Source organism: Chryseobacterium phosphatilyticum, from assembly GCF_002899825.2.
Lineage (GTDB): Bacteria > Bacteroidota > Bacteroidia > Flavobacteriales > Weeksellaceae > Chryseobacterium > Chryseobacterium phosphatilyticum.
In genome coordinates, this window is record NZ_PPED02000006.1 from 173,015 (window position 1) to 230,685 (window position 57,671).

The window sequence follows — 57,671 nt, forward strand, 5'->3', positions numbered from 1 at the left end:
AGAACATGTCTTGTAGAAGTTTCTAAAGGATCTGAAGCTGATCCGCGTCCTATGCCGAAGTTAGTAGCCAGCTGCAGAACAAATGTGATGGATGGGATGGAAGTAAAAAACCTTACTTCGGAGAAAGCTCAGGAAGGAAGAAAGGCGGTTACCGAATTCTTACTGGTCAATCATCCACTAGACTGCCCTGTTTGTGATCAGGCTGGTGAATGCCATCTTCAGGATCTTGGCTACGAACACGGAAACCTTGAGACAAGAACAGAATTCGAAAGAAATACTTACGAAGCTGATGATCTTGGACCGAACATCAAACTGAATATGAACCGTTGTATTCTTTGTGCAAGATGTGTATTAGCAGCAAACCAATTAACAGGTGAAAGAGAGCACGGTATCCTTTTCAGAGGAGATCATGCTGAGATTTCAACGTATTTAAATAAAGCTTTAGACAATGATTTTATCGGAAACGTTATCGACGTTTGTCCGGTAGGAGCATTAACAGACAGAACTTCCCGTTTTGCAAGCAGAGTATGGTTCACAAAACCAATGAATGCTACTTGTAAATGTGATAAATGCTCAGGAAAAGCTGTAGTCTGGATGAAAGGTGATGAGATTGTAAGGGTAACTGCAAGAAAAGACCAGTGGGGTGAAGTAGAAGAATTCATCTGTGATACATGCCGTTTTGAAAGAAAAGTTTTATCAGACTGGAACATCGAGGGTCCTAGACATATCGACAGACACTCTGTTATTTCATTGAACCACTACGAAAAGCCTAAAGATGAGCTAAGAGTTCTGGACAATCCTATGGCTAAAGAAATCAGTGAAAAAGACGAAAAATAATTTTAATAAAGACAATTAGATTTCAGACACAAGACATCAGACTTAACCTCATATCTAGTATCTGACATCTCACATCTAAAAATCTTTACAATAAAAAATGGATTTACTTACATTTAAACTTATACTTGTATTAGCACTTTTCCTGCTATCGTTAACGATTGCAGCCTACTCTACCTGGGCAGAAAGAAAAGTTGCCTCTATCATGCAGGATAGAATCGGACCTAACAGAGCTGGACCTTTCGGATTACTGCAACCTCTTGCTGACGGTGGAAAATTCTTCTTTAAAGAAGACTTCACACCTGCCAATGCTGAAAGATTCCTTTTTGTATTGGGGCCAGCTTTAGTAATGTTTATTTCATTGATCACAGGAGCTGTTATTCCCTGGGGTAAAAGTTTAAATATTGCAGGTACATCTTTTGATCTTCAGGTTGCTAACATCGATGTTGGGGTCCTTTTCATTATAGGAATGGCTTCAATCGGGGTATATGGAATCATGATCGGGGGTTGGGCTTCGAACAACAAATACTCATTATTAGGTGCTATCCGTGCTTCTTCTCAGATGATTTCTTATGAATTGGCAATGGGATTGGCGCTTCTTTCTATCATCATGATGGCTGGAAGTTTAGATTTAAAAGTAATTACTGAAAACCAGACTCACGGAAAACTATGGGGAATCATTCCCTGGGTTTCCGGTATGAACTGGAACATTTTCTATCAGCCGGTTGCTTTCCTTGTTTTCTTTGTAGCAGCTTTAGCAGAAACCAACAGACACCCGTTCGATTTACCAGAGTGTGAATCTGAATTGGTAACAGGATATTCTACGGAATACTCTTCCATGAAATTGGGATTATATATGTTCGGGGAATACGTGAACATGTTTATTTCTAATGCTTTCATGGTTGTTCTTTTCTTCGGAGGATATAATTATCCTGGTATTGAGTGGGTAACTCAGAACTGGGGTGAAAATACTGCAGGCATCTTGAGTATCGTAGCATTTTTAACGAAAACGGTAATCGGAATTTTGATCTTCATGTGGATCAGATGGACGCTTCCAAGATTCAGATATGACCAGTTAATGCACTTAGGATGGAAAACATTAATCCCAATGGCATTGGTAAATCTATTGATTACAGGAGCTGTAATTTTAGCATTCGCCAACTAAGAAAATTTGAAAATGAGCTGATTTGAAAATTTGAAATGAAATCAAAGTTTTATCTTTAGCCTATCATATTCAATCATCAATATTAAATAATTAAGATAGCAGACAAGATTAGTCTAAAATCTGGTGTCTAACATCTAATATCTATAATTAAATGAAACTTACAAACAGATCAAAAGTTGTTTCCAATAAAGAAATGACCCTTGCTGAAAAAATCTACCTTCCTGCAATCTTTACAGGAATGGGGATTACATTTAAGCATGCTGTAAGAACCGTGATAAAGGGTGCTCCCGCAGTATATTCGTATCCGGAAGTACAGAAGCCAAGAACGACTATCTGGAGAGGCCAGCACGTTTTGAAAAGAGACGAAGAGGGCAGAGAAAGATGTACTGCTTGCGGACTTTGTGCGGTAGCTTGTCCTGCAGAAGCCATTACAATGACTGCTGCTGAAAGAACTAAAGAGGAAAAAGATCTTTACAGAGAAGAAAAATATGCCTCAGTATATGAAATCAATATGCTAAGATGTATCTTCTGCGGAATGTGTGAAGAAGCTTGTCCTAAATCTGCAATCTATCTTACTGACAGATTGGTAGACGTAGAAACCAACAGAGGTTCTTTCATTTATGGAAAAGATAAACTAGTTGAAAAAATAAATGAAAGGATTGACATCACGACAAGACAATCCGAGAAACAAAAAAATGCGGTAAAATAATGGATCAGTTTTTATTTTTCTTGGTGGCGTTTTTAGCAGTGGCAAGTGCAGTTTACTTTGTATTTGCAAGAAATCCTTTATATGCTATTTTGTCATTAATTGTTACGATGTTTTCAATTGCAGGAATGTACATTCTTTTGAATGCACAATTTTTGGCAATTATCCAGATTATAGTGTACGCAGGTGCCATCATGGTACTTTTCCTTTATATCTTAATGATGCTTAACCTTAATAAAGCAGACGAAAGTAAGAAGAACAATGTCTTAAAATTTGTTGGAGTTTTTACCGCGGGTCTTCTTTTGGTTGGAGTATTAGGAGTATTCAGAGGAATAAAAGACAATCACATTGTTGTTGAAAATGTAGACAGAGGGGTTGGTCTTACAAAAAATCTGGGTAGACTTTTGTTTAATGAATATGTTTTACCGTTTGAGCTTGCTTCCATCCTAATTTTGGCAGGTATTGTAGGCGCGGTATTAATCGGTAAAAAAGATTTATAAAATTATGGGAGAAGTAAATACATTTATACAAAGCATCCCTTTGAACTACTTCATCATCCTTTGTTCAGTATTATTCTGCTTAGGCGTGATGGGCGTATTGCTTAGAAAAAATGCTATTGTGATTCTGGGCTGTGTAGAGCTTATGCTGAATTCTGTAAACCTTTTGTTAGCAGCATTTTCAGCGTATAAAGGCAACGGCGACGGACAACTTTTAGTTTTCTTCATTATGGTGGTTGCAGCTGCGGAAGTAGCAGTAGGTTTGGCAATTATTGCTATGCTGTATAGAAATACCCGTTCTGTAGATGTTAGTATATTTAATAAATTAAGAGGATAAGAATGGAGAATCTAGTATATGCAATAGTACTTTTACCACTTTTAGGGTTTCTTATTAACGGGTTATTCGGGAAAAATCTTCCAAAAATATTGGTAGGTTCTTTGGCCACTGCAGCAGTATTCGGATCTTTCTGTATCGCTGTTAGTCTTTTCATGAATTTCAATTCTGAAAGCCAGCCGGTAATCGTAAAAGCTTTTGAATGGTTTAGAGTAAATGGGGTTCAGATCAATTTTGGATTCCAGATCGATCAGCTGTCTTTAATGATGGTAATGATCATCACGGGTATCGGTTCACTGATCCACTTATACTCTATCGGATATATGAGTCATGATAAAGGCTTCTATAAGTTCTTTACTTACCTGAATCTTTTCATCTTCTCAATGTTACTTTTAGTGATGGGAAGCAACTACCTTATCCTATTCATCGGATGGGAAGGTGTAGGTCTTTGTTCTTACCTGTTGATCGGATTCTGGTATACAAACGAAGAATACGGTAAAGCAGCAAGAAAAGCTTTCATCATGAACAGAATTGGTGACCTTGCATTATTGATTGGTATCTTTATGATTGCTGCTCAGACTAATGCTGTAGATTACCTTTCAGTAGCTGAAAATGCTTCAAAATTTGAATTAGACGGAACAGTGATTATCTTTATCACAGCGAGTTTATTTATCGGTGCTACCGGTAAATCTGCTCAGGTTCCTTTATATACCTGGTTGCCGGATGCAATGGCAGGACCAACTCCGGTATCAGCTTTGATCCACGCGGCAACGATGGTAACGGCGGGGATTTATTTGGTAGTAAGATCAAACTTCTTATTTACTTTAGCTCCTACTGTACAGGGAGGAATTTTATTCATTGGATTCTTAACTGCAGCTTTAGCAGGATTCTATGCATTACGTCAGAATGACATCAAAAAAGTATTGGCCTACTCTACAGTTTCACAGCTTGGATTTATGTTCATTGCTTTAGGACTTGGAGCGTATACAACAGCGATGTTCCACGTAATGACGCACGCATTCTTTAAAGCTTTACTATTCTTAGGTGCTGGTTCTGTAATCCACGCTATGAGCAACGAGCAGGATATGCGCTTCATGGGAGGTCTTAAAAAATATATTCCTCTTACCCACGCTACATTCCTGATCGGAACATTAGCAATTTCAGGTTTCCCTCTATTATCAGGGATGATCTCTAAAGACGAAATTTTAGTAGCAGCTTTTGCTAAAAATCCGGTTTACTGGGTAATATTATTTGTTTTAGCGGCAATGACTGCAACGTATATGTTCAGACTGTATTATTTGACATTCCACGGAGAATTCAGAGGTACTGAAGAACAAAAACATCACTTACATGAAAGCCCGTCTAATATGACATTACCATTGATCGTATTGGCAATCCTTTCTGTAATCGGAGGTTTCATCAACCTGCCGCACTTCATCGGTCACGGGCACTATGCTAAACTTATGGAATGGTTAAAGCCGGTTCTTACTGAACAAAGCTACAGCCAGATGGAAGCTACTCTTTCAGGAGTAGATTTCAATACTGAAATGATCTTATTAGCAGCAACAGTGATTATGTTCTTCTCTGTATGGTTTATCGTTAGAAATACTTATGTAAGTAAGAAGAAGATGGCTGTTGCAGAAGAAAACTACACCGGATGGGAAAAGCTTTCTGCTAGAAAATTATATGTTGACGAACTTTACAACGCATTGATTGTAAAAACTGTTGAAGGATTAGGACGCGGAGGAAAAATGTTTGATAAGGGTATCTTGGATCGTTTTGTAAACTTTGTAGGAGACGGTGCTGAAGACAGCGGAAAAGCTATGAAGCGTGTACAAAACGGAAATGTAGAGACGTATATTCTTATCATGTCTTTAGCTGTGGGAATTATATTAATTGTTAACTTTTTATTACAATAATAATGTCTTGTTTATTATTAACATTATTACTTTTACCTCTAGTAGGTTCGGGATTAGTTTTTGCATGGAAAAATAATTCCAGCAAATATTTGGCGCTAGGAATTGCATTAGTACAAATGCTTCTTACATTCTATATACTTTCGGATTTTGATTTTAATCCAACAGTAGATAGTGTATTACAGCATGAGATCAATTATCCCTGGTCACAATTTATGAAGAGTTCTCTTCACTTCGGTATCGATGGGATGAGTATGCTTCTTCTGTTGCTGACTAACATTTTGGCGCCAATCATCATTTTATCTTCTTTCAATGAAAGTGTTAACTACAGAAATACATTCTACGGATTGATTCTGTTGATGCAATTCGGTCTTGTGGGAGTATTTACTTCTTTAGACGGATTATTGTTCTACATCTTCTGGGAAGTAACTTTGATTCCAATTTGGTTTATCGCCGGACTTTGGGGACAAGAAAATAAAAGGTTTGAATTTACTACGAAATTCTTCGTATATACATTCGTTGGATCTTTATTTATGTTAGCAGGATTGATCTATGTGTACAACCACTCTGCATCATTCGCTTTAACAGATCTATACAATGCGCAACTGAACGAAACACAACAGACTGTGGTATTCTGGTTTATCTTCTTTGCTTTTGCAGTGAAATTACCGGTATTTCCTTTCCATACCTGGCAGCCTGATACGTATACCTACTCTCCTACTCAGGGATCGATGCTGTTATCTGGTATCATGCTTAAAATGGCGGTATACGGTGTAATGCGTTATTTGCTTCCAATCACTCCACTTCCGATTGCCGGAATTTCGGGTCAGATTGTGATCATCCTTGCCATCGTTGGAATTGTTCATGGTGCATTGATCGCTATTATCCAAACGGATATGAAAAGAATCATTGCCTATTCATCATTCTCTCACGTAGGATTGATGGTAGCGGGGATCTTTGCTTCAGCAGTAGTTACTTTAAGAGGAACTTTCAATATTGAAGGTGCTGAAGGAGCATTGGTACAAACCTTCGCTCACGGTATCAATGTGGTAGGGTTATTCTACTGCTGTGATATCTTATATAAAAGATTTAAATCAAGAGATATCAGACAAATGGGTGGCTTAGCAAAAGTTGCTCCTAAGTTTGCCGTATTGTTCCTGATCATTATATTAGGTTCAATGGGAGTTCCATTAACGAATGGATTTATCGGTGAATTTATTTTGTTAAAATCAGTATATGATTTTAATGGAACAGCAGCTGTAATTGCAGGTCTTACGGTAATTCTTTGTGCGGTGTACTTATTGAGATTCTACGGAAAAGCAATGTTTGGAGAAGGAGATGCAGCCGTTTTAAGTACTGCAAAAGACTTATCAGGAGTAGAATTTTCTGTATTGGCAAGCTTAGCGGTTTTTGTGATCTTACTTGGTATTTTCCCACAACCGGTAATCGATATGGTGGGTAGTTCAGTGAAGTTTATCTACATGGCGATGGCTAACTAAAAAATTAAAAGATTTAAAAATTAAAAAAATAAGAGAGAAGAGAGAATAAAGATAAAAGACGAAGAGATAAAAGACAGACACTTTTGAACCTGAAACTTTTAACTCGGAACCCGGAACTTTAAACTTCAGATCTCACATCTCAAATCTATATTATGAGTGTTTTAATTATTGTTTTCCTAACGGCAGTTATTGCGTTATTTTCGGGAGTTTTTGAACAAGGAAAATTCGCAAGATACATTGGGATTTTGGGTTTAATCATTGCATTGTACGTAAGTTTCATGCCTGAATGTTCGTTCTTCGATCATTACAAACATATGTATGAATACAGTGCCAATGCTGCTTTATTTACCAAAATATCAATTGTAACAACCTTATTGTTATTCTTCCTTGGAGGTTTTGCTTTCAGCAATCACAGAAGCCACCAATCGGAATTATATGCTTTGATGCTATTTGCATTATGTGGAGGGATTGTTCTTTTCGGATACCAGAACTTAGTAACGATGTTCTTAGGTGTTGAAATCCTTTCTATTCCATTATATGTAATGGCAGGAGCCAACAAAACTGATCTGAGATCAAACGAAGCTTCAATCAAGTATTTCTTAATGGGTGCATTTGCGACAGGTTTCCTACTTTTCGGTATTGCATTTATCTACGGAAGTGCCGGAAGCTTTGATTTATATAAAATCCATGATTTTGGAGTAGCAAATGCTACAAACGTGATGTTTATCCTCGGGGTATTATTAATCCTTTGTGCATTGGCATTTAAAGTAGCCCTAGCACCTTTCCATATGTGGAGCCCGGATGTGTATTCAGGATCACCTTCATTAATTACTGCTTTCATGGCAAGTGTGGTGAAAATTTCAGGATTCTTTGCACTATTCAGATTGATGACAATTGGTTTCGCTGGGGTAACCCACGAGTGGATCAATGTTTTGGGAGTATTCTTAATCATTACTTTATTATTGGCAAACGTTATGGGTCTTGCCCAGACGAATGCTAAAAGAATGTTGGCTTACTCTTCAGTTTCCCACGCAGGATACATAGGATTGGTATTCTTTGGAATGACCAGCCTTTCTACGTATAACTTAGCGTTCTATTTATTTGCTTATTCGTTATCTACTGTGGGAGTATTCATGTGTCTGATCTGGGTTGAAAAACTAAAACGTGAAACTTCTTTCGGAGCTTTCAAAGGATTGGCAAAAACAGAACCTTTATTGGCAATAGCTGCAGCGATCTCAATGCTTTCAATGGCAGGGGTTCCGTTAACTGCTGGTTTCATGGGGAAATTTGCTTTATTCTCCCAGGCAATGAATGGTGCCGCTTTCTTAGTATTAGTCGCAGTATTGGGTTCTGCCCTGTCGATTGCGTACTATTTAAGATTGATTATCGCGATGTTCTTCTTTAAGGAATCCACATTCAAATCATCAGAAAAAGTAACACTTACTTATAATATTGTAGCAGTAGTTATCATTGCATTAATTATCATTTTGGGAGTCTTCCCTGACTTCTTTGCAAATATGTTCGGACTATAAAAACAACATTGTAACGAAACAATACAAAAACCTTCCAGTTTACCGGAAGGTTTTTTTTGTGTATTAAAAATAATACATAAGAGTTCAGATTCGTCATAAGGAATCTTTATTTATCCATATTGAAAAAATATCGGCTCATAGAACATAAATGATCTTTGAATACCATATAAATTTCTGATATTAATCCGTCCCCGAATCCTAAAGTGATCTCCTTTTCAAGAGCAACTTTTTTCAAATCTCTCAGAAAAAACAGAAAAATCCTCTCAGAATTTTCTTTAAAACTACTTAAATAGAAATATTTACAAAAAGGAAAAGAAGATTTGCTTAATACAATATACTTTTTGATATTTCTTTGCCAAAGTAAAATAAAATGAAATGGAAATATCATTTTTACCGATTCAAAACAGATTTGTAAGTAGTGTTTTTTTCATAACTTTACCTTAAATTTCAGCTGTTGGCCAATCTCTACAAAAAAGACTCTCCCTTTCAGGTTTATATATCATTCAAAAAGTATTTGGATGTACTGGAACACATCCGTTATAATGACCGAATGGAATACCGGGTCAATTATGCAGAGTCCCTTATTGATAGTACCAGGAATTTTAAAGAGCTTAAAGAGGGGTTTCAGGATATCAATCTACTGGACAAAAATGAAGTCCTCATCAGATCTCTTCTGGCTGATCTCTTCCCAACGGGTCTTACTCATAACGAGATAAAAGCAGCAAGTATTCCGCTTTCCAATATCACGTTTAATTATACTGAACGATTCAAAAACATTCTTAAGGATGCAGGAAAAGACTTTGAGATAGAACTCCGAAATATTACGGATAACGAGTTCTACGTATTCTGTTGTTGTCTCATTCTACAAAGCTATTTCAAAAAAGATATCAGAAGTACAATCCCGTTTTATTATGATATTCCCAACCAACAGGGAATTATGAAACATTATAAAATTACGGTAAACTCTGATTTCACAGAAATTATCCCTTCAGAAAATGCAAAAATACCGACTGATGATATTCTGGATATGCTATTGGAAAATCTGGATGACTTTACATTGTGGAAAAAATATTTCCCATCACAATCCTGGATATTGAGAGGATTTACCATTATTTCGCTGGTAGATTGTACATCAGAAGTGGCATTATCTGACCTCAAGTCCAGTATGATAGAAATTGATCCCGAGAATTTAAAACCCAATGAAAATCTGACGGAAATTTTCAAATCGTATTTTGATGTTGCTGAACTGAATTTTGGAATTATGACTTTCAATAAAAAAGAACAGAAGCTTGATAAGCTTCCGATCTACGAAAGTCTTTTAACCAATCATATCCTTGATTTCTGGATCAATACATTTGACGAAGAAACCCGAAAGAATACTTTTGATAACCTTAGCAATAATTCAAAACCTATTGTTGTTTCCAATGTTAATAATCTGGATGAAAATGTCAAACAGCTTCCTTCTTTCAGTATTTTAAAAGATAATAATATCAATAGCTTCATGGTGATTCCCATCATGAAAGATGGCGAGCTTCTGGCTATTATGGAGTTTACGTCTCCCATTGCCGGAAGTTTCAATGGTTTGAAACTCAAAAAAATGGAGTTTTTCACTGATATGGTTCTCTTTTCTCTCAGCAGGTTCTATTTTGAGAAAAATTATCAGATTGAAGCCATTATTCAACGTGAATACACAACCATCCATGACAGTGTAGTCTGGAAATTCAGAAATGAGGCAGAAAAATATTTTACAGCCTCACTAGGAAAGAAAATGTATACTTTAAAGCAGATTTCGTTTAGGAACCTTACTCCATTATTTGGAGTTTCAGACATCCGCTCTTCCTCAGAAAAACGTTTTAACCTGATGCTTGAAGATCTCAATCAACAAATTGAATCTCTAAAGGATATTTTCACACTGACCAATTCTGACTCGGAAAAATTTATGTTGGCGCTTGATGTTTTTGAAAGCGAACTGAACCACGAAGTTAAAGCTGATACAGAACAACGTTTTCAAAGGCTGCTGAGAGAAGAAATCCATCCTTTTTTACAGGGAAAGCTCGAGGTAAAAACATCGAGAGACATTAAATCCAAGATTCAGGATTATTTTTCACATATCCTTGGTCAAACAGATTTATTTTATAATCACAGAAAGGATCTGGATGATTCTATCACTCTTGTCAACAGAAAGCTGGCAGATATTCTGGATGAAAGCCAGGTCAAGGCTCAGCAAATTTTTCCCCACTATTATGAAAGATTCAAATCGGATGGTGTAGAACATAATCTCTATATTGGGCCAAGTATTGCACCAGACCTTCATTATACAACAAAAGTTGTTCATAGGTTGAGATATTCACAATTAAAAACCGTTTGTAAAATAGAGCGTGAATTCCAGTCTTTTAAAAAAACGTTGCCTATTCAGCTGGATATCGCCTCATTGATTTTTGTTTACAATGAAAAAATAGATATCCGCTTCAGAATGGATGAGAAGCGCTTCGATGTAGATGGTGCCTATAATTCTTATTATGAAATCATAAAAAAACGACTGGATAAAGCTCACGTAAAAGATTCAACGGAAAGAATAACTGCTCCCGGGAAAATCACTATTGTTTATTTTGGGATGGAAAACCAAAAAGAATATCTGGAATATATTTCTAAACTTCAAAAGAAAGAAATTCTGCAACATGATATAGAATTCCTAAAGGTAGAAGATTTACAAGGTATTACAGGATTACTGGCCCTCAGGGTTTCTCTTACCTAACTATCTCATCTGGTGAAATCAATTCTACTCATTTTCTGTATGAGCAGTTCTTTTGGTATCCGGACGGTATCTCATTAAGATTTACATGAGGATAGAATAGATTGGGAAGAAATGTCTGATCAAAGGTACATCCCTTTTTCAGTAAAGGATCCTTAAAATCAGGATTTTTGTATAATCGATTATTCTTCTGTAATGATGCTCCCCAGTTCAAAGAAGAGAAGATATCTAAAGGATAAAAAGAATTAGAATAAAATCTGGCTTTATCAGTTATTTCTTTGTCTGAAAGTTTGTTTATTGAGGAGGCAGCATAGAAGATATTATTTTTAAATTCTACAGAAGAACCTTCCCAAAGAAGCTTTTCCACGGGGTTCTTCATATAAAAAACGTTATTGTAAACGTATCTGGAAGTATGTGGACTGTTCTGAATCAGGAAAAGTTTTTTTCCTCTTATAGTTCCCACATCATTTATACTAACATTATAACGGACAGTAATATTTTTGGCATCTTTCATCAACAGGAAAAAGCCTCCGTTATTATCATGAGAATAGTTGTATTCAAAAATATCTCCATCTGTAGTTGTGATTTCATCATATCCGTCTGCATCAAAAGCCATCCCATCATTATTTCCTCCCCCTTTCAATCCGTAGACCTCATTATAAGCTACAAGCGTTTTAATACTTCCAATCGTCCAGATTCCCGCATAATTCTGAGATCCGGTATTCATGCACGCATTGTAAACTTTATTGTAGATTATTTTACTTCCTCCTGTAACTCCGGACATTACAATACCATCACCATAAATATTTTCAAGGGTATTATGATCAAAAATAATGTCTTTAGAACGTTCCGGTATTTCTCGTGAACCTGCCGTACGAAGCCCCTCAACAGCACAATTCTTTATATAACAGTTTTGCACTAAAGCTCCGTATATTTTACCATCAAGGATGATTCCGCCTGAATTTTTATGATAATTAATTTGTCCGTCTGTTGCTGAATTTACATCATGCACATAACAGTTTTTAATTGAAATACCAAGAATCGGAGGCTCAGAAATGTCTCCCCCGGAAACATGAATGCCTATTGCAGCATAAGTCATTCCTGCCGGAACAGTATTCGTAATTTCAAGATTATTGATTTGCCAGTACGACACCTGATTGAGACGAAGAGTTCCTGAACCATTCTTTTGGCCGCCTCCATTAATAACAGGTAAAGCTTCCCCTCCATATTTATCAATTGTAATCGGAAGACCTTCTGTTCCTGATCCTTTGGGAATTAAAACATCATTCCATATTCCACCACTCTTAAACAGAATTCTATTACCAGGTTGAAATAAAATACTGTTTACTTTTCCAATTGTCCTCCATGGAGCATCAACACTCGTCCCGGAATTATTATCATTACCATCATTAGATATGTAATAATTCATCTCCACAGCCTTCTTTTCTCCCGAATTCGCTTTACAATCTTCGAAAGAAAAAACAAAGAAGGCCATCAACAGAGCAAGGAAAAAAGGTTTCATATTTATGCTTTTATAATATGAAGATATGCTTTTTATGGGTAAAAAAGGTATAATCCTGATTTACAAATACACATCCGTTTTTTCAGTTCTTCTAATGAAATTTCTGCCTGTTCAAAGTAGAAATTATTGAGTCTATTTAAATTAAAGACTAAGAAAAGCTGCTCCAAAAGACAATACAGAGATAATAATACCGGCCATAAAGATTTTATACGTTATTGATAAAAGCTTGTACTTTCTGTCCAGAACTTTTCCTAAATAATACAAATCCTTCACCATCGAATCATAAATATAATCCCTGTCTTTGATCAGATCTTTCATAGCATTATGATAGTCATCAAACATCATCTGGTGAAAGTTCCCAAAGAACAGCAGATTGACTTTTCTATTGACAATATCCTGCGGTGTAAAAGTCGTTTTAGTCACATTAGGTTTTGTAGAAAGAATAGCAAATATAATCGTAAACACACTCGAAAGAAGCAGTATAAAACTCGGAAGAATAAGATGTGCATTTTTCGGAGCATCCAGTTTGGGAACCAGTACAGAAAGACAAACTGAAATAATAATTGCATTTACCGAAAGAAGAATATTGGCTTTGCTATCCGCAATATCACTTAATCTTGTATGGTTATTCAAGGTCACCCTGAATAAAGTATCAACGCTTCTGTCCGATTTTTCTTTTTCTTTTTTCCCTTCAGAATTATCTTTTTTATCTTCTTTCTTTACCTCTTCTTTTTCCAGCTTCTTTTCTATTTTTTTTATATTTTTCTTTTTTAAAGGCTCCCAGTTTTCTTTCGCATAATCAGTATAAAAAGTATGTCTGTTTTTAAGCATATCCAGATTACCCGAATTCCATTCTTCGTTGGAAAAACATTTTACATTGGTCAGTTCCCATTCTTTTCTTAATGCATCAGAAATATCACTGTAGTCATGCCCTGCAAAATGACTAAAATCTGCATCTTTTACAATTTTTTCCAGTAAACCCTGAGGTTCATGTGTAATTTTTGTTGCCAGAATAAGTTTTTCAATATCATCAATATAGGAAGGAGGATAATTTTCTTTATTCAGAAAATCTTTCATGATTTCCACTCCTCTTTCTTCATGATTCTTTGCACATTCTATATACCCGGTATCATGAAACCATAATGCCACGAGTACTTTTTCCTGATCTTCTTCAGAAACAGGAGTATTCTTCATGATTTCTTCCGCCTTATTAACGGTGTAGGCAGTATGAATAAAATTATGATAAAAGTAAACTGAAGATAACTTATCTTTGAATAAGATTTCAACATAATTTTTAGCTTTGTCTAGAATGTTCATCCCTGAATTTTTGTTAATGTAAATTTATGAATTTATCCTTTAAAACACATTTAAAAAATACTTCGATTATTCTGAAAACCGTAATATCTGCCGGAGCACTCTACTCCTGCGCTACATATAACGTACAAAAGGGCAAAAACTTATTCGAAGTAAAAGATTCAGATATAAAATCTGAAAACGATTTTAAACTGTTCCTGATCGGGGATGCCGGAAATGCAGACGAAGCGCAGGCACAAAATACACTGAATTTACTGAAAGGTAAACTTGATTCAGCAGGTAGCAACTCCATGCTGGTATTTCTGGGAGATAACATTTATCCTAACGGGATGCCCAAAAAGACAGATAAAGATTATGCTTTAGCTGAAAAAAAACTCGAAAACCAGCTGGCTATTACCAAAAATTTCAAAGGAAAAACACTGGTTATTCCCGGAAATCATGACTGGTACAATGGTGTTGAAGGATTAAACAATCAGGAAGGCTTTGTTAAAAAATATCTTGATGATAAAAAAGCTTTTCTACCCAAAAACGGGTGCCCTATTGATGACATCAACTTGTCAAAAGATATTAAATTAATCGTCATTGATACCGAATGGGTTATTGCCAACTGGGACAACTATCCCGGAATCAATAAAAACTGTAATATCAAAACACGGGAAGATTTTTATACTGAGTTTAAAGATCTGATCATTAAAAATCAGGGCAAAAGAATTATTGTAGCTTTGCATCATCCGATTATCAGCAGTGGAACCCACGCAGGTTTCACCTCTGCAAAATCTCACCTTTATCCTTTTAAAAGTAAAGTTCCTCTTCCAGTAATAGCAAGTACAGTAAATATTTTAAGAAGTTCTTCAGGAGCAAGTCCTGCCGACATCAACAATCAACATTATGCTGATCTGGCCAACAGATTAAAAAGCATCGTTCAGGATAAAGAAAACATCATTTTTGTTTCCGGACATGATCACAACTTACAATATCATGAAGAAGAAAATATACGACAGGTGATTAGTGGAGCAGGCTCCAAAGTTGATCCTGCCACCATTGTTGAGAAAACAGACTTTTCATACGGAGGGAGTGGCTTTGCCGTAATGAACATCAGAAATGACCAAAGTACAGATATAGAATACTTTTCTACCAAAGATGCCAGACTTCAGAAACTGACTCATATTTCTGTTATTTCAAAACCTGATGTATTTGTCAATAACTTTCCCAACTCTTTCCCGGCAACATTCTCTTCAAGCATTTATCCCGTTCAGCTTACTCAAAAACGTAAATTTTACAGATGGCTTTGGGGAGATCACTACAGAAGATACTACGGAATTCCTATTGAAGCACCTACAGCCAACCTTTCAGAGCTTGATGGTGGATATATCCCGTTCAGAGAAGGAGGTGGAAATCAATCCAACAGTTTAAGACTAAAAGCAACAGACGGTCAGGAATTCGTTATGCGTGGTGTTAAAAAAAGTGCGATCCGCTTTCTTAACAATATGGCTTTTCAGAAAAGTACACTGGGTGAAGAACTTGCCGACAGTTTTCCTGAGAAATTTTTATTAGATTTTTACACAACCAACCATCCTTTCACCCCATTCTCAGTGGGAAATATGTCTGAAAAATTAAATATTTTTCACAGTAACCCCAAACTATATTATATCCCTAAACAGCACGCTTTAGGAAAGTACAATCAAAACTATGGAGATGAGATGTATATGATTGAAGAACGCTTTTCTTCAGATCCTAAAACATTAGCTTCTCTGGATAATGCAAAAGATATTCTTTCTACTGATGATGTTTTAAAGAATATTAACAAGAATACAAAATACTCTGTCGACAAAGAATCTTATATCAGAGCCCGTCTATTTGATATGCTGATCGGCGATTGGGACAGACACTCAGACCAATGGAAATGGGCAGAATATGAAGTAGGAGATAAAGTGATCTATAAACCCATCCCAAAAGACAGAGACCAGGCTTTCAGCAAGTATGATGGAGCTGCCTTTAAAATTATTATGAACGTTCCTGCAATCCGTCATATGAAAACCTTTACGGAAGATATCAGCAGTGTCAAATGGCTTGCCATGGAACCATATCCAATGGATCTGGTTTTCTTAAAAGGAGCGACAAAAGAAGAATGGGAAGCACAGGCAAAATATATTCAGGAGCATTTGTCTGATCCTGATATTGAGGAGGCTTTTCATAATCTTCCAAAAGAAGTTCAGGATGATACCATTGCAGATATTAAGAGAAAACTTAAAATACGTAAAACAAAGCTACAAAGCTATGCTTCTCAATATTATGATGTACTACAGAAAAAAGTTCCGTTGGCAGGTACGATCAATCCCGATCGGTTTGTCATCACAAAAAATGGACATTCAGTACTGGTACAGCAATATAAACTAGGCAAAAACAAAGATAAAAACGAACTGGTTTTTGAAAAAACCTACCACGATTCAAAAACGAAAGAACTTTGGATCTACGGCCTTGAAGATGATGATGTATATGACGTCATAGGAACAGGAAACCCCAGGATGACCATCAGGTTAATCGGCGGTTACAACCATGATGTTTATAATGTGGCCGATGGAAGAAAAGTAAAAATATATGATTTTACATCTCAAAAGAACACCTATAATGCCCGTAATGCTACCAAAAATATCTCCAATGATTATGATATAAATTCTTATAACTATAAACATCCGAAATACAACTCAGTAGCAGGCTATCCCAATGCTGATTACAACCCGGATGACGGGGTAATCATTGGTGTTCTGGCCAATTATACCGTCAATAATTTTATCCGAGATCCTTTTACCCAAAAACATAGTTTAAAGGCTAATTTCTATACTGCTACTGCTGGGTTTAGCCTAGTATATAAAGGGACATTTAAAAAGGCAATTTCAGGATGGGATTTCAATCTGGATGCAGCTTATACCACCCCCAGATTTTCCCAAAATTTCTTCGGATTATCTAATGAAAGTGAATACAATAAAGAAGATACCGAAAGAGAATATAACAGAGCCCGAATTTCAAAATTCAATTTTGCGCCTTCTATTTCTAAAAAAAGCTGGATGAATCTCAGTCACCAGATTCAGCTTACCTTTGAAGATAATAAGGTACAAAGAAAAGCGGATCGGTTTATCAATATATCACCTGACGTAAAACCTGAGGTATTCAACAGTCAGCAGTTTGTAGGTGCCAACTATACATTTGGTTATAAAAATGCGGACAATGTTGCCTTTCCAACCCTGGGATTAGAATTCATGCTGAATGCCGACTGGAAAGCAACTCTCTCTGATTTTAACAAAAATTTCCTGACCTTTAGAGGTAAATTTGCTATTGATCACAGAATTGACAAAAAAGGAAACTTTGTATTTGCCAACTCCAGCAATGTCATGTGGATCAATAATAATAATTTTGAATTTTTTCAGGCGGCAGCCATTGGTGGCAACAACGGGATGAGAGCTTTTAGAAATGAAAGATTTTCCGGGAGATCGTATTTCACCAACAATTCTGAAATACGATGGGATTTTGGAAGAATCAGAAATAATATAGCCCCTACCAATCTGGGAATCCTTATTGGCTATGATATTGGCCGTGTCTGGAATGATACTGAGAACTCAAGAAAATGGCATGAGTCCGTAGGAGCAGGGATTTGGTTAAGTATTGTAGAAATGATGTCTGCAAGATTAAACTATTTCTACGGTTCAGATGGAGGAAGGATTTCTGCAGGAATAGGAATGAAGTTTTAAATTAAAAAAACGAATTAACTCTACCTTTCGCTCTCACAAAAAAAAACAAAAACACAACCTTCATTTAATTAAAATTCAATGCATTACATATAAATTAATTTATGTTATTGAAAAAAAAGTTAATTTAAATTAAATTTAATAATTCCACTTTTTAATTAGCATCTTTCACAGATAACCCAAATATGGTTTTTAAATAAAAGCCATATTTTCAGCATTATAGACAAAACATACACATTGGTCAATATGTTTGTTGATTTATAAAAAACCAGATATTTTAAAAAGAATATATATTTGTTTAAAATTATTTCAACAAAAATAACCCAGATGATGAAAAAAAAGCTATTATACATGGCATTATTTACGATATCCATAAGTGTAAACGCCCAAGTTGGGATACACACTCCAACTCCTCAACACTCATTACATGTCAACGGTTCTCTTCAAGTTGTAAAAGACATTAATGTAGGGGGTACTGCTACTACTAAAGGAAATTCAGGAAACAGGGGTGAATTTTTAATGTCAAATGGAACCGGAAATGCTCCCGTATGGAGAAGCATAGAATCTGAAAATTTTCTGAAAGTCGTTTTTGTGGGCAACAAAACGGACATCAGCCCCAGCTCCGGAAGTTATACAGGAACAGGAAGCACTCCTGTAAGTACTCACGAAAACTATGTACAAACGTACGTTTACAATGTAAACAATAAAATAGACAATGCTTACCTGACCTACGATTCAAATTCGGGTTTATTTAAAGTGGTAAAAGCCGGATTCTATAATATCGTACCTTATGTTACCTATGACCTTAACTTAAACGGGAACGGACAAACGGCAGGAACAGCAAAATCAACTATTGAAAAAGTATCCCCTACCAAAACAACTCTTACTTCAACCTCAACAGGGCATGGAGAGCGTACTTTGGGGATTTATCACAATATGTCTTCTATCAATTATTTCAATCCGGGAGAAACGTTCAGAATCCGATGTGTTTATACACAAAGCTTTAGATTATCAAGCGGCAATATTCACATTTCCTACCTTACTCCATAAGACTCACGAACTTCATCACGTCAAATTATATCACTAAAAAATCCACAGAGAATCTTCTCTGTGGATTTTCATTTATAGTAAAATAAATTATTAATTAAAAAGAAAACCGATATACATTCCCGCCCTCGCTTTTAGCCTTCTCATCTCCTATTAACAACGTTTTATCATCAAGAAAAACGATAGCTTCTTTTTGGGAATTGTGGTTTAATGCAATTTTTTGAATTTTAGATGCACTGAAATCATCGGTCGTAAAGCCAGTCAGTACATGAACATTCTTATGGGTAAGTAATACGATTTTATCTTTGGTACTGTTGATCGTGGCTGAAGTAATCGCCGCATCAGTATAACCTCCCTGAAGCTTTAATGTACCGATTAGCTTCGCTTCAAAATCTCCTTCTTTATTCGGAACTTTAAATACTAAAAATGTTCCGTCAAATCCTTTACTTCTGTTTTTAGTAAAAAGATAGAAATTACCGTTCATTTCTACAAAAGCCTCGCAATCATATAGTAAGTTTGATTTTTTTGGAGGAAACTCTGTTTGTCCCTGGTAATGAAACCTGGTAGTCTGTATTACTTTTGTCGTTTTCTGAGCCGGATCTTGAAGATCAGTTTTCAAAATAGCAAGATCTCTTCTGTCATTATCATTATTGCCAAAATCTCCAATATAAATATTTCCCTGAGCATCTGATATAATATCTTCCCAGTCTGTATTTTCAGCATTTTCAACTGGTATTTTAGCAACCATCTCTCCTTTATCACTTAGACCATATACTGCATTTTTATTCCCTCTGTCCTCAATAGCCCAGATGGTCTTTTTATCTTTTGAAAAGGTAAAACCGGAAACTTCCTTTAATTTCTTGGGAAAAGAAAACTGCACTTCCAGACCACTCTCCTGAGTGGGGGAATTCTGAGCTTTCGGATTACAACTCAATAAAAAAATAAAAGGTAAAATAAGAAATCTTAACATGTTGTTTATTTTAAAGGTAAACGGGAAATAAGAAGCATTAATCATTCCAATCATATTTCTACTGCAACTGTTTTGCTCTTTCCCAAAGAACATCCATTTCTTCTAATGACATATCTGCTAGTTTCAGTGCCTGTTCTTCAGCCAGACCCTCCATCTTCTGGAATCTTGAAATAAATTTCAGATTGGTTCGTTCCAGCGCAGAATCCGGATTGATCCCTGAAATTCTTGCATAATTGATCAATGAGAAAAATACATCTCCAAGCTCCTGTTCCTTTTTATCCAAATCAGTTTCTGCATGAAATTCATGAATTTCCTCATCGACCTTTTTCCAGGCATCTTCAGCATCATGAAACTCAAAGCCTATGCCTTTTACTTTATCCTGAATTCTATATGCTTTTACTAAGCTTGGAAGACTTTTAGGAACCCCTCCCAAAATAGATTTGTTCCCCTCCTTTAGTTTCAGCTTCTCCCAGTTTTGCTTTACCTCTTCCTCATCTTTCACTTTTGTATCACCATAAATATGAGGATGGCGGAAAATCAATTTTTCGTTGAGTGAATTGATCACATCTGCTATATCAAAACTCTCTTTTTCAGAACCTATTTTAGCATAGAAAACCAAATGAAGCAAAACATCTCCCAGTTCTTTTTTTATTTCCTGTAAATCGTTCTGCAAAATAGCATCAGAAAGTTCATATGTTTCTTCAAGGGTTAGATGGCGCAATGATTCCAGAGTTTGTTTCTGATCCCATGGGCATTTCTCACGAAGATCATCCATAATATCCAGCAATCTTCCGAAAGCTTCTAGTTTTTCCTGTTTCGTGTTCATAAGTAATTGGAAATTCAATCTTATACAAATGTAAGGGTTATTTTGGGTCTGTGGTAGAGGTTGGCTGTGAAAGTTGAGAGTTTATAGATGTGGGATATGAGGTGCGGGGTTCGAGATTCGCGTTTAACGTCTAATGTTTAATGATTAAAAATAGAGACAAAATGTGAACTCAGTAGAAAATTTTCCTAATCCCTAATCCTTAATCCCTATCATCTGCCACCTGCCATAAACAAAAAGCCTTGTCCGGAAATTGCGGACAAGGCTTTGTATTTTTAATTCAAAAATGAATTATCCTTGCTTTCTGTGTGTACTTTTAGGAGCAGATTTTGCTGCTGAAGTAGCTTTCACCTTTGGAGCAGCAGGCTTTTCTGCCTTTGGAGCTGCTTTTTTAGTTTCTTTTTCAATGCTCACTTCTTCTGCAGGCTCACCTTCCAATGTTTCAGGTTCTGCTTTCACAAAACTGTCTGGAGTAATATACCCCGCTTTGTGAAGAATGTTGTACCATTGTGCTAATTTTTTGATATCAGAAGAATATACTCTTTCCGTATCATAATTAGGAAGTGAAGCCAACATAAAGTCTTTCAATTCTGCATCTGAAGATTTGTGAGAAATTGTTTCTTTATAGTCGTTGTTTTTAGCAATATTTTCAAAAACTTCGAATAAAGGAACTTCTTTTTCAAATGTGAACATTGCGATATTATCTAATAAGCTTACCTGGCTTGAATTTCCAATGCTTACTTTTTTCTTGTTGGTAACATCTTCAATAATGAACCCGTTTCTTAATTGAGAAACTAATTTGTAAAGTCCTGGTTTTCCAGAAATTGAAATTATTTTTTCTAACAGCATAATTTTATTTTTTGTAAATTTTGCAACTAGCTTTAAGCTTCTTGCTTTTTTTATTATTTCGTTAATCCTTGTTTAAATTATTTTGGAAATCTCATTTTGTAACCAATGCTTACATCTCCCTGAGAAATCTTTGTCAGTTTTCCTTTTACCAGTTTCTTCTTTAATGCACTTAAATGATCGGTAAATAAGATCCCTTCAATGTGATCGTATTCATGTTGAATTACGCGGGCTCTAATATCGGAAAAAGTTTCTGTATGTTTTACAAAATTTTCGTCATAATATTCAATAACGATTGTACCTTTTCTTTTCACATCTTCTCTTACATCGGGAATAGACAGGCAACCTTCATTAAACTTCCATTCTTCACCAGATTCTTCAAGAATTCTGGCATTGATGAAAACTTTTTTAAACTCAGCCAGCTCATCCTTGATATCCTCATAATCCTCATCTTCTGCAAGGGGAGTTACATCGATGACAAACATACGAACATCAAGTCCGATCTGAGGCGCTGCAAGACCTATGCCATTGGCGCTATACATCGTTTCAAACATGTTATCTATCAATTCCTGTAATCCGGGATAATCTTTATCTATATCTTTTCCTACTTTTCTCAAAACAGGATCCCCAAAAGCTCTTATCGGTAATATCATCTTAATCTTTGTTCTAAAAAATTTTGCAATATAATAGTTGCACTTACTTTATCTATCAATCCTTTTTCCTGTCTCTTTTTTTTATTTTTTCCACTTTGAGAAATAAAAAATGAGGCCATTTTGGAGGTAAACCTTTCATCAAAACGATGGACTGCAATATCCGAAAATTCTTTCTTAAATTCATCAATGAATTTTAAAATATCACTTTCCACTTCGGAAATATTTCCTTTTAAATCTATGGGAAGCCCAACCACCACTTCATCTACCTTATTTTCACTGAAATATTTTTTTAAAAACTCCATTAAAGATTTGGTTTCCACGGTGTCCAGGCCACTGGCTATAATCTGCATATCATCTGTTGCAGCAATGCCACAACGTGCCTTTCCATAGTCTATTGCAAGGATTTGTCCCATAATTTTGCAAATTTACTAAAATTTAATGATTTTATTCATAACGCAGTTTTTTTATATAAATCATGTTTTATTCCATTTTTTTTTTTATAATTTTAATCTTCCAAAAAACAATTATATGAAGAAACTCATCCTCGTAAGACATGCAAAGAGCGACTGGCCGGAAGAAACGGAGGACTTTGACAGACCTTTGGCAGACAAAGGTTTGGAGGACGCTATGAACATGTCGAGGTTCTTAAAAAACAATCATATTTCTATTGATCATTTCGTATCAAGCCCTGCGGTACGAGCTCTGAACACCTGCAAAATTTTCAACCAAACCTATCAGCTGAACTGTTCTACTGACGAAAAGCTATACAATCCTTCAGAAAGAAGTTTTGAATCTGTAATATATGATCTTGATGATAATTTAAGCTCTGTCGCTTTTTTTTCTCATAATAATGGAATTTCAAATTTCGCGAATTCTATTTCTGAAGATATTTTCCACTTCCCTACTTGTGGTGTTGCCGGTTTTGAAGTAGACTGTAATTCATGGTCTGAATTTGACGGTGCCAAAAAGAAGCTTCTTTTCTTTTATGAACCCGGGAAAATATAAGTTCGAATCTCTCCTCTTTTATGTAATAGTATTGACCCTCTTTTTTTCTTGCCAGAAAAAGAAGAAAACATACTTTGAGGCAATTTCCATTAATGATGTAAAACTTTCCACCACTCCTAAACCCGGAAGCTGGAGGTATAATCACGATGAGAAATTTCAAGAATTTTCAGATTTTCAAAAGACGAAGAAAATAATGCCTCAGAAGGGAAAAAATACAATTTACCTTCAGCCCATCGGGAACTTTAATAATCTCCAAAAAAAGGAGATTGAACTTACAAAAGAATATTTAAAGATCTATTTTCAGCTGGAAACAAAAATATTACCAGACTTATCTGATACGGTTTTTCCTGGAACTGTAAGAAGAATATCCAAAGAAGGGCAGGAACAAGTATTAGCCGGCTATGTTTTAGACAGTATTTTAATTAAAAATAAACCAAAAGATGCTGTAGTTCTTATGGGAATTACAGAAAAGGATCTTTTTCCCAGGCCTGAATGGAATTATGTTTTCGGGTTTGCTTCTTATGATGATGGCGTAGGGGTAACTTCTATTTACAGATTTGCAGATGGGAATTTAATTAATTCTAACTTTAACGAAAGTCTTCTCAGATTAATAAAAATAAGTTCTCATGAAATAGGACATATGTTCGGAATCAGCCATTGCCTGAATGCCAATTGTGTAATGAACGGAACCAATACCCTTGCAGAAACCGATTATCATTATGCAAGAGCTTGCTCACTCTGCCAAAGAAAACTCAGCTCAAGCATTCCTTATGATCATAAGAAACGCTTAGCTGAATTAAAAATGTTCTTTGAAAAACATCATCTTAATTCAGAACTTGCCCGCGCTGAACAGGATTTAAATCTATTACAATAAAAAAATGGGCTGAAGCCCATTTTTTAAATTCATTTCTTTTTTAAATCAAGATCATCAAAATCAAAACTAAAATCGGTGACGTCAGAAATCGCTTTCAACTTTGCAGAAAGTGCTTTTCCACTCTCATCATAATCAAAAATGATATAAGCGTCAGCATCATAGCTTCTATCGTCCCATTTTATAATGAAAGAATTATTGGAAAACGGAACCAGCTCACCTTTTAATCTAGGTGAATTTTTACATGAAATTCTATATGAGTTTCCTTGCTGAACAATATCTACATCACCAAACCAAACGTCATTGTAAGTTCCAACGAACTGTTCCGCTTTTGGCTGAAGTGATTTTTCTTTTTTAAAAGCTTCAGCTTTTGCGAAAGCATCTTTCTTTTGTTTGTCGAAGTCGGCATTCATTTTAGACATTCTCTCACCATAACTTTTCAGCCAGTTTCTGTCTGCTACTCCTAAGTAAGAGTCTTTCACTGTGTTGGTGATGGTATTGAAAGCAGCTCCTGACTGTTGATTTGTTAATACGACAATTCCCAGCTTCATATCAGGAATTAAAGTGAACTGGGTTACCGTTCCGATTAATCCACCAGTATGCTGTACTTGCTTGTGTCCTTTTACATCGCTTAAAAACCAGCCTAAACCATATCCATAGAAACTTGTATCATATGGATTTTTAGCCGCTACCCTGTCAGGAATCTGAAGACTCCACAGTTGTTGAATATTTTTATCAGACACCAGCTTTTTACCATCTTTAGTGGTAAAATTATTCATCAGGCATTCTGCCCAGGTAGTCATATCTTTGATGTTACTCATAATGCCTCCCGCAGCATTTCCCGTTTCGTTCCAGTCGTGAGGAACAGCTACTGCTTTCCCGTCAACCGGAGCATGGGCGTCAATTTTATTGCTTACAGCCTTAGCTCTGTTGTAGCTGCCAAAACTAGAGGTCATCCCTACAGGTTTCATAATTCGCTGTTCAATAAACTCTGCCCAGCTTAATCCTGAAATTCTGTGAATAACTTCACCCGCAACAATAAACATGATATTGTTATAATCCAGCTTTGTTCTGAAAGGGTTTTCCGGTTTCAGATATTTTACATTACGAACGATATCATTCACCGTTAAGCTCCCTCCTTCCGGAAAAAACATCAAATCTCCTTGTCCAAGGCCCAATCCGGCTCTGTGAGTAATCAAATCCCTGACGGTTACATTTTGGGAAACATAAGGGTCATACATTTGGAACTCAGGAATATATTTTGAAACCTTATCATCCCAGTTCAGCTTTCCTTCGTCGGCAAGAATAGCCAGAGCTACACAAGTAAAACCTTTGGAATTGGATGCTATTCCTACCAAAGTATTGTCGTCCATAGCCTGTTTGGTTGTAAGAGAGCGTACTCCAAACCCCTTGGAATAGGTTACTTTACCATCTTTTATAATTCCTACCGACATTCCCGGAACATCGAAAGTTTTTAGGGTATTCTGGATCAGTTCATCCAGCTTCTTCTCTTCAACCTGTGCGTTTGCCAACCCTACGGTCAAAAGAAAAATGAAAAAAGAAAACTTTTGTTTCATTATTTTTTTAATTTTTCCAAATTTAATAAATATTCGATGATGTTAATTTTGTCAATGTTAAAAGTTTACTTACATTACCACCCAAACAGTTTTTATTATACATGAAAAAGTTTATCTGGACTGCACTATTGTCTATTTTTACCATGGGTTTTGCAAAGAGTCAGGACAAAGTTTCAAACCCTTTATTGCTACAAACCTGGAAGCTCAAAAAACTGGACACTTATATTTATACCTACGAAAGGAAAGATGTCTTTGATAACAGAAGCTATGGAATCAGGTTCAAAGAAAATGGAAAAATGCAGGGAAGTTTACCCAAACCGGGAAGTGGGAACGGTGATCTTGAGGATATTACCAGTAAAGCTTTACAATTTGAACGTTATACCGGTGACTGGAAAAAAACTTCAGATAGCACACTCACAATCGTATTTCCTTCAAATGCCAGAATGAATGGCAATTTTATTATTTCAAGACTGACCGGTACTGAATTAAAATTAAAAAGACTCTTCGATCCTAAAACAGAGAAGAAAATGGATTCTATCCGAAGGGAAAAGAATATTCTCGATTAATATCTGAAAAAATCTTCCGGGAATTATCATTCTGAAAAAATAATTTTATTCCAGCTTCTTTATATTTGCACAATAAAAAGCATTAAAAAATGACAATACCCCGATTATTGGCTTTCTTCATCCTGATGATAAGCTGTAATTTATATTTTTCTCAGGACGTAACCATAAAAGACGATAAGGTTTTATTAAATGGGAAACAGATCTTAAAGACAGAAAAAATCTCTCTTGCTCAATATTCATTTTTCTCCATGAAAAATGATGATGAAATATTATTGTACAAATACATGGATAATGAAACGCCAAGTTATGTAAGTGACGATTATTTTATCCTTAATTTTTTAACCGAAAAAGTAAAAGTTGAATCTAAGGACCTGGGAAAAGTTTCCAATTTCATGAACTCCAGAAAAGGAATGGAAAAAATAATAAGATGGCTGCTCAAAGAAAGGGTCATCAATCAGGATGGTGAACTGAACCCTGATCGCCTTGCTATATTCAAAGAAAAATACGACGAAAATCTCACTTCCAGAACCCTTAGATAATGACAAAGATTCTTCTCCTCTCCGATTCTCATTCATATATAGATGAGCGCATTCTGGAATATGCTGCACAGGCAGATGAAATCTGGCATTGCGGGGATTTCGGAAGCATGGATGTTATTGAACAGCTGGAAAAAGTAAAACCTTTAAAAGGAGTTTACGGTAATATAGACAACGCTAAAATACGTTCAGAATTTCCTGAAGTGAATCGTTTTTTCTGTGAAAAACTGGAAGTTTTAATGATCCATATCGGTGGGTATCCGGGAAAATATACGCCACTAACCAGAAAAGAAATTTCAGAAAAAACACCTAAGTTATTTATTTCAGGACACTCCCATATTTTAAAGGCAATGTATGATGAAAAAAATAATCTTTTACACCTGAATCCCGGCGCTTGTGGAAAACAGGGATGGCATAAAGTAAGAACGATGATGCGCTTTGTAGTGGATGGTGAGGAAATAAAGGAGCTGGAGGTGATTGAGCTGGGGGGAAGAGTGTAAGGATAATTTTGACATAGTTGAGAAACATGTCAGGATAAGATTGATAATTCAAAGTAGTTAAAAAGACATGAAAATCGGGGATACCGTTTCTGTTGTAGATGAAGATTTAAGCGGAGTTGTAACTTCCGTGAAGGGGGATATTGTGGTATTTAAAGATGAATACGGATTTACCCATCAGTATTCAAAAGAAAAGCTGGTCCCAAAGAATGCTGATTTGTATGAAAATATAAGGATTGTAAGAAAAGCTGAACCTAAAAAAATAATTTCTAAGAAACATCAGAAAAATCATTTGGTTTTGGATCTGCATTTTCATAATTTGGTAAAGAATCCTAATGACTATGATAGTTTTGAAAGACTCTTTATTCAAAAGGAAAGATTAATTGAAGTATTAGAATTTTGCCGGAAAAATAATTTAAAAAGACTTGAAATTGTTCATGGTATTGGTGACGGAACCTTGCAGAGAATGGTTCGGGATGTTTTGGAAAGCCAGGTGAATATTGATTTTTATAATAAGGAAATACTTCACCATCAATCAGGTGCGGTAATGGTAGAATTTCACTAAATTTGCAGCAATTGAATTATGAACGTACTTAATTTACTTTTTACCAAAGACGGATTGATTTATCAGATTGTGAAGAACAAAAGCATTCTGGAAGAGAAGTCTTATTTCGTTACTGATGAGACCCCGGCCAACCTTATCGATGAAAAGCTGGACGAAGTTCTTATTAAACAACGCTTCGATGAAATCCAGGTGGTTTCTGCATGGAATCATTTCACCCTGATGCCGGAAGGTTTTTCCGATCATGATGCCGGCTTTGACCTGATTGCCTATAATGCGCCTGCTGATAAAGAACAGGAAGAACTGATGCTCTCTATCAACAAAAAATTCAATATCCAGTTTTATTATACTTTCCCCAAAAACTACTACAAGAAAATAAAAGAACTGGCTATACCGGTACATTTTAACTTTTCAGGAGAAAAGTTCCTCAACTCGATCAACAATAAAAGCCATAAAGAAATTCACATCAACCTTTATCATAACCAATGTGAATTTTTTGCGATTGATAATAAAAAGATTATTCTTTACAACAATCTTGATGTTAACTCGGAAGTCGACTTCCTTTATTTTATTATGTTTACATTGAGTAAAATCGGTTTTGGAATTAATGAAACCAGCTTTTATGCTTACGGTGAAACAACGGAAAATGAAACGTTCATTTCCGAGCTTCAGAAATTTGTGAAAAACCTGAAAATTGTTTTTGACAATATTCCTAATAAGAATTTTATACTTAATTAGATTGTAGTTCGCAGGTACAGAGATTGAAATACCTGATCATCTGCTGGCTATCGTCTACTCGCTTAACTTTAACAAAAAAATATGTTCAGAATCATATCAGGCAAATGGAAAGCCAAAAAAATTGCAGCTCCTAAAAACTTTGATGTAAGACCCACCACGGATTTTGCAAAAGAAGCTTTATTCAGTATCCTGGAAAACAAATACGACATGCAGTCGATTTCAGTACTTGATCTGTTTGCGGGAATTGGTTCTATTTCATTAGAATTTGCTTCAAGAGGGTGCAAGGATGTTACTTCTGTAGAAATGAACCCAAAGCACACCTCATTTATCAACTCTACAGCTTCAGAGCTGGATATGTCACTTCAGATCAATACACAGAGAGGCGACACATTCGACTGGCTTAAAAAATTCAGAAATAAAAAATCTTTTGAAATTGTTTTTTCTGATGCCCCATTCGAAATGGAAGAAAAGAAATACTACGAACTCATTTCTTTAGTACTGAATAATAAATACTTAAAAGAAAATGGTATTCTTATCGTAGAACACCAGAGTCGTATGAAACTTGAGCATCCTAATCTCATCGATACCCGAAAATATGGAAACGTAAGTTTCAGTTTTTTTGAACCTAATAAAGAAAATAATCAGGAACTTTAATTCCTGATTATTTTTTTGGAAAGCTCAGGAGCTCCTTTACCCCATTGCGTAATGGCCTCTAAAACAGGCAGCAGGGTTTTTCCAAATTCTGTTAATTCATATTCAACCACCAAAGGAGGCTTTTCTGTAAAAACAGTCCTGTCTATGACACCATCCTCCTCTAGTTGCTTAAGCTGCAAACTTAATGTTCGCTCCGTAATCGTAGGAATCGACTTTCTTAATTCGTTGTATCTTTTGGCACCATCAATAAGATGATGTAAAATCACAGCCTTCCATTTTCCGCCTATAAACCTCATGGTTACACTCGTGCAACAAGGATAAGACTTATTATCAACTGTATACATTTTTGTACTATCATTTTTTACCGTTATTGCAAAGTTATTAAACTTAAATTAATTTTGTAACTATAAAAATGATAGTATAAAATTATGAACTTTTTAGACCAAATGAAAAAAAGGTATACTGTAAAAAAGTATAACCCAAACGGAAAAATAGGTGAAGAGCAAATTTCAGCTCTTAAAGAAATTTTAAACCTCAGCCCTTCATCGATCAATAGCCAGCCATGGAATTTCATTTTTGTGAATGGTGACATCTTAAAGAAACAATTAGCTGAAAAATCTTATTTTAATAAAGGAAAAGTATTAGACAGTAGCCACCTGATTGTATTTCAGGTTTTAAGAGATACAGAAAGCTTTGAGAAACAAATTGAAGAAAATCTTCCTGAAGGATCGATCAATTATTACAACACCATGGTAAAACCACAAGGAGAAACAGCCATACAATCATGGTTGGCCCATCAGGTATATTTATCATTGGGAGTATTGCTTTCTGCATGTGCAGCAATGGGAATAGATTCTACCCCAATGGAGGGAATTGAACCAGATGGATACGACGTTATATTGAATAGCGACAAATATAAAACACTTTTTGCCGTAGCTATTGGTGAAAGAGATGAAACAGATGCTAATCAACCCGAGCTTAATCCAAAATCAAGGTTAAAAGCTGAAAAGGTAATAATTGAGGCATAAGAGTTTCACACAAATATGCCTCCAGAAGTCTGGAATATTTCATGCATTAATGGATGTAATATTCCAGATTTTCTTTTGTTACAATATGGATAGGAGACATATAAGCATCATTCAAATCCTGACCATGAACAAGATGTTCAAACATCAGCTTAATACTTTTATATCCTTGTTGAAAGGGCTCCTGCCCGATAAGAAAAGTGATAACCCCTTTATTCAGAAACTTTTTATTCTCTTCAGTCACATCATATCCTACCACCATATCTAAATGTATATTATGCGTCTCAAGGTATCTTGCTGCCTTCGTAATCACATTAGATGGAAAAAATATTCCACCAATATCGGGATAGGCATTTAAGCTCTCTCCGAGTAGTTTATGAAATAGCTGGGTACTCTTGTTAGGAACTCTGATCCTCTCAACGACAACGTGAGACGTATGGTCTGAAAAAAAACTTACAAACCCTTTCGCACGCTGATCCAAACCATAATAATTTTCAAAATCTTCTAAAACCTCCATAATCAAGACCCGTGGTTTCTTTGTATTCTGAACAATATGAAAAAGCTGCGCAGCTACTCGTCCACTTCCAAATGAGTCCTGCCCCACAAAGGAAATATTATCAAATCCCTTCAAGGGAACGTTTAAAAATAAATATGGAATGTTAAGTTCATTTAATGCACCACTCCTGTCTTTTGTTTCTTTCACAAAATGCGAAGCAATGATAATTCCATCCAGGGTTTTATTCTTAAGGATTTTGTCCAGTTCATTACTATAAGAATCTACATTAAATTCATCGAAATAGGAAACTGAAACTTTCATTCCAAAACTGGAAACTTCTTCAATGGCTTTAAGAACTCCTTTTTTAGGATATTCCCAAAATGGGCTGGCGGCGTTAAACAATGGCATCAGAACCGCTACCTGATATATTTTATTAAGAGCCAGATTACGTGCAATAGCATTAGGCCTGAAACCTCCTGCCTGTTCTATGATTTCTACCACTTTTTTTTGAGTACTTTCTGCTACTCCTCCTCTATTGTGCAGTATACGATCAACTGTTCCTGGTGAAACATTAGCTAATCGGGCTATTTCCTTAATTGTCAAAATATATGATTTAGTTTAAAAAACAAATATAAAAACATTTTTCTCGTTTTTTCATCCCTTCCCAAATTCCCTTCAAATCTACAAAACACAAATATTTAAATAAATTTTCAACAAAAATTTTGCTAATTACAAATTAATATATAAATTCGTGTTCGAACACAATGAAAAATTATTAAACAAAATCGTTTATTTTTTACACATAATATAATTAACGATAAAATTTAATTAACAATGATGAAAATTAATTCTTCTAGTCTTTTAAAAGAAGCTTACGGGAAGTTTTGCATTCCAGCTATCAATGTATCCATGCCTGAGCAGGTATATGCTTTGTTTAGCACGGCACAGAGAATGAATGCCCCATTTATTATTCAGACCACTCCTGCTGCCAGAGAATACATGCATCCCGTAATACTTCTTAATTATGTAAAAGCTGCTGCCAGAATATTTCCGGATGTTCTTTTTGCCCTGCATCTGGATCATGGTAATGAGTCTCATATTTACAATGCTATTGAATCAGGGGAGTATACCTCTGTAATGATTGATGCCTCTCATGATCCTTTGGAAAAAAATATTGAGCGAACCAAACGAATTACAACTCAGGCTCATCTCAAAAATATTTCTGTAGAGGCAGAGCTTGGCGTGTTAAGTGGTGTAGAAGATCATCTGAATATAGAGGAAGAGAATGCGTTGTACACAAATCCTGCTGATGTAGAATATTTTGTGAAAGAAACAGGATGTGATAGTCTCGCTGTTGCAGTAGGAACAAGCCATGGCGCCTATAAATTCTCAGGAGGTAAAGGTCTTCGTTTTGATTTGCTAAAAGATATTCAGGAAAGAGTACCGGGATTTCCCATTGTTTTGCATGGTGCTTCGTCTATAGATAGTGAAGAAATAAAACGAATTAATGCTACTGGAGGAAAAATCAAGGAAGATGCAAAAGGGCTTACCGAAGAAGAAATCAGAAAAGCAATTCCCTATGGAATATGTAAGCTCAACATCGCCACTGATCTCAGAATAGTATGGACAAGAGTGTTCAGAGAATATTTTCAGAACCACCCGGACCAACTGGATCCATTAAAACCGGGGATTCAATATATCGAAGAATTAAAAAAACTACTCGAAAAAAAATTTGAAATATTAGGCAATAGCAATACAACACAACTCTATAAAAAACTCATATGATACAATTAGGAATCGCCCCTATTGGCTGGACTAATGATGACATGCCTGAATTGGGAAAAGAAATTACTTTTGAACAGTGTATCAGCGAAATGGCACTGGCAGGCTATAAAGGCTGTGAAGTTGGAAACAAATATCCAAAAGATCCCATAGTTTTAAAAGAATATCTTGACATCAGAGGACTCACCATTTGCAATCAGTGGTTTAGTTACCAACTTACCACCCAATCTTATGAACAGGTAAAACAGGATTTTATCAGCCAACTCAACTTCTTAAAATATTTCAACTCAGAAATAGTGGGTGGTGCAGAATGCGGAAACACTATTCATGGGGACTACAACACCCCCATCTCACAAAGAAAAAAAGCTTCAGATCAGGATTGGAAAAAGCTCACCAACGGGCTAAACGAACTTGGAAAAATTGCTTTGAATGATTACGGAATCCATCTTTCCTATCATCATCACATGGGTACAATGATACAAACCATGGATGAAACTGATCGCTTACTGAATGAAACTCAGGATGAATATGTAAAGCTTAACTACGACTGTGGTCACTTTGATTTTGCCAATGAGGATTCGGTAATGGCATTACAAAAGTTCATCGGTCGTACCACTCATATTCATTTTAAAGATGTTAGAAAAAACATTAAAGAGCAAGTATACAACGATAACATCAGTTTTTTACAAGCCGTAAAACTAGGTATATACACTGTACCGGGAGATGGTGATCTCGACATGAATGCTCTTGCAAAAATTATACATGAAAACAAATATAAAGGCTGGATCGTAGTAGAAGCAGAACAGGATCCATCAAAAGCCAATCCTTTTGAATATGCCCGAAAAGGGTATCAATTTATGACAGAAACATTAAAATTCTAAAAGAGAAACACAAATATGAAAAAACTGAATATCGGAATTGTCGGGTTAGGCAGACTTGGTAAAGAATATGTCAAAAACCTCACGTACCTTGTTCCCAATGCTCATGTGATTGCAGCATGCAGTATCAGAAAAGAAGAATTGGATTACGTAAGAGACACCTATAATGTTCCCAACCTATATACTTCTTACGAACAAATGCTGGAACAGCAAGAAGAGATGGAAGCCGTAGTGATTGTTACTTCAACAGATCAACACTCGGATCAGATCATTAAGGCTGTTGAGGCCGGTTACCATGTTTTTTGTGAAAAACCACTTGCTCTTAATATAGAAGACTGTATCCGCGTTGAAAAAGTAGTAGAAAAACATTCTGACCGTATTACGATGTTAGGATTCGTTCGAAGATTTGACGCCAGTTATGCAGATGCTAAAATCAAGATCAACGAAGGATTGGTGGGCACCCCTTACTTATTACGTTCTCAAACAGTTGACAAAGATACTTTTGCTCCGTTCCAAATTGAATTTTGCACGACAGGTGGCGGGATCTTCCATGATTATAATGTACATGATATTGATCTTGCTCATTGGTATCTGGGCTCCAGAATTGAAAAAGTCTGGGCCTTGGGAGGCGCTTACAGATTCCCCGAATTTGGTCTGGCAGGAGATGCAGACAATACCGCTGCAATGTGCGAATTGCAAAACGGAACCATTGCTGTATTAGTGGCATCAAGAATTTCCTCTTTCGGACACAATACCTGTACAGAAATCTTTGCTACAGAAGGTAATTTGAAAATAGGTGATCCACCTGTAAAAAATATGCTCCAGATAGCAGATAAACATGGCATCCGCCGAGAAGGAATGGAAACATTCTTTGACAGATTTCAAGATGCATTTCTGACACAGATCCAATCTTTTGTAGATCATGTATTACAAAGTAAACAACCAGAACTTACAATGAACAATGCTACAAATGCCACTCTGGTGGCAACGGCATTAACAAAATCTTTCAAGGAAAAAAAGCCGGTCACTATTGCCGACTTAATCTCTTAGATCAAAACCTTTAATGAGAACACAAATGAACCTTTTGATAAAACCTCAAAAACAAAAAATTTACCAAAGAATTTCTGCTGAAAATGCAGGTTGGACATGGCTGAATTTTGAAGCCCGTCTTATGGGTCCACATGAAACCTGGACCTATGACACGGGAGAGAATGAGATGGTTATTGTATTATTGTCAGGCAATTACAAAGTAGAAAGTAACAGGGGAAATTGGGAAATCAAAAATGGAAGAAAAAATGTTTTTGAAGGAGTTGCTCATACTCTTTATCTTCCAAGAAAAACACAATTTACGTTGATATCAACTTCTGATGCCTTAGATATTGCTTATTGCTGGTGCAAGGCTGATGGTGATTTTGAACCTCAGCTGATCATCCCCGAAGAAACACCAACCGTAATTTTTGGTGGAGGCAATGCCACAAGACAATTCAACGACCTCATCCCACCAGGATTTAAGTGTTCCCGAATGGTATGCAGAGAAGTATATACCCCATCCGGAAACTGGAGCTCATTTCCAGCTCATAAACACGATGAGAGGATAATAAATAACCACGGACAATTGATGGAAGCACAACTGGAAGAAATTTACTTTTATAAATTTCAAAAACCTGAAGCGTATGCCATTCAACAGATTTATACAAAAGATGAAAACGACTCTCTAGATGAAATTGTACGGGCAAGGCACAATGACGCAGTATTGATTCCAAAAGGTTATCATCCTGTAGCAGCCGCCCACGGTTATCATTGCTATTATTTAAATTTTCTCGCAGGTTCAGATCAATCACTCGCGAATACTACTGATAGCGATTATGAATGGATTTTTGATTCATGGAAGGAAAAAGATTCTCGTCTTCCTTTGGTAACTCCTACAATGAATAATCAGTAAACGATTAATAAAAAGTAAAAATGAAATTTGACCTATTAACATTCGGAAGAGCCAGTATTGATTTATATTCCAAAAATATTGGCGCTGAGTTTAATGATATTCAATTACTCAGTACAGCTATCGGTGGCTCGCCAGTCAATATATCCGTCGGTGCGCAGAGATTAGGACTTAAAACCAGCATTGTTACAGCAGTTGGAAATGATCCTGTTGGCGGTTTTATTGTCAATACCCTGCAACAGGAGAAAGTAGATATTTCTCTCATCAATACAATTGAAGGCACTACAAGCACCGCCGTAGTCTGTGGCATTGTACCTCCTGATAAATTTCCACTGGTATTTTATAGGGACAAGGCTCCTGATAATTACATCACGATTGATATGGTAAATACAATAGACTTCGCTCAGTACAAGTCTTTCTTGATGACCGGTACGGCATTATCTGTGGAACCTACCCGAAGTGCAGCGATTTATACTACTGAAAAAGCAAGAGCTAAGGGGACCACTATCTTTTTAGATATTGATTTCCGAGCCAACCTTTGGCATGATGTAAGAGCATTTGGAGTGACCCTTCGTCAATATCTTCCACTTTGTGATGTTGTTATCGGAACAGAGGAAGAACTTTTAGCCATGGGGCTTACAGATTCTAATCAGGTAAAAATTAAAGACAATGCTATTTCTTCTCCTGTTATAGAAGGAGATATTGATGCTGTCATTAAGCAGGTATTATCCTCGGGAGTTAAACTTTTATTGGTGAAAGCAGGGGCAAAAGGAGTTGTCGCTTATTATCCTGGAGGTAAGACAGAAAACATACCCGGATTTCCGGTGGATGTTATTAATGTATTGGGTGCCGGAGATGCATTTGCTTCAGGATTTATCTATGGATATCTTCAAAATTGGGACACTTACAAATCTGCCCGACTTGCCAACGCCTGCGGTGCCTGGATTGTGACCAAGCAGGGATGTAGTAATTATGCTCCCACCTATGAAGAAATCATGCAATTCATTAAAGATAATGGAGATTTTTAACCTATCAAATATGCATTATGGACACTAAAAAATTAACTGTAGCCCAGGCTACTATTGAATTTTTAAAAAATCAGTACACCAAAAGAGATGATAGGGAGCAACCATTTTTTGCAGGATGTTTTGGAATTTTCGGACACGGAAATGTAGCAGGATTAGGAGAAGCATTGAAGCAGAATCCTGATTTTAAATATTACCAGACCCGTCATGAGCAAGCTATGGTTCATACTGCGGCCGCCTATGCAAAGATGAAAAACAGATTACAAACATTTGCCTGCACAACCTCTATTGGTCCCGGAGCCCTGAATATGATTACTGCAGCTGCTGGGGCTACCATTAATAGATTACCAGTACTCCTGTTACCAGGAGATTTTTTCGCAACACGCTCGGCCTCACCTCTATTACAACAATTAGAATCTTCCCAGACACAGGATATTTCAGTAAATGATTGTTTTAAGCCCATTTCAAAATACTGGGATCGCGTTCAGCGTCCCGAACAGCTTACCTCATCTTTACTGGAAGCAATGCGGGTTCTTACTTCGCCTGCAGAGACAGGAGCTGTTACCATTGCCCTACCTCATGATGTACAAACGGAAGCCTATAATTTCCCGGTACAGCTTTTTGAAAAAAGAATCTGGTATATTCCAAGACCTCTCCCTGATTTTCAACTATTACAATATGCAGTAAACCTCATTAAGAAGTCAAAGAAACCAATGCTTGTCGCAGGAGGAGGTGTCATATACTCTGAAGCAGAAAAAGAATTACAGTCTTTTGCAGAACAGCTGGGGATTCCGGTTGTTGAAACCTATGCAGGAAAAGGATCACTCCATTACCAGCATCCTCTGAATCTTGGGGCACTAGGAGGTACAGGAACTAAGGGAGCCAACAAAATTGCTGAAGAAGCAGATCTGGTCATCGGAATAGGAACACGATATGGTGATTTTATGTCTGCATCAAAGTCAGCATGGAAGAATCCTGATGTTATTTTTATCAATATCAACATTACAGAGATCGATGTTTTTAAACACAGTGCCCTGCCTTTACAGGGAGACGCAAGAGAAACTCTTAAAGCATTACGGGAAGTATTAGGAGATTATCATACAGAAGAAAATTACATCCAAAAAATTCATTCTTATCACAGCGAATGGGATAGTATTGTCACAAAGGCTTATTCTTGCGAAAATCCAGATCAGCCGGTACAAGCAGAATACATTGGAGCACTCAATAATTTTATAGATGATAAAGATGTCGTTCTCTGCGCTGCCGGTTCTTTGCCTGGAGATCTGCACAAACTATGGAGAACCAAAAGTTCGAAAGGTTTTCATCTTGAATACGGGAACTCCTGTATGGGATATGAAATTCCGGGAGGGCTTGGAGCAAAAATGGCAGCCCCAGATCGGGAAATATATGTAATGTGCGGTGATGCTACTTATCTGATGATGCCTTCTGACCTGATCACTACTCTACAAGAAGGATACAAAATTACAATAATCCTGATCAACAATAGTGGATATGCTTCCATAGGAGGGCTATCACAATCAGTAGGAGAAGGAGGATTCGGAACTTATTTCAATTTTAGAAATAAGGAAACAGGACAACTGGACGGACCTCCATTGATGACAGATCTTGCAAAGAATGCAGAAAGCTTAGGAGCAATTGTTTTTCGTCCCAAAAATATAGAGGAATTTAAAGACAGCCTCACAAAAGCCAGGAGCAATACAGAAACTACCGTCATTTATGTAGAAACCATCCGGGATAGAAAACTTCAGGGCTACGCTTACTCATGGTGGGAAGTACCCATTCCTGAAACATCAGTTTTCCCTGAAGTGATTGAAGCCCGAAAAGAATATGAATTGAATAAAAAACAGCAACGACAATATATAAAACCTAATCAGTACAAATGATGAAAGCACTAAAAAATTATATCAACGGTTCATGGGAAAATAGTATTTCTACAAAGTACACTTTTGTGCACAATCCCGCCACTCAGGAAATTATCGCACATGTTCCTCATGGTCCGGATACTGCAAAAGATGTAGATAAAGCAGTACAATATGCCCAACAGGCATATCTTGAATGGAAGGATGTTCCCGCTATGAAAAGAGTACAGCCATTATTTAAGATGAAAACTTTGCTGGAAAACCACATGGAGGAAATCGCAAAGCTCATCACCACCGAATGCGGAAAAACCTACACAGAATCTTTGGGTGAAATACAACGTGCTATTGAAAATATCGAGGTAGCATGTGCAACTTACGTACTCAATCAGTCTGAATTTTCAGAAAATATTGCTCCGGGAATAGATGAATTCATGATCAGACAACCCTTGGGAGTCTGTGCTTGTATCACCCCATTCAATTTCCCGGGAATGATCCCTTTTTGGTTTCTTCCTTATGCTATTGCCACAGGAAATGCATTTATTCTCAAACCTTCAGAAAAGGTACCCACTACCATGCAGTATGTATTTGATCTTATTCACAAAAACATTGACCTACCCAAAGGACTTTTGAGCCTCGTACATGGAGGAAAGGAATCTGTAGATGCTCTGCTTCAACATCCTGACATAAAAGCGATCAGCTTTGTAGGTTCTACTCCAATAGCCAGATACATCTATTCCGAAGGGGCTAAATATGGAAAACGTGTACAAGCACAGGGAGGGGCAAAAAATCCCATCGTAATTATGCCTGACGCAGATATTGAAATGACCACCAAAATTATTACAGATTCCGTGTATGGCTGTGCCGGTCAACGTTGTCTTGCAGCCTCTCTTATCATTACTGTTGGAGACAACAAAAATATTAAAGATGCATTGGTAGAAGCTGCAAAGTCAAGAAAGGTCGGTTATGGACTGGAAGACGGAATAGAGATGGGGCCAGTAATTTCACAGGAAAGTAAAACAAGAATCGAAGGACTTATCCAAAAAGGGATTGCCGAAGGAGCCAATCTTTTAGTAGATGGCACCCATAAAAGTGTTTCGGGATTCACTCAGGGAAACTTTCTTCACCCTACTATTTTAGAAAATGTTCCATTGAATAAAGAAATTATTTCAACAGAAATTTTTGGTCCTGTGATGAGTCTGCTTAATTTCAAATCTATGGATGATTCTATTCGGTTCATCAATAGTGGACGCTATGGAAATATGGCTTGTATTTTTACTCAGGATGGTCTTTCTGCCCGCAAATTCCGTAGTGAGGCAATGGCAGGGAACATAGGAATAAACGTAGGCGTCGCTGCTCCTGTTGCTCAATTTCCCTTTTCAGGATGGAAAGAATCTTTCTTTGGTGACCTTCACGCCCAGGGACGACATGGAATTGAATTTTATACCCAAACAAAAGTAGTGATTGAGCGATGGCCAAAAACCTGGTCAAGAACATTTTAATTGCATTCCACTTCATCCAATAAAACAAAAAGCAAACACAAATAAAAAAAAGTGGAAACTATATTAAACATCGGAGTCATAGGACTTGGAAGAATCGGGCAGATACATCTTTCAGCATTAAAAGCATTAAAAAATATTAATATTACTGCTGTATCTGATACTTCTCCCGAACTTGCCAGGAAGACAGCTGAAAAAAATCGAATTCCAAAGTTCTATACTGACTATCACAACGTCCTTCATCAACAGGATATTGATGCTGTATGGATATGTTCTCCTACCAGCTACCACATGGCCCAGGTAAGAGAAGCACTGGAAAATAATAAATATGTATTCTGCGAAAAACCTTTGGATAAAGACAGAACTAAAATTCAATCTTTGATCAACTCTTATCCTGATCTCAGCCGTCGGCTTATGATAGGCTTTAACCGACGCTTTGATCCAGATTTTGCAGCAGCCAAAGCAAGTATAAAGAAAATAGGAAAACCAACTATTATAAAAATAACCAGTCGGGATCCTTTCCCTCCAAGTACAGAGTACTCCAGACTTTCAGGTGGAATTTATAATGATATGAGTATTCATGATTTGGATATGGCCTGCTTTATCAGTGAAAGTGATGCCGAACAAGTGATTGCAATCGGTTCTAAAAATTACACAAAAGATACAGATACTACACTTATTACCATTAAGTTTAAAAATGGGATCATCTGCAATATAGACAACAGCCGGAAAGCTTCCTACGGATATGACCAGAGGTTAGAAATATTAGGTGATAAAGGAATGATCTCTGTGGAAAATAAAAGGGTTAATCATCTATGCTATTATTCAGAAAACTCAATGGAAAGTAGTGTGTTTGAGCCTTTTTTTCTGGAAAGATATAAGGAATCGTATATAGAAGAAGCAAAAGCGTTTATCACTTCTATAAAGGAGAAAAAAGAGTTTCCTTCTACCGCTGAAGACGCTCTTAAAGCTTCGGTACTGGCAAATGCCTGTGAACAGTCATTAGAAAAACAAAAACTGATTTTTTTATAGAAATAAAGTTTTAAAATTCCAATTAAAAAACACATCTTATGCTTACTACATTAATAACATTTTTCCTATTTACAGCGGGGGTCGCCGTTATTTCCTGGTGGTTTACCCGAAAAACAGAAATGTCTCATTCTTCTGTAGGATATTTTCTGGGAGGACGCAATTTGACCGCTGTTTTAATTACAGCCTCTTTATTGCTCACCAATTTATCTACTGAACATTTAGTGGGACTTAACGGAAGCGCCTATGCTTTTGGAATGGAGGTCATGGCCTGGGAAACTGTGGCAGCATTAGCCCTTGTTCTTATGGCCATTTATTTTCTTCCCAGATATTTGAAAATGGGACTGGTTACCATAACCGAATTTTTGGAGCTTCGGTATGATAAACAAACCAGGGTCATCTGTTCCGGATTATTTCTTTTATTATATATTACTACTCTTCTGCCTATTGTTCTTTATACGGGAGCAATCAGTATGGAAAGTATTTTTGATGTCTCAAAAAACCTGCATATTGATAAACTAACCGCTATTGCAATTATGGTAGTGGGGATAGGAATTCTTGGCTCATTGTATGCTATTCTAGGAGGGTTAAAAGCAGTAGCGATATCTGACCTGATCAATGGTATTGGTTTAATTATTGGTGGATCATTGATTCCCATACTTGCATTTACAAAAATAGGGGACGGCCACTTTTTAGCTGGTGTGAATACCGTATTTCAAGCAGTACCGGATCGCTTTAATGCCATTGGAGAGTCTACTTCTGATGTTCCTTTTTCAGTACTTTTTACCGGAATGTTTATTCCGCAGATATTCTATTGGACAATGAATCAATCTATTATCCAGCGCGCATTTGCAGCCAAAAACCTGGCAGAAGGACAGAAAGGAGTTCTTTTGACTGCTTTTTTTAAGATATTCATCCCTTTTGTAGTTGTTGTACCTGGTATTATAGCCTTTTTTTATTTTAAAAACAGTTTGAACGACCCGGATTACGCGTATCCTGAATTGGTAAAAGCGGTATTACCGGTAAGCCTTATTGGAATTTTTGCAGCCATTGTAGTGGGTGCTATTTTAAGTACATTTAATGGAGCTTTAAATAGTGCATCTACCTTATTTTCAATTGATATTTATAAAGGATATGTAAATCAAAATGCCACCGAAACACAAATCGTAAAAATAGGAAGAATCAGTGGGACTATTATGGCAATTGTAGCTATTATTCTTGCGCCATTTATCAGTATGGCAGGTAAGGGACTCTATATTATTCTTCAGGAGTTTAGTTCAATTTTCAATATGCCGATTTTTGCCATTATTATTTCAGGACTTTTATTGCCTAAAGTTTCAGCAAAAGCGGCAAAAATAGGATTAATAACCGGTACATCACTTTATTTATTCTCTAAATTTGGAATGGAAGCTATGGGAGTTCACATCCATTTCTTGCATCGCTTGGCGGTTGCATTTATCATTACAATCCTTACTTTGGTTATCGCCAGCCGATACTATCCCAGAAAAAATAATTTTGTAATTCATGATACAGGAGCTGTCAATGTAGAGAACTGGAAATATGTAAAACCAGCCTGTATTTTTATTGCGATCCTTACAATTGTGGTATTCATTCTTTTAAGCCCGATAGGAATTATACCTAAGCAATAAGAATTTATATTATTTCAGTTTAGGGTTTCACAGCCACTTAATATATTTTTAGAATGCAGACTGCCGGTAATATACATGTTACCGGCAGTCTCTTTATTTTTTAGCAATTTTTCTGGTTTGAGAAATTGTAACTCTTTACTATAATACTTTTAATTCTAAATCAATTGTTTTCCCAAAGAACTTCTTCGAAATTTTCTCGAAGTTTTTCGTCAGATCCGAAAGATAGAAATGATAGTTGGGATTGTGATTATTATCATTGAGTAGATTATATTTATCCAGAATAATTTTCAGATGATTAGCTACAATATTGGGAGAATCTATGACACGAACCCTGTTTCCGTAATACTGCTTAATTTCGTCAATTAAAAGCGGATAGTGGGTACATCCTAAAATCAGTGTTTCAATATTCTTTAGCTTACTATTGCTCAAATAATTGTAAATAATAGCATGGGTAATCGGATGGTTTTTAAACCCTTCCTCAATGGCAGGAACCAATAACGGCGTCGCCAGCTCATCTACCTTGATCCATTTATTATGTTTTCGGATACTCTTTTTATACAACCCTGAATTTACAGTAGCTTTTGTAGCGATTACCCCCACATTCGTATGAATCTCATAAGAAACTTTTTCAGCAACCGGATTAATAACATCTATTACCGGTACTTTACCTGCAACAGATTGCATGACCTCATTCAAAGCATTTGCGGTAGCCGTATTACAGGCAATAACAATTGCCTTACAATTCTGTTCAAGCAGAAAATTGGTAATCTTCGTGGAATATTCAATAATAGCATCTTTTGACTTCTCTCCGTAAGGAAGGTGCTTGGTATCTCCAAAGTAAATCAGATCCTCATGAGGAAGAAGTCTTTTAATTTCTTTAGCTACGGTAAGGCCTCCTACTCCACTATCAAAAATACCGATAGGCTGGTCAGGTGAAAGATGTGAATAATCTTGTTTTTTCGTTTTCAAGTGAAATGAAATTTTATACAAAAATAGTGAATAATTGGATACTTTATTACGATTAGTGATTGAAAAGTCCTTCGGATATCACACTTTATATCTTTTGTTTCCCATATAGAATCTTTTTAAAATATTCTATATGGGTTTTAAGCGAGTTCTTAATGAAAAATGAGGCTATCCGAAAAGTTTGGATAGCCTCTAATTTTCATCAATTTTATTCGCAATGAATATGAATAAGAGAATATTTTCTAAAACTGGCACGAGTAAGATGCTTGTGCCAGTGTGAAGAATTTTTAATTACTTTTTGTTAAAAATTATCAATTTCTCTTTATTAAATTTATCCCCTAAAACCGATTTTAATAGTGCCTGATGTTTAAAACGTTAAAATTGTCATAAACCAACTCCCGCCGATCGGCGGGAGTATTTTACATTATTTGATAATAGACACATATTTCTTTTTTATTAGGATCAATTATCAATATTTTAAAATTCCTTTTTATCATCTTATCTTTATCACTCCCTCAGCCAGGGGTTTAATAATATTTAAAAAAATCTTTAAAATAGAACAATACTGATAAAGTAATTAATAGCAAAAAAATGATTGATATAGTAAAATTTTTTCTATTTATTTTATCTTTAAATCGTAAATAACTTAGAATAATAAAAAATAAAAAATTTACTGCCAAGAAATTCATTGCCAATGTAGATAAGAAATTAAATATCGGAAAAACCTGATATGATTGGTCATAAAACATATAAGATATGCCCCAAACAGACACATAACTTATTATGAATATTAAAATCATATAAATTAATTTTCTAGAATCCTGCTCCATTTTTAGATATTGTATTTGTTGTAGGGTAATAATTATAAACTCCGTTTTTCATAATAAATAAGTTATTGCTATTATTAAACTCTAAAGCGTTTCCTGTTACAATATAACCATTCCAGCCTCTTTTGGGATTGTCCGGCAAAGGAATAAATGTTCTTTTTAAAGAGAGAACCCCATCTTTAACATTAATTTTAGAAAACATATTAATAGCCGTTTCATTTTTCCAGTCAATTTTGACTTTATTGCCCTCTAAAACAGTAACAGTATTTATAGCATCTTTAAGTTTAGGACTAAGATTATATTTTTTTATTATGTCTTCCGCTTTTAGAGTAGAACCAGCTTTATTTTTAAGAGCAGCATCAAACAATTTAACTAAGTCAACATCTTCCTGTTTTTGTTGAGCAGGTTCGGGTTTTTTCTGAAAAGGGCCATCCTCCATATGCAAAGTATGATTCAATCCAGCGACTACACCTCCAACTACTGCACCTTGCCAGAAATTTCCTCCTGTTAGCTCAGCACCTATACCTCCTAAAACCATTCCCGACAATACAGTACCTGTTGCACTGTTAGCAAAACTACCAGCAAGCCCTCCAAATAAAGAAGCACCCCAGCTTCCTGCAGCTCCACTTGCAAATCCGTGAGCAAAATTAGCTCCCTGCATTAAGGATAAAGTACCTTGTGCAAAACCATGTACTAACCCCTGTGCCATAGCACTTGCTACTTTATCTGTCAGGGTAAGTATCGTTCCTGCTGCCGGAGTAAACACGCTTCCTATTCCAAAGGTGACCGCTCCGCTTACGCCTCCCCAAAACATCGATTTGAGGGCTCCACCCAGCTGCCATTTGCCTCCACTTATAGCAACTCCTAAAGAATACGCAGCTAAGCCAACAGCAGTACCGATAAAAGCAGCGGTAATTACTCCTCCCCAGAAAAGACTAACTCCCCAGGCTGCAACAAATGCAAAAATAAACTCACCACTTGGGTCATTAAACATCAATGGGTTATTCAGTACATACCCATATTTATTATAGTTCTGTGTGTTAAATACATCCTGTATATTCTCGTCTGCATTTAAGAATCTTCTTAATAAAGGATCATACAACCTGCCATTCATGTGGATGATTCCTACTTCCGCAAAATGTTCATGACTTGTATAGCCTCTATCTACTAATAACGAAGCATTATCAATTATATTTTTATCGGTAATAATAGCGCCATTTCCAATCTGCAAATGAGTAAAATTACCCCATGCATCGAAATGCCTTTGCTCAATTTTGTTTCCTGCTTCATCAGTAATTGCTAAAATACTTCCGATGTAATCTTTATGTAAAAATTTGTAAGAACCAGTGCTTTCCGTGAAGTTCTTTAAATATACAATATTTGATTCATATGGTGTTCCACCTATATAAATGAGATGCTTTTCTTTTCCGGTTATATTATCTTTTACCACTTCAAAGCTTCCGTCTTCATTGTAATATTTAGTGAATTTACCTTCTCCATCTGTACTGAAATTACCTCCATAGGTAACCCTTTGCCTCATACTTGTAAGGCCATACTGGAATGCAACATCTCCTTTTTCACCATCGATGAATATCGGATCATTGTTTTCATTGTATGTAATACTTTGGATCAGATCATTGGTATAATTCTGAGTTCCCGCAGCATTTAATGTCATACCTGTTGGCTGGTAGATTTTTGCAGAATTTTCAAATTTAATTGTTCCTACCTGATCATTTTGAGTGATTCTCCCTTTTACATCATAGACGTTTCTGTTATTGGATGGTTTTATTCCTGTTACAGGGTTCGTCCAGTTTACCAAACGGTTATTATCATCATAATCAAAAGATTCTACAATATTAAAGTCACCTCCGGTGGTTCTGCTTTTTAGTTCATTTTTAATGGCATCAAAGGAATAAGATAATTGTAAAATGCCTGGTTTTACTGCAGATGAATGATTGACATTGGTTAAGAAACCAACATAATCATAAGAATTACTGATATCTACAGAACCTAGCTTAGCCTTTACCACCTGACCTTTGGAGTTGGTCTCTTTCAGTTCCCAAAGAATCTTTCCTGTATTTTTATCTTTAACCTGATAGAGTTCCCCACTCCATGCACTGTATACATTTTCTATTTGTACCTTGGTTAAAGTACCAGAAGAATATAGTTGCTTCTCATAAGATATTACCCTTGCTTTATCATCATAGGTAATTCCCTTCTTAATAAAATATTTGCCATTGCTATTTTCAGATGCAGATAATAATCTTCCCTGTGGATCATAGGAAACGTTACTACCATATGGTTGTCCTTTGGAAGTTCCTGATTTAGCAATGACTCTTCCTTTATTATCGTAGGTAAAAGAAATTGTCTTATTGGTTGCCTGCCCACCATCAATAGTTGAGAGCTCTTTTTGAGAGATTAATTGTCCGAGGTTATTATAAAAGTATTCTTTGGTTCCTTTTGGACTGATAACCTTCTTCGGCTGTCCAAAACCATCATATTCATATTTGTACAATCCGTTGGAAGGATCATTAAACTCTGATTTTCTACCCCATGAATCATATTTGGTAGTTACAATATTCTCGGCATATTGTGCTTTGATCTGTTCTCCTGCTGCACTATAGGAAAACTGAATGACTCCTCCCTTATCAGTAGCTGAAACCACATTTCCTAAAGCATCAGCTGTTTTAGAAGTTGTTCTTTGATAGCCGTTGAGCTCTTTTATCGTGGTTGTTAAACCTGAAACCGTAGTTTCCAATTTTAGCTCTCTGTATGAGGTGGCTGTCACTTTCGTAGGGAATACAGTATCATCATAAGCAATAAGATTCCAGGGACCTCCTAATCCGTCAGGGCTTAAGGTAGGTTCCGATTCAGATACTTTTCTTCCCAAGGCATCATATAAAATAACTTTAGTGAGGTACTGTCCTTGCCCGAAAGCTTTAGTAGAAGATTTATATTCTTGTCCTAATTTATTGGTGAACTTTTTAGAAACATCACCATCCGGATCATACTGTGAAACAACGATATTAGAATCGTTATCTCTTTCGTACTGATACGTGGTTGTTCCCTCTAAATTACTTTTCGAAGACATGAGTTTACCCCATCCATCATAGGTATTAGCAAGAATATTTCCTAATGGATCAGTTTGGGTTAAAATCTGTCCCCAGTCATTATAAGTGATATTGGTTTCTAATCCTAAATTATCTGTCTTTTTAAGAACAAATCTCCCTTTAGAATCATATTCATTTGTTGTGGTCTGAGTTTGGGAATCAATACTGTTTCCAATTGTTTTTCCCGTAATATTTCCAAATCCATCATAAGCATATGTTTCGAACAGATATCCTGTGTTATCACGATTCCAGGTTTTCAGAGTTTTTACAAGATTGTTTTCATAAGTATACTCTTCTTTTGCCGATTTGGTATCCCCGTATGCCTGCACTGCATCAATCTTTGATTTCGGTCGCCCTATATAATAGTCTGTTCCAACTCCTGAAGGGTTATCAATATATTCTGATGTTGATGTTTTGACAGCATATCCATTATTAACATTTGATACACTTTGCGCCGGAAGGTAATAATTTCCATAGGTTATGGTGCTTTCGGTAATTATACCTGTTAAGAAGTCTTTGATTTTACTGGTTTTAGGGACTACAGCCGTTACCACTTTAGGTTTATCTGAATCAGCAACGGTGCCTACTACCTGACCATTCAGTAATTTATCTATCTGATAGTTAGTAGATTTAAAACTTAATAACTGCGTGTTATTCTCAGAAATATCGGCTGGGAAAATCTGATTTTCATTATTCGTTCTGATTGACCATTCCTTTACCGGAACTCCCTCCTGCAAAGGATCCATTTCGGTACCTGCCCATATTTTGGTGTTCTCAAAACCATCAGCATACCAGGAAGAGCGGGCACTCTGACGGAATCCAATTACTCCTTTCCCATGTAAATTAGCAATGTAGCCCCTGTATCTGAAATCCTGTTTTCGAACAGTCTGACCATCAGTCTGACGAATTTGGCCAACACCAAATGCTTGAGGAAGCCTGTCCATTTCAACAAATGGATATTGCTCTTTTTTTACCGGAGCATAAATACTAGAATTAACAGAAGGGTCAAGTTCTTTATAATCTATATGATAATTTTGTGACCCCTGAGATATTAGGGAGACGTTTTTATCAGGATTGAGGCTATAATGTTTGTAGCTTATAATTTTTCTTTCATTGTTACCATTAACACCTTTTACCAGAAATAATATTTTAGAAGAAGTACTATTAACTCTAAAATCTCCAAATACAGGACTTATTATTGCCTCATTTCTTGTAGCATTATAAAGTGTTTTTTCATTAAATGACCATTTGAATTGTGCATTACCAGGATCATACTTGGCTTCATTATAACTTTGAACATACCAATTTGTATACGGTTGGTTGTTGGGGTAAAAAGTTGTAACAGAGTTTACGATCTCACTTTTCCCGTCATTGTCTAAATCCATTAATTTTGGAGTAGAGAAAGAGTTGGCCCCTGTAGCTGTTACATCAAAAGGTCTGTAAAACATCAGTCCCTGAATACTTTCTTCCAATGCATTTCCTGTATTCAAGTAAATTGACCATCCTGCAAGAACAGTTACACCTACGAAATTATGTACCGGTAATAATACCTCAATATTCTTATCACCATTTAAATCTCCAAATTGAATCCCATCAATAATTCCTTTTATGGAAAATGTCTTTTTTAAATTTAAAGTATAATTGTTATTTTCTTTCTTTAATTCATACTGATTTAAATTATTTAATGGAGTGTCTACAGTCTTAACAACAGGAGAAGGTTGGGTGTAATCCCTTGTATAATAACTAACACTAACATTGGAGTTAGCTGGATCAACAAACATAATATCCTGTTTTCCATCATTATCAAAATCCACAATTCCTCCTTTACTTAAGATATTTTTAGGTGTCGTTCCTGGAATAATGCTAATTGTATTATTTTTTATATTATCATTATCTACTACTACATACCTATATCCCAATGTCTTACACTGCCATCTACCTTTAGGTGGATCAGGTACAATGATCACATATTTACATTTTTTATCTTGTATAGGCAAAACCAGTTCAGACATTCCATCTGAATCAATATCTACTTCTTTTAATAATGACATCCCTGATTGATTAAGTCCCCCCATATATTCAGGATCAGTTTCCGGTGGATATATAGAGCTATTAAACAAATAGGTATTACTTTGTATTGTTTTTGCGTATTCCAATACCAACGGATTGTTATATGTATTGATTACAGACGCATCACTTTTGATTGAGTAATATTTTAATTCAATATCTCCTGTAGATGGTGGATTGGATCCTACGTTTGCCTTTGTTATTACTAACCCTTGTCTGGGTTTAATAATATTATCAGCCGGTTTTATATTGAATGTAGTCAGGCTGCTGCTTGGCCAGAAGGTAGTTGTAGGTCCTAAATAAACGAAAGAAGGATTACTGTTATTTACAGCATTAAAGTACAGGTAATAACCTTCCGGACGAGAGTTCTGAGCCGGCTGTCTTACAATAAAGTCAACAAGACCGTCACCATTATAATCTCCGGTTGTAATGACACTATCATAGTCACCAAAATCAAATTCATTGGAACCTGTAACTAATGGGCTTGTTGAAAGTACTATTGGATTAGCTTCTTTGCCTTCCGAATTGATTTCAGTGATCTTTTCAACAAAATCATAATTAACTTTATTATTAGAATCGTTATTAACAATATTTTGTGTTTCGGAATATTGAATTGAATAACTTTTAAATGGAGACCCATTAGCTTTAACTTTTATCTGATCCAATATTTTATCCTGCTTAAAAAGTACTCCTTTCAGATAAGAAGTCTCAATATTCTTTCTTGGTAAATACGTAAATTCAATAGTATTAAAATTAGTTTTACCTAGGCCCTCATTTCCTCCCCATCCGATACTCGAAATTATGGCTACATTATTAGAGTTATTCTGAGTGTAATTATAAGTAATATAATTTCCCTGTGCATCTTTCCATTTTACAATATTATATTCCAATGGTGTTCTTGCAGTACTATTTCCGGAAGCAGTTGCTCCATACCATGACTGAGAACCATCCTCAAAGGTAACCTCCCAATATTCAGGACCTTTCCATGCTTGACCTGCTATGGAACCGAGAGATTTTATCTTAATATTGGAATACTTTTCTGTAGCATATTCAGCCCCATCTTTTCCATATTCACCAGACTTAAGAACCAATCGTTGTCCATTAAAGGTATAATAATCGGAATAATCCAATTGTATTCCTTTTACCTCTCCATCTTTTTCAATATTCTTACCAACTCGTCCAATGGTTGTAACCCCTGAAAGACTCCATCCATATCCTGCAATTCCATTATTGGAACCACTGGTATAGACCAGATTTACTTGGGGTGCAACGCTTTTTATACCCGGAGGTAGAGCAATGGGTAAGGCAAACTGTAGCTGCCCGGCTCCGTTAACCTCTATATTCCCTTTAGTGTCATGAAAACTTTTGCCTGAAGGAGCTGTAGTTCCACTCGGATTATTAGCTCCAGCACCTGAGTTGATCGGTCCGCCGCCTGGATTTTCCGTAGCAGGGCCTATTTTGGCTATAAAAGGGTTTGATACATCTGATCTGGCAATAAACCCTTGTGCCATAACTACCGCCTGCGGATCCTGAACCGTTCGCGAAGTAGATTCTGCCTGATAGAGTATGGTTTGTGAAAAACCCCATACTGAACACAAAGACAGCATCAATGATGAGAAAATTTTCATATATTATTAGTTATTGTGTTAGAGATAATTAATGAATGATAGGTCATAAAGTTGGATGCAGAGAAAAAAGTAATTTTAAATCTTTCAATGCTTCAATCTTTTTTTATCCTATGCCTTATCTTTTGGTTACATTTCTTCCAAAGACTCTTCCGTCTTTCAATGTCACCCGTAATATGTAAACTCCCCAGTCATACCCAGTCATATTGATTTTTATCTTACGTCCCAGGTCTGGTGTATTTTGTTGCTGGAATTTCCAATGAACCGTACTGTGCTGGTAAAGCGAAACAGATTCAATCAGTCCGTCTACTTCCTCAGTCCAGTCGATTGTTAAGAAATCATTTACCGGAACCGGATAGAGCCTGACTTGTTTCCAGAAAGCCTTTTCATCAATCGCAGGAGTTGCTTGCGTAGCAACTGCCTTCTTCTCTTCCTGTGCTTTAATTTCTTTCGGAATAACATCTTCAGCTTTTTTGCCGGCAGCATTAGTTCCTCTGTATCGCTGATTTCCGGCTTCATCATATTTGAAGTAAACTTCAGTTTGTGAATAGCCCAAAAAACCAATTAACAAAGAAACGATGGAAAATAATTTTCTTTTCATCTCGATTTTTTTTTGTTATTATTAGAAAGTTATACCCCTAAGGGGGTTGTTCATTAGTATTTATTTCTTAGTAGAAAGAAGTTGCTGTACTTGTGCTTTAAGCTCCTTAATTTCTTCAGATTGAGAGCTAAGGATCTTTCGGTCCTCCTGAAGCTGTTTATTTTGCTGGATTGAATACAGGGTTAATTCTTCTATTTTCTCCAAAAGTTTAGCATCCATTTCTCCTAAATTGATTCCTTCTTTTTCCACTTCCTGTGCAGATGGAATGTTAGGGAGATGGCCTTTTTCTGAAATATGTTTTTCAACCTCTTCTAAGGAACGAAGTTGATAGCCTTTTTTGAAAACATAGTCTGCCCATCCGTTCGCAGCAGGGGTCTCTACTTTTATCTGTTGGGCTTTTATTCCTTTTTTTACATACAGAATAAAATTGGAATCATTATCGTACTGATCTGTTCCGATGGTAACTTTTTCCGTATTAAAAAGAACCAATAAACTTTTGTGTACAGCATCCGAAAAACGGACTCTTGAAATTCCTGGCGAATTAGGAGTACTGGTATCTGAATTGGGATCTATAGCATTATCATTATCCATATGGATATTCAAATTATGACCACCCAGCAGCCTCATCACCGCATCATTTGTCTTAGCCCATCCTGAATAACAATTATTGCAAGGAGATAAGGCCAATTGTAAATTTCCGGTTCCGGGTACCCCACTTCCAAGATTGATACTTTGTCCCTCGAGCTTTAGCATCTGTTGATTATTCAACCGAAAGATAAGTGGCTTTTCATCTGTCGTTCCAATAAAGTTAGTTGAGGGATTAGTTCCGGAATTTCCTGTAATATTCCAGCTTTGCGCGTAAATACTGGAAACAGCTATAAAACAAGCGAATAGCAAGATACGTTTCATGTTTTTATGGTATTAAATTAGTTTTTATAATCACAAATCTAATACTTTTTTTGATTCAGACACCCTTTAGTGTCTTAAATTTTAATTATTTAACAAATGGATTTTCCCACCGTATCAAAACTTGGCAAATTAAAATAAGGCACCAAGCTATTTTCAATAGAATTTGTACTCTGCAATGAGATTAGTATAATAAGTATTTTCCTGAAATGAATTACTTCAGAAATTTCTAGAGACAAAAAAACGCAATGAATTATAAGATAGTGATAATGTCTGGCAGACATTCATGGCATATCATTTAGATTTTAGAAATAATAGTTTTTGAGAATATAAAGCATGCTGAATAGAAGAAAAGTAATACTAATTTCCTCGTTATGCTGTATAATTTTATTTAAGGCTATTCCAGCAATAGAATACTATACCAGAAATAAATCAGACGCAATACCATCAGCCATAAACCAATGTTTTTCAGGAATCTTCAGATGATCATTTTCGATCACTAAAATGCCCTCTTCCATTTTCGGTTGTATTTCTCTTTGAAAATGTTCCAGCATTGTGTCTGAGAATTTATCTTTCAGACCCGAAATATCTACTCCCCAAATCGTTCGCAGCCCAATCATAATCATCTCATTAAACTGGTCTTCTTGTGATAAAATTTCTTCTTCTTTTGCTAAAATTTTATCATTAAGCTTTTTTATATATTGCTGATTATTGGCGACATTCCAGCTCCTCACATCAAATCCGTTGTAAGAATGAGCAGAGGGACCTATTCCCAAATATTCCTGATATTTCCAATAAGCAGAATTATGTTTTGAATAAAATCCAGGCCTGGCAAAGTTGGAGACTTCATAGTGTTCAAATCCATTGTCCTTTAAAAAGTCTGACAGGTAATAGAATTCTTTATTTTGTTCTTCTTCCTTAGGACTTTTTACTTTCCCTTTTGAAATCCAGTTTTCTAAAGCCGTTTTAGGTTCAACCGTCAAGGCATATGAAGAGATGTGAGGAACTTCCAACGCTATTGTTTTACGCAGGTTTTCTTTCCAGATTTCAAGATTGGATGTAGGTGAACCGTAAATTAAATCAATACTCAGGTTTTCAAATCCAAAATCCTGTGCCCGTTTGATAGAGCTTTCCGCTTCTGAAGCATTATGGGCTCGATTCATCAGTTTTAAATCTTCCTCAAAGAAACTTTGTGTACCGATGGATAAACGATTGACCGGGGTTCCTGATAATTGTTTTAAAAAATTTTTATCCAGATCATCAGGATTTGCTTCGAGGGTAATTTCAATATCTTTCTCAAAACTGAAGTAATGCAAGACCTCATCAACCAAGGAATTGATCTCATCAACAGAAAGAATAGAAGGAGTTCCCCCTCCGAAATACAGTGATTTTAACCTTGTGTTCTGCAATTCATCCTTTCTAAGCATAAGTTCCGTCTTCATCGCACGAAGCATTTCATCCTTAAAATTTAACGATGTTGAAAAATGGAAATTACAATAGCTGCACTTCTGTTTACAGAAAGGAATGTGAATATATATCATAAAAAAAGCCCTGAAAAATTCAGAGCTCAAATTTATTTAAATTAAATTGATTAATATCTATATCCTCTAACATTAATAAAGTTATCGAAGTTATAACCTAGACCAATCATGAAGCTGTTTCCACCATAGGTCTGGATATCAGATAATCCAAGGTTGTAGGTAGCACCAATCATAAATTTGTTGAATCTTACTTTTACAACCGGAGCAATTTCCAATTGCTGGCTGTCAAATCTGTTTTGAGCTGCTCTATAGCTTACCCCAAAAGAAAATGCGTTGATCTCATTAGAGAAAGTAGCCATTAAGTTGTAATCCATAACTCTTGTTGAGTTGGTATTCAGGTTGATCATAGCCGCCGGCGTGATCATAATATTGTCTGCAATATGCCAGTTGTACCCTAAGTTTAGGAAGAATTTAATCGGTGAAGGTTCGTATCCGTTTACGATAGGTCTATCGTTACCTAATGCAATATCATTTACAGAAACACCCCCAAAGAGATTTCTATAGGTAGCTGCCAAACCGAAATTAGCATACGCCATAAAAATATTACTGTTTTCTCCTCTTACTAAAGGATCTCCCTGCTCTTCAACGTTGATTTTAGAATAGTCGAAATTTCTATTATACAAACTAACACTTGTACCAAAAGAGAACTGATCTTTTCTGTCTCCTTCACTACTTAGAGGAATAAAATATGAAGCACCCGCTGTAACTCCTCCTGCAGATTCAGCTCCATTGCTGTCTCTGAAAACGGTAAGACCGGCACCGACTCTATCGAAAATGTTTGCATTGATTCCCACTGATTGTACGTTTGGGGATTCGCTGAATTTTGAAAATTGCTTTTGATAAATGGCATTCAGCTGTACGTAATCTGTTTTTCCGTATTGAGCTGGGTTGAACAGGAAGTCACCATCCAAGAGATACTGTTGATAATATGGTAGTGATTCTTGTGCTTTGTATGCATTTGACAAAAGAGCTAAACATACGATAGCATATAGTTTTCTCATAACAAATCTTGATTTCAATTCAACAAATATAAAAAAAATCTCAATATATTTTTAGTTTTCTAAATAATTTCTCCATTTTTTTACAGCATCCGCCATATCTTTGGGCATTGGGCTCTCAAAATATAATTCCTTTTTTGTAGTAGGATGTATAAATCCCAGGGTATGGGCATGAAGAGCGTGTCTGGGTAAAACTTCGAAGACATTCTTAATAAACTGCTTATACTTTGGAAGATTTACACCTCTCAGAGGAGTATGGCCCTCATATCGTTCATCATTAAACAAAGTATGTCCGATGTGTCTGAAGTGTGCTCTGATCTGGTGAGTTCTTCCTGTTTCCAGCTTGCACTCTACCCAGGTCATATACTTAAATCTCTCCAGTACTTTATAATGAGTAACAGCATGTTTTCCATGACTTCCATCTTCATAAACGGACATCTGCATCCTGTTTTTAGGATGTCTTCCTACATGCCCTCTGATTGTTCCTTCTTCATCTTTAAGATTACCCCAAACAAATGCCCAGTATAACCTTCTGGTGGTTCTGTTGAAAAACTGCTTAGCCAGAAAGCTTAATGCATATTCATTTTTAGCAATGACCAGAAGCCCGGAGGTATCTTTATCAATCCTATGAACAAGACCTACCCTATCAAGATCAGACTTTTGACCATTCTTTTCAAAATGATACGCCAGAGCATTCACTAATGTACCTTCCCAGTTTCCATGTCCGGGATGCACAACCATTCCTGCTTCCTTATCTACGACTACCAGATCATCGTCTTCATAGACAATATTTACAGGGATATCCTGCGGAATAATTACGTTTTCCCTTGGTGGGTGGGTAAGCAGTACAGAAATCTGATCACCTGGCTTTACACGATAATTCTGCTTTACCGCAGCTCCATTAACGATAACGTTTCCGGCCCTACAGGTCTGCGAAATTTTATTCCTTGAAGAATTCTGTCTGTATATCAATAAAAACTTATCAATTCTTAATGGATCCTGCTTGGGATCAACAGTGATATTAAGATGTTCATACAATCCTTTATTTTCTTCGTCTATATCGATATTTTCAATACTATTGGAGTCTAATAACTCATCATCTAAAAAATCTTCGTTATCTTCTGACATTATTTTTTGATTTTTATACAAAAGGCTTCAACATTTTTCAGTTGAAGCCTATATTTTATTTACTTAAGTTACGTATTATTCTACTACTACTTTTTTAGCTTTCGGTTTTTCTACCGGTTCTTTTGTCCCTGTAGAAGCCGCTGGCTTATGGGTATTTCCAGCCTGATTATTGTTAGAAACTTTAGGCTTATCTGCTGTCGGTTTTGGAGTCGTAGTCTGAACTTTAGGCGTTTCTGTTTTCACTGTTTCCGCCTTAGGTGTTTCTTTTTTCGGTGCTGGTGGTGCTACTGGAGGAACATAACTGGGTTCGGAGTGAACTTCTTCATATCGTACCGGTGGCAGAGAAGTATCTACCTTCATACGATAGATGGAGTTCAACTGCTCAACTTTAGCTCTAAGTTCTGCAGGAGTCTTCTTACTTGCCCATAGGTCAATTTGCATCCCCTGATCACGAACATCCCCTGAAGCCGGATCCTGATAATAAATAATATCAGATTCATCTTTGTTTCCATCTTCATGCTCTACCAATCCCACTTCAAACATACTTTTCGTAATGACAGCTCTTGCTTCTTTTACCGAAAGACCTACTACATTAGGAATCGATATATTTCTCATAGGACCTGATCCCACTACAACATCAATTACCGAGAATCTAGGTAAACGTGCTCCCGGATTTACAGCATTTCCTTTATATAAAATTCTTAAAAGAGCATCTTTCTGAATACTTGGCTCATAAATAGTATCCCCGATTTTAAGACCTACCTGATCCAATCTCTGAAATGCCAAGCCTGAATATTTATTAATAACATCTGGTACAGCAATCTGAGCCCATGTTCTTGGGTTAACTTTTAAACGAACTGTTCTTCCGTCTTTTACCCGGGAACCCGGTGCAGGATAAATCTGCAGAACCTGAAAAGGTCTGTATTTAGGGTCATAATTCGTACTATCTACTTCATATTCCAGTCCTGTATCATCTAATATTTTAACGGCATCATGTATAGATTTATTAACTACATTGGGAACAGGAATTTCCTGGCCGTGATTTGTATGGTATTCCAACCAACGAAATGTAAGCCATACCAGACCCACGAAAATGCCGATGGCTATTACTAAATTCAGCAAAACTTTCCAACTGAAAAGTGATTTAAGCATACTTAAAATTACTTTAATTACAACGGCAAATATAGCTAATAATTTTAGAATGGGCTTTTTATTTAACACAATTCATTTTTGATTTTAAAATTTCCTTATTTCCCGTATTGCATTGCATAAAATGTTTAAATTTGCCTTAATTGATACTATAATGGTTATGAACAAAAAAAGTGTTGCCGTAGTAATGGGAGGCTATTCTGATGAATATGTAGTTTCTTTAAAAAGCGGGCAGTTGATTTATGATTCCTTAGACAGAAATCTGTATGATGTATATAAAGTAGTAATCCTTAAAGATGAATGGTATTTTTTAGGCGAAAATGATAAAAAATATGAAATCAACAGAGGCGATTTTTCTGTCACGTTAGATAATGGTGAAACATTGAAATTTGATG

General features: G+C 36.1%; 48 protein-coding genes (2 of these 48 running past the window's edge). 30 read left to right on the plus strand and 18 right to left on the minus strand.

All coding sequences use genetic code 11. The features are described 5' to 3' along the window. From C1631_RS20925 to C1631_RS20970, 9 genes are all read left to right on the plus strand, one after another. Positions 1 to 837, plus strand: partial view of an NADH-quinone oxidoreductase subunit G gene (locus C1631_RS20925; RefSeq protein WP_103249117.1) — the 3' portion only. It extends 162 nt beyond the left edge of the window; 837 of the gene's 999 nt are visible here — the last part of the coding sequence; its start codon lies beyond the left edge, outside the window; the stop codon is at positions 835 to 837. 97 nt (positions 838 to 934) lie between these two features. Beyond that, on the plus strand, positions 935 to 1,999 hold the full coding sequence (gene nuoH / locus C1631_RS20930) for an NADH-quinone oxidoreductase subunit NuoH (protein ID WP_109714000.1): 1,065 nt from the start codon (positions 935 to 937) through the stop codon (positions 1,997 to 1,999). A 151-nt stretch (positions 2,000 to 2,150) separates the two neighbouring features. After that, positions 2,151 to 2,708 carry a NuoI/complex I 23 kDa subunit family protein gene (locus tag C1631_RS20935; RefSeq protein ID WP_065400508.1) on the plus strand — a complete coding sequence of 186 codons (558 nt, stop codon included), beginning with the start codon at positions 2,151 to 2,153 and terminating at the stop codon, positions 2,706 to 2,708. Beyond that, on the plus strand, positions 2,708 to 3,205 hold the full coding sequence (locus C1631_RS20940; RefSeq protein WP_109714002.1) for an NADH-quinone oxidoreductase subunit J family protein: 498 nt from the start codon (positions 2,708 to 2,710) through the stop codon (positions 3,203 to 3,205). Before C1631_RS20935 ends, C1631_RS20940 begins: the two co-directional genes overlap by 1 nt. Positions 3,206 to 3,209: 4 nt before the next feature. Continuing rightward, the gene (nuoK, locus tag C1631_RS20945; RefSeq protein WP_045492868.1) at positions 3,210 to 3,539 is read left to right on the plus strand and encodes an NADH-quinone oxidoreductase subunit NuoK; all 330 of its coding nucleotides are present in this window, start codon (positions 3,210 to 3,212) and stop codon (positions 3,537 to 3,539) included. 2 nt (positions 3,540 to 3,541) lie between these two features. Further along, complete coding sequence (gene nuoL / locus C1631_RS20950; protein WP_109714004.1) at positions 3,542 to 5,455, plus strand: NADH-quinone oxidoreductase subunit L; 1,914 nt, start codon at positions 3,542 to 3,544, stop codon at positions 5,453 to 5,455. Positions 5,456 to 5,457: 2 nt separating this feature from the next. Further along, positions 5,458 to 6,951 carry a complex I subunit 4 family protein gene (locus tag C1631_RS20955; RefSeq protein ID WP_103248797.1) on the plus strand — a complete coding sequence of 498 codons (1,494 nt, stop codon included), beginning with the start codon at positions 5,458 to 5,460 and terminating at the stop codon, positions 6,949 to 6,951. Positions 6,952 to 7,103: 152 nt separating this feature from the next. Continuing rightward, positions 7,104 to 8,483, plus strand: coding sequence for an NADH-quinone oxidoreductase subunit N (locus C1631_RS20960; RefSeq protein ID WP_109714006.1), 1,380 nt, complete (start codon positions 7,104 to 7,106; stop codon positions 8,481 to 8,483). 454 nt (positions 8,484 to 8,937) lie between these two features. Continuing rightward, entirely contained in the window at positions 8,938 to 11,238 is a 2,301-nt protein-coding gene (locus tag C1631_RS20970) for a GAF domain-containing protein (protein ID WP_109714008.1), read from the plus strand. Between the two features lie 28 nt (positions 11,239 to 11,266). On the opposite strand, the gene C1631_RS20975 is transcribed toward C1631_RS20970, so the two are convergent. Both C1631_RS20975 and C1631_RS20980 read right to left on the minus strand, forming a co-directional pair. Then, entirely contained in the window at positions 11,267 to 12,757 is a 1,491-nt protein-coding gene (locus C1631_RS20975) for a right-handed parallel beta-helix repeat-containing protein (RefSeq protein WP_109714010.1), read from the minus strand. Positions 12,758 to 12,898: 141 nt separating this feature from the next. Beyond that, complete coding sequence (locus C1631_RS20980) at positions 12,899 to 14,074, minus strand: Pycsar system effector family protein (RefSeq protein WP_109714012.1); 1,176 nt, start codon at positions 14,072 to 14,074, stop codon at positions 12,899 to 12,901. Between the two features lie 26 nt (positions 14,075 to 14,100). Here C1631_RS20980 and C1631_RS20985 point away from each other — a divergent pair, with 26 nt between their 5' ends. Both C1631_RS20985 and C1631_RS20995 read left to right on the plus strand, forming a co-directional pair. After that, positions 14,101 to 17,817 (plus strand): metallophosphoesterase, encoded by a 3,717-nt coding sequence (locus C1631_RS20985; RefSeq protein ID WP_109714014.1) that lies wholly within the window; start codon positions 14,101 to 14,103, stop codon positions 17,815 to 17,817. Positions 17,818 to 18,141: 324 nt separating this feature from the next. After that, complete coding sequence (locus C1631_RS20995) at positions 18,142 to 18,864, plus strand: hypothetical protein (RefSeq protein WP_123966755.1); 723 nt, start codon at positions 18,142 to 18,144, stop codon at positions 18,862 to 18,864. A gap of 94 nt (positions 18,865 to 18,958) precedes the next feature. On the opposite strand, the gene C1631_RS21000 is transcribed toward C1631_RS20995, so the two are convergent. From C1631_RS21000 to ruvX, 5 genes are all read right to left on the minus strand, one after another. Beyond that, positions 18,959 to 19,831 (minus strand): SdiA-regulated domain-containing protein, encoded by an 873-nt coding sequence (locus C1631_RS21000; RefSeq protein ID WP_103248034.1) that lies wholly within the window; start codon positions 19,829 to 19,831, stop codon positions 18,959 to 18,961. Positions 19,832 to 19,889: 58 nt separating this feature from the next. Then, entirely contained in the window at positions 19,890 to 20,657 is a 768-nt protein-coding gene (gene mazG / locus C1631_RS21005) for a nucleoside triphosphate pyrophosphohydrolase (RefSeq protein ID WP_103248023.1), read from the minus strand. Between the two features lie 288 nt (positions 20,658 to 20,945). Beyond that, the gene (locus C1631_RS21010) at positions 20,946 to 21,503 is read right to left on the minus strand and encodes a DUF5606 family protein (protein WP_109714020.1); all 558 of its coding nucleotides are present in this window, start codon (positions 21,501 to 21,503) and stop codon (positions 20,946 to 20,948) included. Positions 21,504 to 21,580: 77 nt separating this feature from the next. Continuing rightward, positions 21,581 to 22,153: a peptide deformylase gene (gene def / locus C1631_RS21015; RefSeq protein WP_109714022.1), complete on the minus strand. Its 573-nt coding sequence runs from the start codon at positions 22,151 to 22,153 to the stop codon at positions 21,581 to 21,583. Further along, positions 22,150 to 22,566, minus strand: a complete 417-nt coding sequence (gene ruvX / locus C1631_RS21020) for a Holliday junction resolvase RuvX (RefSeq protein WP_109714024.1) — start codon at positions 22,564 to 22,566, stop codon at positions 22,150 to 22,152. The genes def and ruvX overlap by 4 nt, the downstream gene beginning before the upstream one ends. Before the next feature lie 115 nt (positions 22,567 to 22,681). Here ruvX and C1631_RS21025 point away from each other — a divergent pair, with 115 nt between their 5' ends. Together C1631_RS21025 and C1631_RS21030 are read left to right on the plus strand one after the other, a co-directional pair. Continuing rightward, the gene (locus C1631_RS21025; protein ID WP_109714092.1) at positions 22,682 to 23,158 is read left to right on the plus strand and encodes a SixA phosphatase family protein; all 477 of its coding nucleotides are present in this window, start codon (positions 22,682 to 22,684) and stop codon (positions 23,156 to 23,158) included. Next, positions 23,139 to 24,032, plus strand: a complete 894-nt coding sequence (locus tag C1631_RS21030) for an archaemetzincin (RefSeq protein WP_109714026.1) — start codon at positions 23,139 to 23,141, stop codon at positions 24,030 to 24,032. The genes C1631_RS21025 and C1631_RS21030 overlap by 20 nt, the downstream gene beginning before the upstream one ends. Positions 24,033 to 24,061: 29 nt before the next feature. On the opposite strand, the gene C1631_RS21035 is transcribed toward C1631_RS21030, so the two are convergent. Then, positions 24,062 to 25,606 (minus strand): serine hydrolase, encoded by a 1,545-nt coding sequence (locus C1631_RS21035; RefSeq protein WP_109714028.1) that lies wholly within the window; start codon positions 25,604 to 25,606, stop codon positions 24,062 to 24,064. Positions 25,607 to 25,707: 101 nt separating this feature from the next. Here C1631_RS21035 and C1631_RS21040 point away from each other — a divergent pair, with 101 nt between their 5' ends. The 6 genes from C1631_RS21040 (at position 25,708) to rsmD (ending at position 29,159) form a co-directional block, all read left to right on the plus strand. Next, positions 25,708 to 26,172, plus strand: a complete 465-nt coding sequence (locus C1631_RS21040) for a hypothetical protein (protein ID WP_109714030.1) — start codon at positions 25,708 to 25,710, stop codon at positions 26,170 to 26,172. Between the two features lie 89 nt (positions 26,173 to 26,261). Continuing rightward, a complete protein-coding gene (locus tag C1631_RS21045) occupies positions 26,262 to 26,711 on the plus strand; it encodes a hypothetical protein (RefSeq protein ID WP_103247652.1) in 450 nt (149 codons plus the stop codon). After that, a complete protein-coding gene (locus C1631_RS21050; RefSeq protein WP_103247653.1) occupies positions 26,711 to 27,208 on the plus strand; it encodes a metallophosphoesterase family protein in 498 nt (165 codons plus the stop codon). The genes C1631_RS21045 and C1631_RS21050 overlap by 1 nt, the downstream gene beginning before the upstream one ends. Before the next feature lie 67 nt (positions 27,209 to 27,275). Continuing rightward, a complete protein-coding gene (locus tag C1631_RS21055) occupies positions 27,276 to 27,770 on the plus strand; it encodes a DUF8465 domain-containing protein (RefSeq protein ID WP_103247654.1) in 495 nt (164 codons plus the stop codon). Positions 27,771 to 27,788: 18 nt separating this feature from the next. Continuing rightward, positions 27,789 to 28,505: a DUF3822 family protein gene (locus tag C1631_RS21060; protein WP_109714032.1), complete on the plus strand. Its 717-nt coding sequence runs from the start codon at positions 27,789 to 27,791 to the stop codon at positions 28,503 to 28,505. A gap of 81 nt (positions 28,506 to 28,586) precedes the next feature. Next, on the plus strand, positions 28,587 to 29,159 hold the full coding sequence (rsmD, locus tag C1631_RS21065; protein WP_103247656.1) for a 16S rRNA (guanine(966)-N(2))-methyltransferase RsmD: 573 nt from the start codon (positions 28,587 to 28,589) through the stop codon (positions 29,157 to 29,159). On the opposite strand, the gene C1631_RS21070 is transcribed toward rsmD, so the two are convergent. After that, positions 29,156 to 29,503 (minus strand): winged helix-turn-helix transcriptional regulator, encoded by a 348-nt coding sequence (locus tag C1631_RS21070; protein WP_103247657.1) that lies wholly within the window; start codon positions 29,501 to 29,503, stop codon positions 29,156 to 29,158. The genes rsmD and C1631_RS21070 overlap by 4 nt on opposite strands. A gap of 84 nt (positions 29,504 to 29,587) precedes the next feature. On the opposite strand from C1631_RS21070, the gene C1631_RS21075 reads away from it, so the two are divergent. Then, positions 29,588 to 30,187, plus strand: coding sequence for a nitroreductase family protein (locus tag C1631_RS21075; protein ID WP_109714034.1), 600 nt, complete (start codon positions 29,588 to 29,590; stop codon positions 30,185 to 30,187). 46 nt (positions 30,188 to 30,233) lie between these two features. On the opposite strand, the gene C1631_RS21080 is transcribed toward C1631_RS21075, so the two are convergent. Continuing rightward, positions 30,234 to 31,283, minus strand: a complete 1,050-nt coding sequence (locus C1631_RS21080) for a substrate-binding domain-containing protein (protein WP_103247659.1) — start codon at positions 31,281 to 31,283, stop codon at positions 30,234 to 30,236. 231 nt (positions 31,284 to 31,514) lie between these two features. On the opposite strand from C1631_RS21080, the gene C1631_RS21085 reads away from it, so the two are divergent. Genes C1631_RS21085 through C1631_RS21125 form a run of 9 tightly spaced genes read left to right on the plus strand, consistent with a single transcriptional unit; the run spans position 31,515 to position 42,358 of the window. Continuing rightward, positions 31,515 to 32,465, plus strand: a complete 951-nt coding sequence (locus C1631_RS21085) for a class II fructose-bisphosphate aldolase (protein WP_228441409.1) — start codon at positions 31,515 to 31,517, stop codon at positions 32,463 to 32,465. Continuing rightward, positions 32,462 to 33,343 (plus strand): myo-inosose-2 dehydratase, encoded by an 882-nt coding sequence (iolE, locus tag C1631_RS21090; RefSeq protein WP_103247660.1) that lies wholly within the window; start codon positions 32,462 to 32,464, stop codon positions 33,341 to 33,343. The genes C1631_RS21085 and iolE overlap by 4 nt, the downstream gene beginning before the upstream one ends. A 15-nt stretch (positions 33,344 to 33,358) precedes the next feature. Next, on the plus strand, positions 33,359 to 34,390 hold the full coding sequence (locus tag C1631_RS21095; protein WP_103247661.1) for a Gfo/Idh/MocA family oxidoreductase: 1,032 nt from the start codon (positions 33,359 to 33,361) through the stop codon (positions 34,388 to 34,390). 13 nt (positions 34,391 to 34,403) lie between these two features. Next, positions 34,404 to 35,282, plus strand: a complete 879-nt coding sequence (gene iolB / locus C1631_RS21100) for a 5-deoxy-glucuronate isomerase (RefSeq protein WP_228441412.1) — start codon at positions 34,404 to 34,406, stop codon at positions 35,280 to 35,282. Between the two features lie 20 nt (positions 35,283 to 35,302). Continuing rightward, positions 35,303 to 36,307 carry a 5-dehydro-2-deoxygluconokinase gene (gene iolC, locus C1631_RS21105; protein ID WP_109714036.1) on the plus strand — a complete coding sequence of 335 codons (1,005 nt, stop codon included), beginning with the start codon at positions 35,303 to 35,305 and terminating at the stop codon, positions 36,305 to 36,307. 17 nt (positions 36,308 to 36,324) lie between these two features. Next, positions 36,325 to 38,208 carry a 3D-(3,5/4)-trihydroxycyclohexane-1,2-dione acylhydrolase (decyclizing) gene (iolD, locus tag C1631_RS21110; protein WP_103247663.1) on the plus strand — a complete coding sequence of 628 codons (1,884 nt, stop codon included), beginning with the start codon at positions 36,325 to 36,327 and terminating at the stop codon, positions 38,206 to 38,208. Next, the gene (locus tag C1631_RS21115) at positions 38,205 to 39,683 is read left to right on the plus strand and encodes a CoA-acylating methylmalonate-semialdehyde dehydrogenase (protein ID WP_228441415.1); all 1,479 of its coding nucleotides are present in this window, start codon (positions 38,205 to 38,207) and stop codon (positions 39,681 to 39,683) included. The genes iolD and C1631_RS21115 overlap by 4 nt, the downstream gene beginning before the upstream one ends. A gap of 51 nt (positions 39,684 to 39,734) precedes the next feature. Beyond that, the gene (locus C1631_RS21120; protein WP_109714038.1) at positions 39,735 to 40,712 is read left to right on the plus strand and encodes a Gfo/Idh/MocA family oxidoreductase; all 978 of its coding nucleotides are present in this window, start codon (positions 39,735 to 39,737) and stop codon (positions 40,710 to 40,712) included. Between the two features lie 38 nt (positions 40,713 to 40,750). Then, a complete protein-coding gene (locus C1631_RS21125) occupies positions 40,751 to 42,358 on the plus strand; it encodes a solute:sodium symporter family transporter (RefSeq protein WP_103247892.1) in 1,608 nt (535 codons plus the stop codon). A 138-nt stretch (positions 42,359 to 42,496) separates the two neighbouring features. Here C1631_RS21125 and murI read toward each other — a convergent pair whose 3' ends face one another. From murI to C1631_RS21165, 8 genes are all read right to left on the minus strand, one after another. Then, entirely contained in the window at positions 42,497 to 43,327 is an 831-nt protein-coding gene (gene murI / locus C1631_RS21130; RefSeq protein ID WP_103247893.1) for a glutamate racemase, read from the minus strand. Positions 43,328 to 44,137: 810 nt separating this feature from the next. Then, positions 44,138 to 50,956, minus strand: coding sequence for an RHS repeat-associated core domain-containing protein (locus C1631_RS21135; RefSeq protein ID WP_109714040.1), 6,819 nt, complete (start codon positions 50,954 to 50,956; stop codon positions 44,138 to 44,140). A 115-nt stretch (positions 50,957 to 51,071) separates the two neighbouring features. Next, the gene (locus tag C1631_RS21140; RefSeq protein WP_103247895.1) at positions 51,072 to 51,554 is read right to left on the minus strand and encodes a T9SS type A sorting domain-containing protein; all 483 of its coding nucleotides are present in this window, start codon (positions 51,552 to 51,554) and stop codon (positions 51,072 to 51,074) included. 60 nt (positions 51,555 to 51,614) lie between these two features. After that, positions 51,615 to 52,463, minus strand: coding sequence for a cell wall anchor protein (locus C1631_RS21145; RefSeq protein ID WP_109714042.1), 849 nt, complete (start codon positions 52,461 to 52,463; stop codon positions 51,615 to 51,617). 413 nt (positions 52,464 to 52,876) lie between these two features. Beyond that, positions 52,877 to 54,001, minus strand: coding sequence for a radical SAM family heme chaperone HemW (gene hemW, locus C1631_RS21150; protein WP_109714044.1), 1,125 nt, complete (start codon positions 53,999 to 54,001; stop codon positions 52,877 to 52,879). Between the two features lie 50 nt (positions 54,002 to 54,051). Continuing rightward, a complete protein-coding gene (locus tag C1631_RS21155) occupies positions 54,052 to 55,002 on the minus strand; it encodes a PorP/SprF family type IX secretion system membrane protein (protein ID WP_103249958.1) in 951 nt (316 codons plus the stop codon). A gap of 51 nt (positions 55,003 to 55,053) precedes the next feature. Further along, entirely contained in the window at positions 55,054 to 56,127 is a 1,074-nt protein-coding gene (locus C1631_RS21160) for an RluA family pseudouridine synthase (protein ID WP_185144688.1), read from the minus strand. A gap of 75 nt (positions 56,128 to 56,202) precedes the next feature. Next, positions 56,203 to 57,279, minus strand: coding sequence for a PASTA domain-containing protein (locus C1631_RS21165; protein ID WP_103249317.1), 1,077 nt, complete (start codon positions 57,277 to 57,279; stop codon positions 56,203 to 56,205). A 157-nt stretch (positions 57,280 to 57,436) separates the two neighbouring features. On the opposite strand from C1631_RS21165, the gene C1631_RS21170 reads away from it, so the two are divergent. Further along, positions 57,437 to 57,671, plus strand: partial view of a D-alanine--D-alanine ligase gene (locus C1631_RS21170; protein WP_109714101.1) — the 5' end (the start) only. Its footprint extends 749 nt past the window's final position; the window shows 235 of its 984 coding nt (coding positions 1–235); its start codon is at positions 57,437 to 57,439; its stop codon lies beyond the right edge, outside the window.

Excerpts from the sequence above, each read along its gene's own strand:
- nuoH (WP_109714000.1), top strand. The coding sequence starts at position 935 with ATGGATTTACTTACATTTAAACTTATACTTGTATTAGCACTTTTCCTG.
- C1631_RS20935 (WP_065400508.1), top strand. The coding sequence starts at position 2,151 with ATGAAACTTACAAACAGATCAAAAGTTGTTTCCAATAAAGAAATGACC.
- C1631_RS20940 (WP_109714002.1), top strand. The coding sequence starts at position 2,708 with ATGGATCAGTTTTTATTTTTCTTGGTGGCGTTTTTAGCAGTGGCAAGT.
- nuoK (WP_045492868.1), top strand. The coding sequence starts at position 3,210 with ATGGGAGAAGTAAATACATTTATACAAAGCATCCCTTTGAACTACTTC.
- nuoL (WP_109714004.1), top strand. The coding sequence starts at position 3,542 with ATGGAGAATCTAGTATATGCAATAGTACTTTTACCACTTTTAGGGTTT.
- C1631_RS20955 (WP_103248797.1), top strand. The coding sequence starts at position 5,458 with ATGTCTTGTTTATTATTAACATTATTACTTTTACCTCTAGTAGGTTCG.
- C1631_RS20960 (WP_109714006.1), top strand. The coding sequence starts at position 7,104 with ATGAGTGTTTTAATTATTGTTTTCCTAACGGCAGTTATTGCGTTATTT.
- C1631_RS20975 (WP_109714010.1), bottom strand. The coding sequence starts at position 12,757 with ATGAAACCTTTTTTCCTTGCTCTGTTGATGGCCTTCTTTGTTTTTTCT.
- C1631_RS20980 (WP_109714012.1), bottom strand. The coding sequence starts at position 14,074 with ATGAACATTCTAGACAAAGCTAAAAATTATGTTGAAATCTTATTCAAA.
- C1631_RS20985 (WP_109714014.1), top strand. The coding sequence starts at position 14,101 with ATGAATTTATCCTTTAAAACACATTTAAAAAATACTTCGATTATTCTG.
- C1631_RS20995 (WP_123966755.1), top strand. The coding sequence starts at position 18,142 with ATGATGAAAAAAAAGCTATTATACATGGCATTATTTACGATATCCATA.
- C1631_RS21000 (WP_103248034.1), bottom strand. The coding sequence starts at position 19,831 with ATGTTAAGATTTCTTATTTTACCTTTTATTTTTTTATTGAGTTGTAAT.
- mazG (WP_103248023.1), bottom strand. The coding sequence starts at position 20,657 with ATGAACACGAAACAGGAAAAACTAGAAGCTTTCGGAAGATTGCTGGAT.
- C1631_RS21010 (WP_109714020.1), bottom strand. The coding sequence starts at position 21,503 with ATGCTGTTAGAAAAAATAATTTCAATTTCTGGAAAACCAGGACTTTAC.
- def (WP_109714022.1), bottom strand. The coding sequence starts at position 22,153 with ATGATATTACCGATAAGAGCTTTTGGGGATCCTGTTTTGAGAAAAGTA.
- ruvX (WP_109714024.1), bottom strand. The coding sequence starts at position 22,566 with ATGGGACAAATCCTTGCAATAGACTATGGAAAGGCACGTTGTGGCATT.
- C1631_RS21025 (WP_109714092.1), top strand. The coding sequence starts at position 22,682 with ATGAAGAAACTCATCCTCGTAAGACATGCAAAGAGCGACTGGCCGGAA.
- C1631_RS21030 (WP_109714026.1), top strand. The coding sequence starts at position 23,139 with ATGAACCCGGGAAAATATAAGTTCGAATCTCTCCTCTTTTATGTAATA.
- C1631_RS21035 (WP_109714028.1), bottom strand. The coding sequence starts at position 25,606 with ATGAAACAAAAGTTTTCTTTTTTCATTTTTCTTTTGACCGTAGGGTTG.
- C1631_RS21040 (WP_109714030.1), top strand. The coding sequence starts at position 25,708 with ATGAAAAAGTTTATCTGGACTGCACTATTGTCTATTTTTACCATGGGT.
- C1631_RS21045 (WP_103247652.1), top strand. The coding sequence starts at position 26,262 with ATGACAATACCCCGATTATTGGCTTTCTTCATCCTGATGATAAGCTGT.
- C1631_RS21050 (WP_103247653.1), top strand. The coding sequence starts at position 26,711 with ATGACAAAGATTCTTCTCCTCTCCGATTCTCATTCATATATAGATGAG.
- C1631_RS21055 (WP_103247654.1), top strand. The coding sequence starts at position 27,276 with ATGAAAATCGGGGATACCGTTTCTGTTGTAGATGAAGATTTAAGCGGA.
- C1631_RS21060 (WP_109714032.1), top strand. The coding sequence starts at position 27,789 with ATGAACGTACTTAATTTACTTTTTACCAAAGACGGATTGATTTATCAG.
- rsmD (WP_103247656.1), top strand. The coding sequence starts at position 28,587 with ATGTTCAGAATCATATCAGGCAAATGGAAAGCCAAAAAAATTGCAGCT.
- C1631_RS21070 (WP_103247657.1), bottom strand. The coding sequence starts at position 29,503 with ATGTATACAGTTGATAATAAGTCTTATCCTTGTTGCACGAGTGTAACC.
- C1631_RS21075 (WP_109714034.1), top strand. The coding sequence starts at position 29,588 with ATGAACTTTTTAGACCAAATGAAAAAAAGGTATACTGTAAAAAAGTAT.
- C1631_RS21085 (WP_228441409.1), top strand. The coding sequence starts at position 31,515 with ATGATGAAAATTAATTCTTCTAGTCTTTTAAAAGAAGCTTACGGGAAG.
- iolE (WP_103247660.1), top strand. The coding sequence starts at position 32,462 with ATGATACAATTAGGAATCGCCCCTATTGGCTGGACTAATGATGACATG.
- C1631_RS21095 (WP_103247661.1), top strand. The coding sequence starts at position 33,359 with ATGAAAAAACTGAATATCGGAATTGTCGGGTTAGGCAGACTTGGTAAA.
- iolB (WP_228441412.1), top strand. The coding sequence starts at position 34,404 with ATGAGAACACAAATGAACCTTTTGATAAAACCTCAAAAACAAAAAATT.
- iolC (WP_109714036.1), top strand. The coding sequence starts at position 35,303 with ATGAAATTTGACCTATTAACATTCGGAAGAGCCAGTATTGATTTATAT.
- iolD (WP_103247663.1), top strand. The coding sequence starts at position 36,325 with ATGGACACTAAAAAATTAACTGTAGCCCAGGCTACTATTGAATTTTTA.
- C1631_RS21115 (WP_228441415.1), top strand. The coding sequence starts at position 38,205 with ATGATGAAAGCACTAAAAAATTATATCAACGGTTCATGGGAAAATAGT.
- C1631_RS21125 (WP_103247892.1), top strand. The coding sequence starts at position 40,751 with ATGCTTACTACATTAATAACATTTTTCCTATTTACAGCGGGGGTCGCC.
- C1631_RS21135 (WP_109714040.1), bottom strand. The coding sequence starts at position 50,956 with ATGAAAATTTTCTCATCATTGATGCTGTCTTTGTGTTCAGTATGGGGT.
- C1631_RS21140 (WP_103247895.1), bottom strand. The coding sequence starts at position 51,554 with ATGAAAAGAAAATTATTTTCCATCGTTTCTTTGTTAATTGGTTTTTTG.
- C1631_RS21145 (WP_109714042.1), bottom strand. The coding sequence starts at position 52,463 with ATGAAACGTATCTTGCTATTCGCTTGTTTTATAGCTGTTTCCAGTATT.
- hemW (WP_109714044.1), bottom strand. The coding sequence starts at position 54,001 with ATGATATATATTCACATTCCTTTCTGTAAACAGAAGTGCAGCTATTGT.
- C1631_RS21155 (WP_103249958.1), bottom strand. The coding sequence starts at position 55,002 with ATGAGAAAACTATATGCTATCGTATGTTTAGCTCTTTTGTCAAATGCA.
- C1631_RS21160 (WP_185144688.1), bottom strand. The coding sequence starts at position 56,127 with ATGTCAGAAGATAACGAAGATTTTTTAGATGATGAGTTATTAGACTCC.
- C1631_RS21165 (WP_103249317.1), bottom strand. The coding sequence starts at position 57,279 with ATGCTTAAATCACTTTTCAGTTGGAAAGTTTTGCTGAATTTAGTAATA.